The sequence below is a fragment of the Pseudomonas pseudonitroreducens genome (genome assembly GCF_021603645.1).
Taxonomy (GTDB): domain Bacteria; phylum Pseudomonadota; class Gammaproteobacteria; order Pseudomonadales; family Pseudomonadaceae; genus Pseudomonas; species Pseudomonas pseudonitroreducens.
This window is the reverse complement of sequence record NZ_BQHJ01000002.1, coordinates 567611-625057: the sequence shown is the minus strand read 5'-3', so window position 1 is coordinate 625057 and position 57447 is coordinate 567611. Positions and strand designations below refer to the sequence as shown.

Genomic DNA, 57447 nt, shown 5'->3' with positions numbered 1-57447 from the left:
TGCAATCAACTGCGCTTTCTCAGCTGTCCTCGCCTTGTTCTGCTCCAGCTCGCGAGATCCTGAGCAGACTCTAATCCCAGCGTAGGGATTTTCCTTCCAGCACCGCCTGGCGCCCATAGGGCCAGGCGCGGTTCTGCGCGCCGTGGCCGCTGGGCAGACCGTGGTAGAGCGGGACACCCAGCGTCGCGGCGTACTCGGCGAAGATCTCTTCCAGGCTGTGGGCCACGCCCTTGCGCGGGCAGTCGGTGAAAGTGCCGAGGCAGATGGCGCCCAGACGTGCGCCGTTCAGGCTGTTCAACAGTTGCCAGAGGCTGCGCTCGATACGGTAGTAGGGCTCGCCGACGTCCTCGAGGATCAGGATCGCTCCGTCCGGTACGTACAGCGCACCCGCGGTGCCGGCCATGCAGGCCAGCGCGGTGAGGTTGCCGCCAATCAGTTCGCCTTGCACGGCGCGTTTCGGCCCGGCGAGGTGCTGGACTGCCAGCTTGCCGGGGCCGCCGGCCAGTACGTGGCTGATCGACGCCAGTGAGGCCAGGCGCTCGCGCTGCTCGCTGGGCGCGCTCAGCGGTTGCAGGCCCAGGCCGGTGGCGACCATGCCGTGGATCGCCGGCAAGCCCTGGCGATGGAAGGCGCTGAGCAGGATGGAAATGTCCGAGAAGCCGATCAGCGGACGCGGCGAGGCGGCCTGGATGCGCCGCCAGTCCAGCTGGGGGATGAGCTGTCCACAGCCGTAGCCACCGCGCAGGCACCAGACGGCGCTGACGTCGTCCCGTTCGAAGGCAGCGTGGAAGTCTTCCAGGCGTTCTTCAGGCGTTCCCGCCAGATAGCGATAGCGCGCCTCGGCGTGGGCGCCAAGGTGGTACTCCACACCTTGTACTTCCAGCTGGCGCAGGGTCGCTTCGAGCACTTCTTCGGCGATCGCCGAAGCCGGCGCGACCAGCGCGACACGGCCTTCGATGGGCGACCATTTGAGTTCGGCATGGGGGCGGGAGGCGGGCATGAATGGATTCCGGTTACTTCAGGAGAACTGTAGGAGCGAGCTTGCTCGCGAAGGGTTCCGTGGGGCAATGAAGCTTGGAGCTGGAACTTCGAGGGCTCGGTGCTTCATGTTGGTTTGGCTGCCATGCGGCCCCTCACTCTAACCCTGGCTACGCGCCCCGCTCCCGAGGGAGAGGGAACTGATCGGCGCAGGATTAAGCTGCGATGTCAGCCGGCACGGACGGCCCCCTCTCCCTCTGGGAGAGGGCTGGGGTGAGGGGGGAAGCCCCATGCCGTGCTGAAGGGGGCGTCATGGGATTTTGTTCCTGACATCCCTGTCGTGGCTACGTGCTTCTCTGTGACCCCTGCCAGGCCTTCCTTGGCCAGTCGTTCGCCGGCGCAACGCATGCGTCGCGAAAGCCCCGGCTCACCCTTTCCCTTTGGTGCGCGCCAGATGCGGGCCGCCATTCTTCTCCAGGTACTCGATGATCACCCCGGCGATATCCTTGCCGGTGGTGGTTTCGATGCCCTCCAGGCCCGGCGAGGAGTTCACCTCCATCACCAGCGGCCCATGGTTGGAGCGCAGGATGTCGACACCGGCGACGTGCAGGCCCATCACCTTGGCGGCGCGGATGGCGGTCATGCGCTCTTCCGGGGTGATCTTGATCAGGCTGGCGCTGCCGCCGCGGTGCAGGTTGGAGCGGAACTCGCCGGCCGCCGCCTGGCGCTTCATCGAGGCGATCACCTTGTCGCCGACCACGAAGCAGCGGATGTCGGCGCCGCCGGCTTCCTTGATGTATTCCTGCACCATGATGTTGTGCTTGAGCCCCATGAAGGCTTCCAGCACGGATTCGGCGGCCTTCTCCGTCTCGCAGAGGACTACGCCGATGCCCTGGGTGCCTTCGAGCAGCTTGATCACCAGCGGCGCGCCGCCGACCATCTCGATCAGGTCCGGCACGTCATCCGGGGAGTGGGCGAAGCCGGTCACCGGCAGGCCGATGCCCTTGCGCGACAACAGTTGCAACGAGCGCAGCTTGTCGCGGGAGCGGGCGATGGCGACCGATTCGTTGAGCGGGAACACCCCCATCATCTCGAACTGGCGCAGCACGGCGCAGCCATAGAAGGTCACCGAGGCGCCAATGCGCGGGATCACCGCGTCGAAGCCTTCCAGCGGTTTGCCACGGTAGTGGATCTGCGGCTTGTGGCTGGCAATGTTCATGTAGGCGCGGAGGGTGTCGATCACCACCATCTCGTGGCCGCGTTGCTGCCCGGCCTCCACCAGCCGACGGGTGGAATACAGACGCGGATTGCGCGACAGCACAGCAATTTTCATTGATCACCTGGAAGGGTGGCGGGAACCATGATGAGGGGTTTGTCTTGCACGTAGGTGAGGCCCGGGTTGACCACCAGCTGGCCGTGGACCAGAGCCTTGGAGCCTAGCAGCACGCGGTAGCGCATGGTCTTGCGGCAGGCCAGGGTGAACTCCACCGACCAGGCCCGGTCGCCCAGCGCCAGCAGGGTGCGGATCACGTAGCGGGTCTGGGCCTGGCCGTTGGAGCTCCTGATGGTTTTCATTGTTACCACCGGCGCCTCGCAACGGTGACGGCGCTGCACCTGGGTGCCCAGATGGGCGATGAAGCGCACCCAGTCCTGGCCGTCGCGCTGGAACGGCACGATGTCGCTGGCGTGCAGGGTGGACGTGCTGGCGCCGGTGTCGATCTTCGCGCGCAGGCCGACCATGCCCAGTTCGGGCAGGGCGATCCATTCGCGCAGACCAATTACCGACAGCTGGTCGAAAGTCTTCAAGACAGGTATCCCCGGCGTTTGCCGGCATTCTAGTCAGGCCGGTTGTGCCCCGCCAGCGGGGCGCGGGGTACACTCTCAGACCCGCATGACGAGGTTGTGAAGTGAGCGAAAAAGACGACGACAAGGTCCGTCTGGACAAGTGGCTGTGGGCGGCGCGCTTCTACAAGACCCGCTCCCTGGCCAAGGAAGCCATCGACGGCGGCAAGGTGCACTGCCGGGGCGAGCGCTGCAAGCCGGGCAAGGAGCCCAAGGTTGGCGAGGAATATGTGATCCGCACCGGCTTCGACGAGCGCACCGTGGTGGTGAAGGCGCTGTCGATGGTGCGTCGTGGCGCGCCCGAGGCGCAGTTGCTGTATGAGGAAACCGTCGATAGCGTGAAGCGCCGCGAGGATGCTTCGGCGATGCGCAAGGCGGGGGCGCTGGGCGTGCAGACTGACGGGCGGCCGACCAAGAAGCAGCGCCGCCAGTTGTTCAGCTTCCGCGACCAGGAGTGAGCAGCCGGCGAGGGCCATGGGCGCCTCGCCGGGAGCCTTCGGTCGTCAGGCGGCGACGACGCTCAGGCGATTGAGCAGCGGGATTTTCGCGGCCAGGCGGAACAGCGGATCGGTCCAGCGCACCAGGGCGGCGCTGCCCTTGGCGGCGAACGGGGTGAAGCAGCTCCAGGCCAGGGCTACCAGAGCCATCTGCACGCCGCCGATGTAGTCGTCCTGGCCCCAGTGCGCGCCGGCCACCAGGCGCGGCAGCATGAACAGCAGCGCCAGGCCCCAGATCACCACCCACTGCAGGGCGTTGCGGGCGAACAGGGTGAGGAACAGCGCCCAGATCAGCAGTACTGAGGCGTGGTCGCCGGGGAAGCTGCGGGCGGATTCGTCCTTCACCTCGAACGCGGTGTTTTCCCACTGCGGGAAGTACTGCTCCAGGCGTACCGCATCCGGCGCGACGCTGGAAATGCTCGCGTGCTGCCAGCCCAGCTTGTGGGCGATCTTGGCGTAGAGAATGCGCACCACCACCAGGACGACCGCCGCACACAGGAAGCCGAAGGTCGCCGCGCGGGCCTGGGTCGCCTTGAAGATCCAGTCGCCACGGATCAGCAGGAGCAGGAGGATCACCCCGACCAACAGGTCGAACGGCCGGGTGCTGGCCACGGCCCAGGTCATGCGCCAGGTTTCATTGCTCGCCAGCGGCTGGTTGAGCAGGCTGAACAGGCTGAAATCGAACAGGTCCATCGCGCTGCGGGTGGGGGCCCAGAGCCACAGCAGAAGCAGGGCGAGCGCCATCAGGTGACAGGCGATGAAGGGCTTCCAGGACCAGGTGGCTTGGAACGGCGTGGTTTTGTCCATAAAATCGATACCCCCTTACGGAACCACTCGAATATGGGTGGGTGCTGCAAAGCGCGCTTTATAGGCCTTTGCCATCAACTTGTCATTTATTTGTGCATATCGCAGCGTTGTGCCCAGCATGTCCAGAATCGATCAAAGTCAGCGTTTCCTGTTCGACAACACCGATGTCCGTGGTGAGCTGGTGGAGCTCGACCGCAGCTACGCCGAAGTGCTGGCCAAACACCCCTATCCGCAGCCGGTCGCCCAGCTGCTCGGAGAAATGCTAGCCGCCGCCGCGCTGCTTTGCGGCACCCTGAAGTTCGACGGCCTGCTGGTGCTGCAGGCGCGCTCCAGCGGCGCGGTGCCGCTGCTGATGGTCGAGTGCTCCAGTGATCGCGAAGTGCGCGGCCTGGCCCGCTACGATGCGCAGGCCATCGGTGATGCCGCGGGGCTCGCCGAGCTGATGCCGCATGGCGTCCTGACCCTCACCGTCGACCCGAAGAACGGCAAGCGCTACCAGGGCATCGTGCCGCTGGAGGGCGCGACCCTGGCGGACTGCCTGTCGACCTATTTCGCCACGTCCGAGCAGCTCCCGACCCGCTTCTGGCTCAATGCCGACAGCCGTCGCGCCCGTGGCCTGCTGCTGCAGCAACTGCCGGCCGACCGCCAGCGCGACGCTGAGTCGCGGGAAGCCAGCTGGCAGCACGTCACCACCCTGGCCGATACCCTCACCGCCGAGGAATTGCTGGGCCTGGACAACGCCACCGTGTTGCATCGCCTGTATCACGAGGACGATGTGCGCCTGTTCGATCCGCAGCCGCTGGTGTTCCGCTGCAGCTGCTCGCGGGAACGCTCGGCCAACGCGCTGGTCAGTCTTGGGCAGGAGGACGCCGAACGCCTGCTGGCCGAGGAAGATGGCGAGATCGTCATCGACTGCCAGTTCTGCAATCAGCGTTATCGCTTCGACGGTTCGGACGTTGCCCAGCTGTTCTCGGGCGGCGGTAGCCAGACACCGTCAGAAACCCGCCATTGACCGCATCTATCTGTCCGATAGCCGAACCAATGGCGCTCTCGCCAGATCAGAGGCTGCACTTGGCCATTTCTTTTCTGGCATAATCCCGCGACTTTTTTCCGCGGTAGTGGGAATCAGAAGTCACTACGCAATGTTTGGAGGACTCGGCTTCGGCCGACGGGGACCCACATGACGCAAGCCAACAAAGCCGTTTACACCGATATCAGCGTTGCCCAACTGGTCGAGGAAGCCATTCGCCGCGGCGAAGGCGAACTCGCCGACAACGGCTCGCTGGTCGTGAAAACCGGCCACCGCACCGGCCGCTCGCCTGCCGACCGTTTCATCGTCGAAGAGCCGGGCAGCAAGGATTCCATCGCATGGGGCGCCATCAACCGTCCGTTCCCGGCCGACAAGTTCGATGCCCTGTGGGACCGTGTCCAGGCCTTCAATAACGCCCAGGAACACTTTGTCTCCCACGTTCATGTAGGTTCCGCAGCGGATCACTACCTGGCCGTCAAGATGACCACCGCCACTGCCTGGCAGAACCTGTTCGGCCGCGCGCTGTTCATCGAGCCCGAGCAGTACAACCCGGCTGGCCGTGAAGAATGGCAGGTGCTCAACGTCGCCAACTTCGAGTGCGTGCCCGAGCGTGACGGCACCAACTCCGATGGCTGCGTGATCCTCAACTTCGCCCAGAAGAAAGTGCTGATCGCCGGCATGCGCTACGCCGGTGAAATGAAGAAGGCCATGTTCGGCGTGCAGAACTACCTGCTGCCGGAAAAAGACGTGCTGCCGATGCACTGTGCCGCGAACATCGGTGAAGCCGGCGACGTGACCCTGTTCTTCGGTCTGTCCGGCACCGGCAAGACCACCCTGTCCGCCGACGAAAGCCGCTACCTGATCGGCGACGACGAGCACGGCTGGGGCGAAGGCGTTGTCTTCAACATCGAAGGCGGCTGCTACGCCAAGTGCATCGACCTGTCCGAGAAGAACGAGCCGGTCATCTGGAAAGCCATCAAGTTCGGCGCCGTGCTGGAAAACGTCGTCCTCGACGAAAACCGCACCCCGAACTACGCCGATGACAGCCTGACCCAGAACTCCCGCGCGGCCTACCCGCTGGAAAACGTCGAGAAGCGTTCCGAGAAGAACCTCGGCGGCGAGCCCAATGCCGTGATCTTCCTGACCTGCGACCTGACCGGCGTTCTGCCGCCGGTGTCGATCCTGAACAACGAGCAGGCGGCCTACCACTTCCTGTCCGGCTATACCGCGCTGGTCGGTTCCACCGAAATGGGTTCGGGCGGCGGCATCAAGTCGACCTTCTCCACCTGCTTCGGCGCACCGTTCTTCCCGCGCCCGGCCGGCGTCTACGCCGAGCTGCTGATCAAGCGCATCCAGGCCTTCGGTTCCAAGGTCTACCTGGTCAACACCGGCTGGACCGGCGGTGGCTACGGCGTCGGCAAGCGCTTCAACATCCCGACCACCCGTGGTGTGATCGCGGCCATCCAGAGCGGCGCTCTGATCGGTGCCGAGACCGAGCACCTGGACATCATCAACCTGGACGTGCCGAAGGTCGTTCCGGGCGTCGAGACCAACCTGCTCAACCCGCGCAACACCTGGGAAGACAAGGCTGCCTACGACGAAGCCGCCAAGGGCCTGGCCAGCAAGTTCATCGACAACTTCAAGAAGTTCGACGTGAGCGACGCCATCAAGAACGCCGGCCCGCAGCTGTAAGCGAGCCTGTTCTGGAAAGAGCCGCCTTCGGGCGGCTTTTTCATTTCTCGTCTCGCCGCCCGAGCTTCTTTATAGGAGCAACTGTTGTCCTGGGGAGTCAGCGCCAACGCCTGCCCTCACCCAACCTCTCCCAGAGGGAGAGGGGCAGGTCGCACCGGCTGACGCTGTGCTGCCACCCTGTACTGAACGGTTCCCTCTCCCGCTTGCGGGAGAGGGTTAGGGTGAGGGGCTCTTGCCGTTGTAGGAGTGCTTCACCCGCGATCACGAACATGGCGCGTTCCTGCAAAAGCGCTTCCTAGGCTGGGTGGACGCCCATGAAAGGAGTTATCCCCATGCACGACACCCTCGAACGCGTCTTCGGTTTCCGCCAGTTCCGCCCCGGCCAGGAGGTGGCGGTCAGTGCCGTGCTGGCCGGGCGCTCGGCGGCGGCGATCTTTCCCACCGGCTCGGGCAAGTCGCTGTGTTACCAGTTGCCGGCGTTGCTGCTGCCGCACCTGACGCTGGTGGTCTCGCCGCTGCTGGCGCTGATGCAGGACCAGCTCGCCTTCCTGGCCCGCCACGGCATTGCCGCCGCCAGCATCGATTCGGCGCAGAGCCGCGAGCAGACCGCGCAGACCATGGCCCGCGCGCGCAGCGGCGAATTGAAGGTGCTGATGATCTCGGTGGAGCGCCTGAAGAACGAGCGCTTCCGCAACTTCATCAGCGAGGTGCCGATTTCCCTGCTGGTGGTGGACGAGGCGCACTGTATTTCGGAATGGGGCCACAACTTCCGCCCCGACTACCTGAAGCTGCCCGACTACCAGAAACAGTTCCGCATTCCCCAGGTGCTGCTGCTCACCGCCACGGCAACGCCGGCGGTGATCGCCGACATGCGCGCCAAGTTCGCCATCGCCGAGAGCGACGTGGTCACCACCGGTTTCTACCGCGCCAACCTCGACCTGCAGATCGAGCCGATCTCCAGTGCCGCCCGCCGTGCCCGCCTGGTGCAATGGTTGCACGAGCGTCCGGGCCAGCCGGCCATCGTCTACGTCACCCAGCAGAAGACCGCCGAGGACGTCGCCGCGCACCTGGCCGAGCGCGGCATCCCCGCCTACGCCTACCACGCCGGGATGGAGCACCCCGAGCGCGAAGGCATTCAGCGCCGCTTCATGGAGGGCCGGCTGAACTGCATCGTCGCCACCATCGCCTTCGGCATGGGCATCGACAAGAGCGATATCCGCCAGGTGGTGCACTACGACCTGCCCAAGTCGCTGGAGAACTACAGCCAGGAGATCGGCCGCGCCGGCCGCGACGGCCAGCGCTCGGAGTGCCTGGTGCTGGCCAACCGCGACAGCCTCAACGTGCTGGAGAACTTCGTCTACGGCGACACGCCCGAGCGTGAAGGCATCCGCACCGTGCTGGAGGAAATCCGCCAGGCCTCCGGGGGGCAGCAAGGCGGCCAGTGGGAAACCATGCTGGTGCCGCTGTCGGACCAGTCCAACATCCGCCAACTGCCGCTGAAGACGCTGCTGGTGCAGTTGGAGTTGCGCGGCATCATCGCGCCGCGCTTCGCTTATTTCGCCGAATATCGCTACAAGTTGCTGGTCAATTCCGCCGAGCTGCTGAGTCATTTCGAAGGCGAGCGGCGCCAGTTCGTCGATGCCATCCTGACGACTTCGGCCCGCGCGCGGACCTGGGCGACCCTGGACTTCGACACCCTCTACAGCCGCCACGGCGCCGAGCGCGCGCGGGTGGTGAAGGCGCTGGATTACTTCCAGGAGCGCGGCTGGGTGGAGTTGGAGAGCAAGCAGATGACCGAGGTGTACTCGGTGCGCGATGCGTCCTTCGCTGTGGATCAGTTGAGCGAAGCACTGCACGACTACTTCAAGCGCCATGAGCAAAGCGAGATCGCCCGCATCGGCGCCATGCTCGATCTGCTGGGCAGCTCGGACTGCCTGAGCTGGCGCCTCGCCCAGTACTTCGGCGACCAGCAGGCGCCGCGCCAGTGCGGCCACTGTTCGGTGTGCGCCGGCCATGTCGCCCGCCTGCCGGAGCCGCCCGTGCTGCCAGCCCTGGATGGCCAGTCGCTGCATAACCGCTGCGCTGCCTTCCTGGAGAAGTACCGCAGCGCGCGAGGCGCCGAGCCCAGCGCCGATTGCATCACGCGCTTCCTCTGTGGCATCAGCGTGCCGGCCTTCACCCGCATGCGCGCGCGTGGCTTGCCGGGCTACGCGACGCTGGAAGACTACCCCTACGCCCAGGTGCGCGATTGGGTACAGGCGCAGCTCTGACCGCCTGAATACGGCGGCGCCACGCACGACTAAAGGTCGGCGTGATGCCGCCCGGGCTGCTTGTAGGGTGAGGGGAGGAAATTCCTCCTAGACTCACCAGGCACTGCCTGCCTAACGGCCGAGGAGCCCCAAGCATGTCCGTCGAGCACCTGGATGTACTGATCATCGGCGCCGGCCTGTCCGGCATCGGCGCCGCCTGTCACCTGCAGAAGCAGTGTCCCGGCAAGTCCTACGCAATCCTCGAAGGCCGCGAGGCCATGGGTGGTACCTGGGACCTGTTCCGCTACCCGGGCATCCGTTCCGACTCGGACATGTACACCCTGGGCTACAACTTCAAGCCCTGGACCGACCCCAAGGCGATCGCCGACGGCCCGTCGATTCTCAACTACATCCGCGAGACCGCCCGCGAGTACCGCGTCGAGGACAAGGTGCGCTACCGCCACCGCGTGCTCAAGGCCGACTGGGACAGCAACACGGCGCGCTGGAACCTCAGCGTGCAGCGCGGCGACGAAGCGGAGCCGGTGCGCATGAGCGCGCAGTTCCTCTTCATGTGCACCGGCTACTACCGCTACGACGCCGGTTACACCCCGGAATTCGCCGGACGCGAAAGCTTCGGCGGGCAGGTCATCCACCCGCAGTTGTGGCCGGAAAACTTCGACTACAGCGGCAAGCGCATCGTGGTGATCGGCAGCGGCGCGACCGCCGTCACGCTGGTGCCGTCGCTGACCGACAAGGCGGCCCATGTCACCATGCTGCAGCGCTCGCCGTCCTACGTGATCACGCTGCCGGCGAAGGACCCGATCTCCAACTTCCTGCGCAACTTCCTGCCGGAGAAGTGGGTGTATCGCCAGGCGCGGGCGCGCAACGTGACCATGCAGATGGTCTTCTTCATGGCCTCCAAGATGTTCCCCGGCGCGGTGCGCAAGTTGATGCTCAAGCTGGCCAACCTGCAACTGGGCAAGGACTTCGACATGCGCCACTTCAGCCCGCGCTACAAGCCGTGGGACGAGCGCGTGTGCTGCGTGCCGGACGGCGACCTGTTCAAGGCACTGCGCCAGGGCCGTGCCTCGGTGGTCACCGAGCATATCGAGCGTTTCAGCGAGAAGGGCATCCTGCTGAAGTCCGGGCAGGTGCTGGAGGCGGACGTCATCGTCACCGCCACCGGGCTGGACCTGGTGATGTTCGGCGGCGCGGAACTGGCCATCGACGGCAAGCCATTCGACGTCACCCAGAGCATGGGCTATCGCGGCATCATGCTGCGCGACCTGCCCAACCTGGCCGCTATCGTCGGCTACACCAACGCCAGCTGGACGCTCAAGGCAGACCTCTCCAGCGAGTACTTCTGCCGCCTGATCAACCACCTGGACGCCATCGGCATGCGCCAGTGCACGCCGCGCCAGACTGACGGTTCGGTGAAGGAAGAACCCTTCCTCAATCTCAACTCCGGCTACATTCAGCGCGCCGCCGACCGCATGCCCAAACAGGGCGACCGCACGCCGTGGAAGCTCTACCAGAACTACGCGCTGGACCTGGCCCTGTTGCGCTTCGGCAAGGTCGAGGACGGCTACCTGAGCTTCACCTCGCCCAAGCAGCGGCAGGCTACCGCCGCACCCGTGGAAGCGTTGGAGAGCTGATCCCTCGCGGGTACTCGCCTGACCCGGCGGGCGCCCGCGCCGTTCCATCGAAACGCTGGATGGACATTATCGATACGCCGCTCTGCAACGGGACTTCCTCTCGGCTTACCATGCGCGCCATTCCCGCCCATGCCAGCCAGAGGATTTTCCATGCTGATCGAAGACGCCATCCGCAGCCGCCGTTCCATCCGTGGTTTCGACACTTCCTACGTGATGAGTCGTGAGGAGAAGGACGACCTGCTGCAACAGGCGCTGCTCGCGCCCACTTCCTTCAACCTGCAGCACGTGCGCCTGGTGGAAGTCAGCGACCCGCAGTTGCGCGCGCAGATCCGTGCGGCGGGCTGGGACCAGGTGCAGATGACCGAGGCGTCGATGCTGGTGATCGTCTGCGCGCAGGTCGATAGCTGGGAGCAGAACGCCGAGCGAGTGTGGGACGGCGCCCCGGTTGAAGTGAAGAACTACATGGTCGGCGCCATCGACGGCTACTACAGAGGCAAGTCGCAGACCCAGCGCGACGAAGCCATGCGCAGCTGCGGCCTGGTGGCCCAGACCCTGATGCTCGCCGCCCGCGGCCGTGGCCTGGACAGCGTGCCTATGGTCGGTTTCGACTTCGACGCCGTGGGCAAGCTGATCAACCTGCCGGCCAGTCACGCCATCGGCCTGATGATCGCTGTCGGTAAACAGGCCGTGGAAGCCAAGCCGCGCATCGGTCGCCTGCCGCTGGCAGAGACGATCGTTCGCGATCGCTTCTGACCCCCACGAAACGCGCCTCCGGGCGCGTTTCTGCTTTCTTCTGCACACCGCCCGCCCCCGAGCCTGTGTCTTCCCTCACCCTAACCCTCTCCCAGAGGGCGAGGGGACTGGAGCGTGCCGGCTGTAACCGTGCCATCAGCCGGTGCGGACAGCTCCCTCTCCCTCTGGGAGAGGGCGGGGGTGAGGGTAGCCCCCGAGCGCAAGGTTCACATTTGCGTGCCCCGCCCTCAATCCGGTGCCGCTTCGACAATCCGCTCGACCAACCACTGCAGCGCCGTGTCCCGCTCGCGCTGGGCGAGGTACACCAGTTCCAGCTGGAACTGTCCGACATCAAACGGCAACTCCAGTACCTGCAACGGCAAGAGCTCCGCGAAATAGACGGCCAGGCGCGTCGGCAGTACCGTCAGCAGATCCGTGGTCGCCACCAGGTGCGCCGCCTGCAGGTAGTTCGGCGTGGTGTAGGCGACCTCCCGCTTGAGTCCCTGGCTGGCCAGCCACTGGTCGACCATGCCCTTGGTCTGCCCGCCGGAAACCCACAGGTGGCGCTGCTGGAGAAAGGTCTGCAGATCGAGCCCGCCGTCCACCTGCGGATGCCCGCGTCGGGCCAGCAGGCGCAGCGTTTCGCTGGCCCAGGGGCGGCGCTGGAAGCGTGCCGGCAATTCCTCGAAGCGCCCCAGCACCAGGTCTAGGTTGCCCTTGTCCAGCGCCTCGGCTGGCAGTGTCGGCGTCAGGTGCTGGATGCTCAGGCGCATGCCCGGCGCCGCGCCACCCAGGCTGTCGAGCAGGCGCGGCATGCACAGCGCTTCCACATAGTCGGTCAGCGCCAGGGTAAAGCGCTGGCGGCTGCGCGCCGGGTCGAAGGTGTCGCCACCGGCCAGGCTCTGGCCGATGCGCTGCAGGGCGTCGCGAATCGGCGCTTCCAGCTCCAGCGCCCGTGGCGTCGGCTGCATCGCCCGGCCGACACGCACCAGCAACGGGTCATCGAGCAGCTCGCGCAGGCGGTTCAGTGCGTTGCTCACCGCCGGCTGGCTCAGCGCCAGGCGCTCCGCCGCGCGGGAAACGTTGCGCTCGCGCAGCAGCGCATCCAGTACCCGTAGCAGGTTGAGGTCGAACGTATTCATATTCATCAGCTGAATGCCGCGTATCACAACTCAAAATTTCAAAAATAGTACCGCCTTCCCTAAGGTGAGTGGTCTTCAAACGAGCGTTTCAGGCTGACAAGAGGAACAACATGAGCCAGAACATCCGCATCGCCAGCGCTGCCGTCATCGGCGCCGGCACCATGGGCCGGGACATTGCCATGTGCCTGGCGAACGCCGGCGTGCAGGTCCTGTGGCTGGACAACAACCCGCAGATGCTCACCCAGGCCCTCGGCACCGTGGCCGACACCTACGCCCACAACGTGCGCCAGGGGCGCATCGACGAGGCCGAGGCGGCCCGTCGGCGTGCGCGCATCTCCCAGGCGGCGAACTACGCGGCTATCCGTGAAGTGGACCTGGTGATCGAGGCGGTGTACGAGAACCTCGAGCTCAAGCAGTCGATCTTCCGTGAACTGGACGCGGCACTGAAACCCTCGGCGATCCTCGCCTCCAACACCTCCTACCTGGATGTCGACGCCATCGCTGCGGTGACCTCGCGGCCGTCCCAGGTACTCGGCCTGCACTTCTTCAGCCCGGCGCACATCATGAAGCTGCTGGAGATCGTGCGCGGTGCCAAGACTGCGCCCGCCGTGCTCGAAGCCGCGCTGGAACTGGGCGAACGCATGGGCAAGGTCAGTGTGGTGGCCGGCAACTGCCACGGCTTCATCGGCAACCGCATGCTGGAAAAATACGTCCAGGAATCGCGCCGGCTGATCCTCGAGGGTTCGCTGCCGCATCAGGTTGACGCGGCGATCCAGGGCTTCGGTTTCGCCATGGGGCCGTTCCGCATGTTCGACGTGGTCGGCATCGACCTCGAATGGCGCGCCCGCGGGCTGGCCGGCAAGGGTCAGGATGCGCCGACCGTGCAGGTGGACAACCGCCTGTGCGAGATGGGCCGCTTCGGGCAGAAGAGCGGCAACGGCTTCTATCACTACGAGCCGGGCAGCCGCCAGGCCGAGCACGACCCGGAAGTCGACGCCCTGGTGGTGCGCGAATCCGAGCGCCTGGGCTATTCCCGGCGCGACATCGGCGCCGAGGAAATCCTCGAGCGCTGCCTGCTGGCGCTGGTCAACGAAGGCGCGAAGATCCTCGATGAAGGCATCGCTTCCACCAGTGCCGATATCGACACCGTTTACCTCAATGGTTATGGCTTCCCGAAGGACAAGTCCGGCCCAATGGCCTGGGCCGATGCCCAGGGCCTGCAGAGCGTGCTGGCACGCCTGCGTGACCTGGCCGGCGAGCATGGCGCGCACTGGCAGCCGGCCGCGCTGATCGAGCGCCTGGCCGCCGCCAATAGCCGCTTCGCCGACGTGAAACAGGAGCACTGAACATGAGTTACCAGGCACCCCTGCGCGACATGCGCTTCGTTCTCCATGAACTGTTCGACGTCAGCGGCCATTGCGAGCTGCTGGGCAACGGCCTTGACCGCGAGCTGATCGACGGCGTGCTGGAAGAGGGCGCGCGCTATACCGGCGAAGTGGTTGCGCCGCTGAACCGCAACAGCGACGAGCAGGGCGCGACCTTGCTCAATGGCGAAGTCACCACGCCGGACGGCTTCCGCGACGCGTACAGGCAATACTGCGACAACGGCTGGGCGAGCATGACCGGGCCGACCGAGTTCGGCGGCCAGGGCTTCCCGCAGATGGTCTCGGCCAGCTTCCACGAGATGCTGATGGCCGCCTCGCTGTCCTTCCGCGTCTATTCCGGCCTGACCGAGGGCGCGGTGCTGGCGCTGTACAAGCACGGCGCACCTGAGCTTCAGCGCGACTACCTGGCCAAGATGGTCAGCGGCGTGTGGAGCGGCACCATGTGCCTCACCGAGCCCCAGGCCGGCACCGATCTCGCGCTGCTGCGCACCCGCGCCGAACCGCAGGCTGATGGCAGATACCGGGTCAGCGGCAGCAAGATCTTCATCAGCGGCGGCGAGCAGGACCTCTCGGAGAACATCGTCCACCTGGTGCTGGCGCGCCTGCCCGATGCTCCGGCCGGGGTGAAGGGCATCAGCCTGCTCCTCGTGCCGAAATTCATTGCCAACCCCGACGGCACGCCGGGCGCGCGCAACGCCCTGAGCTGTGGCGCCATCGAGCACAAGATGGGCATCAAGGGCGCATCCACCTGCGTGATGAACTTCGACGGCGCCACCGGCTGGCTGATCGGCCAGGCCAACCAGGGCCTGGCGTGCATGTTCACCATGATGAACGACGCGCGCTTCCAGGTCGGCCTGCAGGGCCTGGGCATCGCCGAGCGCTCCTGCCAGGGCGCACTGGCCTACGCCCGCGAGCGCCTGCAATCGCGCGCGCTGACCGGCGCCGCGGAGCCGTCCAAGGCCGCCGACCCGATCATCGTCCACCCGGACGTGCGGCGCATGCTGCTGACCCAGAAGACCCTCACCGAGGGCTGCCGGATGGTGTCGGCGCTGTGCGCCCGTGAACTGGACCTGGAGCACGGCCATCCCGAGGCCGATGCGCGCAAGGCCGCGAGCAAGCGTGCGGCGCTGCTGATCCCCATCGTGAAGTCGTTCTTCACCGATGTCGGCCAGGAGGTCTCCAGCCTCGGCGTGCAGCTCTATGGCGGCCATGGCTACATCCGCGAGTGGGGCATGGAGCAATTGATGCGCGACAGCCGCATCACGCAGATCTACGAAGGCACCAACGGCATCCAGGCGCTCGACCTGATCCGTCGCAAGCTGCTGGGCGACGGCGGTACGGAGTTGAATGCGCTGATCGGCGAGCTGGCGGCTGCCTGCGAGACCGCGGGCGCCCGCACCGAACTGGCCGGCCTGGCAGAAAGCGTGCGTCAACGCCTGCTGGAATGGCGCAGCCTGACCAGCGAGGTGATCGCCGCCTGCCAGCGCGACCCGCAGGAAATCGGCGCCGCCTCGGTGGACTTCCTGCAGTACTGCTCCTACGTGCTGCTGGCGGGGCTGTGGGTGCAGGCCGCCGGCGTGGCCCAGGCGAAGCTGGCGGCTGGCGAAGGCGACGCGGACTTCTACCGCGCCAAGCTGGCCAGCGCCGAGTTCTACGTCAAGCGCATCCTGCCGCGCGCCAGCATGCACCGTGAGGCCCTGTTGGGCGGTGCGGATTGCCTGATGGGGCTGGACGCGGAGCACTTTGCGTTCTGATGGCGTGAGGTAACGAAAAACGCCGCGCCGGGGGACCGGGGCGGCGTTTTTCATTGGAGGATCGGTGTTGGGCGGTCCCTCACCCCAGCCCTCTCCCAGGGGGAGAGGGGGCCGTATGTGCCGAGATGAGTCCTGCTTTCACTGATGCGCCCAGCTAACGCAGAGCTTTCAATGCGTGCCGGTCGGTCCCCTCTACCTCCGGGAGAGGGTTAGGGTGAGGGGCTCTTGGTCTAAAGACTCAAGCCCGCTCCCACACCTCGAACGCATAAGCCGGCGTCTCGCCCTCGGCGTCATGCTCGATGCTCGACGCCAGATGCCAGTGCGCTTCATCCACTTCCGGGAAGTGCGCGTCACCCGCCGGGCTCAACCCCACACGGGTCAGGTAGAGGCGGTCGGCGCGAGCAAGGGCTTCGCCATACAGCTGCGCTCCGCCGATCAGCATCAGTTCCTCGGCCTCTTCCTGCTTCGCCCATTCGGCGGCGCGCTCAAGGGCGGCGTCGAGGCTGGTGAAGACTTCCGCGCCTTCCAGCTTCAGCCCGGCCTGGCGGGTGATCACGATGTTCAGCCGGCCCGGCAGCGGGCGGCCCAGCGAATCCCAGGTCTTGCGGCCCATGATCACCGGTTTGCCCAGGGTCATTGCCTTGAAGTGCTTGAGGTCCTGCGGTAGGTGCCAGGGCAGGCGGTTGTCGACGCCGATCACGCGGTTGTCGGCAAGGGCGGCGATCATCGCCAGGGGCAGGGCTTCGGACATCGTGACTCCAGTGCTGAACATCAGTGGGAACTCCCAGTGCCAAAGGATACCAGCCGCTCACCCTCGTCGGGGCCGGCGGCTGGCGGAACGCGCATGAAGAAGGTGCCGTCCTCGTTGACCTGGGTGATGCCGGTGGAGAGCACCTTGCGATAGTCCTTGAGGTTGAACGACAGCGTCTGCTCGGGCCGCTCGGCCTTGAGCAGAACCTGCGAGTAGGTGATGAGGATCTCGAAGATCTTCAGGTCCCCCGATTGCAGCCAGATATAGGACGGCCCTGCCTGGCGCGGCGGTTCGAAGGCCAGCGAAGTGGCGCCGGGCTTGGGCGCGAATTTCAGGTGCAGGCCCTTGGCATCCAGCCAGCTGGATTCGACGCGGCCATCGATGCCCACCAGCGGGAAGACCTGGTGGTAGTTCAGGTGCATCACGTTGTCCTGCAGCACCGCGCCGGGGCGCTCCAGGGTCACCAGTGAATCCAGGCGCAGGCCCACCAGGCTCATCGCGCCGTAGCTGGGCACGCCGAGCACCTTCACGCTGTCGGGCTGGTAGTCGAGGTTGTCGCCGTCGAGCTTCACCGTGCCGGACAGCCGCAGCGGCAGCCAGGGGCCGACGCCCAGCGGCTGCACCTCGCCGGAGACCAGCAGGCGGTCGCCTTCGACGCTCAGCTGGAAGCCGCGCAGCATGGTCTCCGGGTAATCGAGGATGTGCCGGTTGAACAGGTTGGCGAGCTGCTCGGGGCTGAGGATCACCTCGCCCTCGGAGACGTTGATGCGCATGTCCTGCGGGCGGTCGAAGTCGATCGGCTCGCCGGCCTTGAGCGGCACCAGCCAGCCCTTGAGCTGCGGGCTGTGGAAGCCGATGCCGTCCTGAAAATAGAGGTCGACGTTGTTCAGCAGGATGCCCACGCCGTCCTGGCCGGAGTCGCGCAGGCCGCCCGGCCGGCTGGCCTTGAAGTCCGCTGCCGGCGGCGTCTGCTGGAACCAGCCCTGGCGCAGCACGCCCAGTTCGCGCTGCTGCTTGTCGATGGCGCTCTCGGCGGCGGCGTTGCCGGCAAACGCCAGCAGGAGCAGGGAAGCGAGGAGGGTTCTCATAGGGCTTTCTCCTCCGGGGCGGGCGCCTTCACCGGCGAGACGGCGATGTGCACCATGCCGTCCTCGCGCAGGCGGATTTCGCCGTACTGCAGCTGGCGGCGGTAATCGTAGAGGTTGAACAGCAGCGGTGCGTCGGGGCTGAGACTGGTGAACAGCGCGTAGGCCTTCACCAGGATGGTCCGCGCCATCTTGATGTCGCCGCCCTCGATGAACATGTAGCTTTTCGGTGCCTTGAGCTGCGGCCATTTCAGCTCGGCCAGCTCACTGCCCAGCAGCAGGTCCATGCCACCATCGGCGAGTTTCAGGCGGCGCACGGTGAAGTCCAGGCGCGGCGGCGGGAACAGGCCGTCGAGGTCGACCAGGATGCGGTTGCCGATCAGCTGCATGTGCGCGGTGTGCAGTTGCAGCACCTCGGACATCTCGATGGACGCGGCGCTCAGTGACGGCGTGACGTCCACGTTGTCGACGTAGATCCGCTGCGGCACCAGCGCCACCTTCAGCGGCCCGGCCTGCTCGATCCCGGTGACCATCCGCAGCGGCCGCCAGCGCCCCTTGCGCAGCAGTTCGCCGTGGACTTCCTGGCCATCGGCGCGGGTGCTGAGTTTCAGGTTGCGCACCGGCGCGTTGGCGTTGCGCAGCTCTTCGTTGAGCAGGCTGGCGAGGGTGGCGTCGGCGACGAAGATGTCCCCGGCCTGGATGCGCGCGACCATGGACTTCGGGTCGTCGAGCATCAGTGGTGTTCCAGTGCCCGCCACCGGGCTCATCTGGATCAGCATCTTGCGGATGAAGAAGCCGATGTCGTCGTGCAGGCGGAAGTCGGTCTGGCTGATCCACAGTTGCGAGGTATTGCTGGCGGACTGCCGGGCGCTGACACTGGCGTCCAGCTGGCGCGGCGGCACGGCCTGCATCAGCGGCGTATCCGGCCCCCAGTCGGAGGGGCGTACCGGCGGTGTTTCCACGGCCGCCGCGGTGGTGGCGGCGAGCAGCAGGGGCAAGGCACTGAGCAGCGAGCGCAGCATGGCGAGGCCTCATTGTTGTTTTTATAGGGGCAGTGCTATCGGCTGAGTCTGAGCCCGCCTGCGCCGGACGAGAGCCCCTCCTTGGTTTGGTTGACGATGCAGGGTGTTACCGGCGGTGCCGGGACGCCGCGGCGAGCAGCGGTTATCCTTGCTGGCGAACACCGATGTCGGAGAACCCGTGAGCGAGTCCGCCCTCCAATCCCTGTGGCTGTGCGAGGCTGTGCGCCTGCGCGAGGAACAGGTCGGCCCCCTGGAAGACAGCGAGGCCAATCGCCGTGCCATCGTCGGCGGTGGCGACCTCGCCCAGCGCCTGCAGAGCCGTGCGCTGCTGCTGGCCGAACGCGACGGCCAGCGCGCTGCCTTGCGCACCTGGAGCCAGGGTGCGCGCCTGTCGATCTACCTGCTGCTGGTGCTGGCGCTGTTCACCGGCGGCGGCCTGGCCTTTGCCGCGCTGGGCGACGGGCAGCGCCCGGTCAACGTGTTCTGGGCACTGGCCAGCCTGCTCGGGCTGCACCTGATTACCCTGATTGGCTGGACGCTGGCGTTCTTCGCCGGCGGCGAGGCAGCCGGGGCGCTGGGGCGTCTGTGGTTGTGGCTGAGTGGCAAGCTCGCCCGCGATGCCCACGCCGCGCAACTGGCGCCCGCGCTGCTGGTGCTGCTGGATCGGCAGAAACTCACACGCTGGGCACTCGGCCTGCTGGTCCATGGCCTGTGGCTGGTCGCGCTGACGACCGCGCTGGGCGTGATGCTGGCGCTGCTGGCGACGCGGCGCTACGGCTTTGTCTGGGAGACCACCATCCTTGGCGGTGACACCTTCATCGCACTGACCCACAGCCTCGGCGCACTGCCGTCGCTGCTCGGCTTCCCGCAGCCGGACTCCGATCTGGTGCGCGCCAGCGGCGATGCCCTGGTGGCCAGTGAAAACGCGCGCCACGCCTGGGCCGGCTGGCTGGTGGGAATTCTGCTGGTGTACGGCGTGATCCTGCGCGGCGCGCTCTGGCTGCTCTGCCTGTGGCGCTGGAAGCGCGGGCGTGCGCAGCTGGCGCTGGATGTTTCGCTGCCTGGCTACGCCTTGTTGCGCGAGCGCCTGATGCCAGCCAGCGAGCGCCTGGGCGTGAGCGACGCGGCGCCGGATGAACTGGTCGAACCGCAAGCGCAGTTGCCGGCGTCCACCGCCGATGGCGCATTGCTGGTCTCCATCGAACTGCTGGACCGAGCCAACTGGCCGCCGAAGCTGCCGGAGGGGATTGCCAATGCCGGCGACCTCGACGACGGCGCCCAGCGTCGCCGCCTGCTGGAGCAGCTCACCCGCTACCCGCCGGCGCGTTTGGTGATTGCCTGCGACCCGCGCCGCTCGCCGGATCGCGGCACCCTGGCGTTGATCGCCGAACTGTCGCGTTGCGCCGCCGCCACTCGCGTCTGGCTGCTGCAAGCGCCGCCGGGTGAAGCGCTGGACGCCGAGCGCCTGGGCGACTGGCACGCCGGCATCGAACGCCTGAATTTGCCTCACACCTCGGCATCCCCGCTGGGTTGGCTGGAGACCGGGCATGACTGATGCGCTGAAACTGGCCGTGGTCGGCCACACCAACGTCGGCAAGACCTCGCTGTTGCGGACCCTGACCCGTGATGTCGGCTTCGGCGAGGTGTCTCACCGTCCCAGCACCACGCGGCATGTAGAAGGGGCACGCCTGTCGGTCGACGGCGAGCCGCTGCTGGAGCTGTACGACACGCCGGGACTGGAAGACGCCATCGCCCTGCGCGATTTCCTCGACGGCCTGGAGCGCCCCGGCGAACGCCTGGATGGCCCGGAGAAGCTGCGTCGTTTCCTCGACGGTAGCGAAGCCCGCGGCCGCTTCGAGCAGGAAGCCAAGGTGCTGCGCCAGTTGCTCGCCTCCGACGCGGGCCTCTACGTGATCGACGCCCGCGAACCGGTGCTGGCCAAGTACCGCGACGAACTGGCGGTGCTAGCCGCCTGCGCCCGGCCGTTGCTGCCGGTGCTGAATTTCGTCGCCAGCCCGCAGCATCGTGAGGAGCAGTGGCGCGAGGCGCTGTCCCGTCTCGGTCTGCACGCGCTGGTGCGCTTCGACAGCGTGGCGCCGCCGCTGGATGGCGAACGCCGGCTTTACGAAAGCCTCGCGCTGCTGCTGGAGCGTGCGCGGCCGCAACTGGATCGACTGGTGGCCGATCACGAAGCGCAAGCCGTTGCTCGCCGCGAGGCCGGCGCGCGGCTGATCGCCGAACTGCTGGTGGATGTCGCCGCCTGTCGCCAACTGGTACCGGCCGGCGATGCCGCCGTGCGCGCCGCCACCGAGACGCTGCGCAACCAGGTGCGCCAGCGCGAAGACAGCTGCGTGAAGGCGCTGCTCAGCCTCTACGCCTTCCGCAAGGACGATGCCCGCGCGGCTGATCTGCCATTGATGGACGGCCGCTGGGGCGATGATCTGTTCAACCCGGAAACCCTGCGCCAACTCGGTATTCGCCTGAGTGGCGGTGTTGCGGCGGGCGCGGCAGCGGGAGCGGGTATCGATCTGCTGGTCGGTGGCCTGACCCTGGGCGCGGCGACCGCATTGGGCGCCATTGCCGGCGGCGCCTGGCAGACCGTCGGCCATTACGGCCAGCGCCTGCTGGGCAAGCTCAAGGGCAGCCGCGAACTGTCGGTGGATGACGGCGTGCTGCGCCTGTTGGCGCTGCGCCAACGGCAACTGCTGGCGGCGTTGCAGACCCGTGGGCACGCGGCGGTGGAGGCGATTCACCTGCAGTCGCCGGAAGACAAGCAATGGCGCGAAGGCAAGCTGCCCGAGGCGCTGCGCAAGGCGCGGGCGCATCCGGAGTGGTCGAGCCTCAATGGCAAGCGGCGCGCGGAGAAGACCGAGCGGCAGGAGGCGGTGGCGCAGTTGGCCGCGCAGTTGCTCGAACCATAAGCCCACCGTCAATTTGCGAAATCGACATGGCTGGCGCCCCCTCACCCTAACCCTCTCCCAGAGGGAGAGGGGACCGAACGGTGCAGGGAGAACCAACAGTATCAGCCGGTACGATCTGCCCCCTCTCCCTCTGGGAGAGGGCTGGGGTGAGGGCAAGGCATGAGCGCCGAATTTACCTGTAGGAGCGAGCTTGCTCGCGAACGCTCTCAGACGAGTGAAACCATCTCCACCCTTGGCTGCCCGTTGACAATCTCCAGGATCGCCAAGGCAACCGGCAACCTGAACCGCCGCGGCCCCGCACTCCCCGGATTCAGATAGAGAACCCCATCGCGCACCTCATTCAGGGGCTTGTGCGAATGCCCCGCCAGCACCACGTCGATGCCTTCGGCAAGCGGATCGATGGCCAGCTGCTTGAGGTCGTGGATCAGGTAGAGCCGCAGCCCGCCCAGCTCCAGCAGCAAGGTCTCCGACAGCGCATCAGCCCAGTCGTCGCTGTCGTTGTTGCCACGCACCACGTCCAGCGGAGCGAGCTCGCGGAGTTGATCGAGCAGCGAGGCGGGGCCGATATCGCCCAGGTGCAGGATGCGCTGGCAGCCTTGCAGCGCCGCTAGCGCTTCGGGGCGCAGCAGGCCGTGTGTGTCGGCGATGACGCCGATGCGCAGGGAAGTGGTCATGCCAGGGAGCATAAACGACGACGCCACCCGAAGGTGGCGTCGTGGTTGGATCAACCGTTGTGCGAAGCCTTGGCGGCGTCGGACTCGGGCAGGAACCAGTTCAGCAGCAGCGCGCAGATGCCGCCGGTGGCGACGCCGGATTCCAGCACGTTGCGGATCGCGTGGGGCATGTGCGCGAGGAACTCCGGCACCTGCGAGATGCCCAGGCCCAGCGCCAGGCTGACGGCAATGATCAGCAGCGCGCGACGGTCCAGGTGGGTGCCGGCGAGAATGTTGATGCCGGAAGCGGCGACCGCGCCGAACATCACCATCACCGCGCCGCCGAGCACCGGCTCGGGAACGGCCTGGATCACCCCGGCGACGCTGGGGAACAGGCCCAGCACGACGAGCATCGCGGCGATCCACAGGCCGACGTGGCGGCTGGCGACGCCGGTCAACTGGATCACCCCGTTGTTCTGCGCGAACACCGAGCTGGGGAAGGTATTGAACAGGCCGGCCAGCAGTGAGTTGGCACCGTTCACCAGCACGCCGCCCTTGATGCGCTGCATCCACAGCGGGCCTTCCACCGGCTGCTTGGAGATCTTGCTGGTGGCGGTGACGTCGCCGATGGCTTCCAGCGAGGTCACCAGGTAGATCACCAGCATCGGGATGAACAGGCTCCAGGAGAAACCCAGGCCGAAGTGCAGCGGCACCGGAACCTGGAAGGCCGGCGCTTCGTGCATGCCGGTGAAGTCCAGGCGGCCCAGGTAGCCGGCCAGCGCGTAGCCCACCGCCAGGGCGATGACGATGGCACCGCTGCGCATCCACACCACCGGGATGCGGTTGAGAATGACGATGATCGCCAGTACCAGGCCCGACAGCATCAGGTTTTCGCCGTTGGCGAAGGTGCCGTTGGCCATGGCGGAGAAGCCGCCACCCATGCTGATCAGGCCGACCTTGATCAGAGTCAGGCCGATCATCAGCACCACGATGCCGGTGACCAGCGGGGTGATCAGGCGCTTAACGAACGGCAGGATGCGCGACACGCCCATTTCCACGAAGGAGCCGGCCATGACCACGCCGAAGATCGCTGCCATGACGGCTTCCACCGGCGTGCCGCTCTTCACCATCAGTGCTCCGCCGGCGATCAGCGGGCCGACGAAGTTGAAGCTGGTGCCCTGGACGATCAGCAGCCCCGCGCCGAACGGCCCGAAGCGCTTGCACTGGACGAAGGTGGCGATGCCGGAGATCACCAGGGACATCGACACGATCAGGTTGGTGTCGCGCGGCGACACGCCCAGCGCCTGGCAGATCAGCAGGCCCGGGGTGACGATCGGCACGATGATCGCCAGCAGGTGCTGCAGCGCCGCGAGCAGGGCGATGGGCAGGGCGGGGCGGTCTTCCAGGCCGTAGACCAGGTCGGGCTGATCCTTGGCGGCGGACGGGTTCTCGAGGGAGCTCATGGGCGGCGGTCCGGGAAAAAAGAGCGCGATTTTACTGGCCCGGAGCGGGATCGCACAGTGCCATGAGGCAAGGAGGGATAAATGGAGAAGGCTGTTTTCCTACGTACTGGCTGGGCAGGTGCCGCGCAGGGCCTTCGGCGAAGGAGAAAAGTGCTGAATTTTCAACAGGCTGTGCGGACGCCTCTGAATGTTTTAACCCGTTGGCGTGACTTCACTGGAATGCATCCGGAGCCATTCGGGGTTCCGGCCCAATCCCTGGGAGCATGCAAATGCATAAGCAACAACGTGGCTTCACTCTGATTGAGCTGATGATCGTGGTGGCGATCATCGGGATTCTGGCTTCGGTTTCCCTGCCCTTGTATTCGGACTATTCGTCCCGGTCGAAAGCCGCGGCCGCGATGACTGAGATTTCCGGTGTTAAAACCGCAGTTGGCCTGTGCATCGCGGAAGTGGGCTCCACGAAGGGGTGTGACGCCGGAGCCTATGGGATTCCAGAAAATTTCGACGTGACCACCAATATCACGGGTGATTATTCGGTGAAGGAGGGGGTCATCAAGTTCAAGACCAGTGCGACCGATAGCAAGGGGAATGAGCTCGAGCTGGAAATGAAGCCCAAGGCAGATACCAAATCGAGCCTGATCTGGGAGGTGTCGGGCACCATCTGCGACGCCGACCGTGGCATCAAGCCCGGCACGGGCGGTTGTGCCAAGACCGACTCGAAGGACGGTTGATCTCCTGGTTTCATCGCGCACAAAAAAGCCCGGCATTCGCCGGGCTTTTTCATCTCACCGCCTGACTCAACCGTCCAGCAGCGACTTGTCGCGCACTGCGCCCTTGTCGGCGCTGGTGGCCAGCAGGGCGTAGGCCTTCAGCGCGGTGCTCACCTTGCGCGCGCGCGGCTGTGCCGGCTTCCAGCCTTTCTTGTCCTGCTCGGCGCGGCGGGTGGCCAGTTCTTCATCGCTCACCAGCAGGTTGATGCTGCGGTTGGGGATGTCGATCAGTACCTTGTCGCCGTCCTGCACCAGGCCGATGGCGCCGCCCGCGGCGGCTTCCGGCGAGGCGTGGCCGATGGACAGGCCCGAGGTGCCGCCGGAGAAGCGGCCGTCGGTGAGCAGGGCGCATTCCTTGCCCAGGCCCTTGGATTTCAGGTAGCTGGTCGGATAGAGCATTTCCTGCATGCCCGGGCCGCCTTTCGGGCCTTCGTAGCGGATGATCACGATGTCGCCCGGCTTCACTTCGTCGGCGAGGATGCCCTTCACGGCACCATCCTGGCTTTCGAAGATCTTTGCGCGGCCTTCGAACACGTGGATGGATTCGTCCACGCCAGCGGTCTTCACCACGCAACCGTCGAGGGCGATGTTGCCGTACAGCACGGCCAGGCCGCCTTCCTGCGAGTAGGCGTGCTCGACGCTGCGGATGCAGCCTTCGGCGCGGTCGTCGTCCAGGGTGTCCCAGCGCGTGCTCTGGCTGAACGCGACCTGGGTCGGGATGCCGGCGGGGCCGGCCTTGAAGAAGGTGTGGACCTTCTCGTCCTGGGTCTGGGTGATGTCCCACTGGGCGATGGCGTCGGCCATGCTCGGGCTGTGCACGGTCGGCACGTCGGTGTGCAGCAGGCCGCCACGGGACAGTTCGCCGAGAATGGAGAAGATGCCGCCGGCGCGGTGCACGTCTTCCATGTGGTACTTCTGGATGTTCGGCGCCACCTTGCACAGCTGCGGCACCTTGCGCGACAGGCGATCGATGTCGCGCAGGTCGAAGGCGATCTCCGCCTCCTGCGCTGCGGCCAGCAGGTGCAGGATGGTGTTGGTCGAGCCGCCCATGGCGATGTCCAGGGTCATGGCGTTCTCGAACGCCTTGAAGCTGGCGACGTTGCGCGGCAGTACGGACTCATCGCCCTCACCGTAGTAGCGCTGGCAGAGTTCGACGGCCAGGCGGCCGGCGCGCAGGAACAGTTGCTCGCGGTCGGAGTGGGTCGCCAGGGTGGAGCCGTTGCCGGGCAGGCCGAGGCCGAGGGCTTCGACCAGGCAGTTCATCGAGTTGGCGGTGAACATGCCGGAGCAGGAACCGCAGGTCGGGCAGGCGCTGCGCTCGTACTCGGCGACTTTTTCGTCGGAGCAGGAGTCGTCGGCGGCAACCACCATGGCGTCGACCAGGTCCAGACCGTGGTTGGCCAGCTTGGTCTTGCCGGCTTCCATCGGGCCGCCGGAGACGAACACCACCGGGATGTTCAGGCGCAGGGCGGCCATCAGCATGCCGGGGGTGATCTTGTCGCAGTTGGAGATGCAGACGATGGCGTCGGCGCAGTGGGCGTTGACCATGTATTCCACGGAGTCGGCGATGATCTCGCGCGACGGCAGGGAATAGAGCATGCCGTCATGGCCCATGGCGATGCCGTCGTCCACGGCGATGGTGTTGAATTCCTTGGCCACGCCGCCGTGTTTTTCGATCTCGCGGGCGACCAGTTGGCCCAGGTCCTTCAGGTGCACGTGGCCGGGCACGAACTGGGTGAAGGAGTTGGCGATGGCGATGATCGGTTTCTTGAAGTCTTCGTCCTTCATCCCGGTGGCGCGCCAGAGGGCACGGGCGCCGGCCATGTTGCGGCCATGGGTGGAGGTTTTCGAGCGGTAATCGGGCATGACAGGTTCCTGCGCATCAGGTCACGGTGGGAGTCGATCCGGGTCTTCTGTGCGGCGGCGTACAGCGGGTAGGGCTGGCCGGCGAGACCTTGAGCAGACTCTAAGTCGTATCGTGAGCGCGGTACGCACCGGATGCAAACAGCAGATGGCCTTGCATGGGCGAGGTCGGCGCGGGGCGTGGCGGGGTCACCGCCTGCTCGGCCGGGGCTCACAGGCCCGCCGGGGGATAAATGGCAGGAATGAGCCGGATTCTACGCCGGCCCTTGCCGCCAGGGAAAGGCTGGCGGTCGGCGCGGGCCATAGACTTTCGCCGCGCTGGCGTGGTCAGAATGGCCATTGAGGCTTTTCGATCCCGTTCGTTGAAGGAGCAACCCCATGAAAGTCATCTCCGTCGCCCTACTGGCCGCGCTCTTCGTTGGTAGCGTGCAGGCCTCGTCCGACGCGGCCTGGCAGGCGCAGGACAAGCAGCAGCGCGAGGCCTGCCTGGCGCTGAGCCATCTGCAGAACAAGAAGGTGCTAGGCGCGCCGGTGTTGTTCGACGATAGCGTCGGCTATACGGCACTGATGATCGGCGGTCGCTACCCGCAGAAACATATGCAGGGCAAGCAGGGCCGCGAGCTGTGCCTGTTCCAGCGCAGCACCGGCAAGGCGGTGATCAGCGAAGCGGATTCGCTGATGCCGGTGAAGTAAGGGGGTGAGGGACCTTATCTCGTAGGGCGGATAACGCCCCTGGCGTTATCCGCCGACTCGTGGATGGAGCCGGCGGATAAAGCGTTCCGCTTTATGCGCCCTACAGTGGTGAAATGAAAAACGGGGCGCCTCCAGATAGGAGGCGCCCCGTTTTCGGGCTGAACCGTCTTAGCCGTTGGGCAGCAGGCGCACGGTCAGGCTCTTGATGTAGCGGGTTTCCGGGATTGCCAGGTGGACCGGATGGTCCGGGCCCTGGCCGCCGCGCTCGAGCAGCTGGATATTGCGGTCCAGGTGGCGGGCGCTGCCCAGCAGGATGTTCTGCAGGTCGTCCTCGGGCAGGTGCATCGAGCAGGAGGCGCTGACCAGCACGCCGTCCTTGGACAGCAGGCGCATGGCCTGTTCGTTGAGGCGGCGGTAGGCGGCCTCGCCGTTCTTCAGGTCCTTCTTGCGCTTGATGAAGGCGGGCGGGTCGGCAACGATCACATCGAAGCGTTCGTCGGCGGCCTTCAGTTCGCGCAGGGCATCGAACACGTCACCTTCCACGCAGGCGACTTTCTCGGCCAGGCCGTTGAGGGTGGCGTTGCGCTCCACGCCATCCAGGGCGAAGCCGGAGGCGTCGACACACATCACTTCGCTGGCGCCGAAGGCTGCGGCCTGGATGCCCCAGCCGCCGATGTAGCTGAACAGGTCGAGCACGCGTTTGCCCTGCACATAGGGCTGCAGGCGCGCGCGGTTCATGCGGTGGTCGTAGAACCAGCCGGTCTTCTGGCCAGCCAATACCGGAGCTTCGAACTTCACGCCGTTCTCTTCCAGGCCGACCCACTCGGGGACTTCGCCGTAGGCGTTCTCGACGTAGCGCTCAAGGCCTTCGGCATCGCGGGCGCTGGAGTCGTTCTTCCACAGTACGGCGCTGGGCTTGAGCACCTGCAGCAGGGCGGCGAGGACGTCGTCGCGGTGCTTCTCCATGGTCGCCGAGGCGAGCTGGACTACCAGCACGTCGCCGAAACGGTCGACCACCAGGCCCGGCAGCAGGTCGGAGTCACCGTAGACGAGGCGGTAGAACAGCTTGTCGAACAGGCGCTCACGCAGGCTCAGGGCCACGTTCAGGCGGTGAACCAGCAGGGATTTGTCGAGAACGTGCTTGGTATCGCGGGAGATCAGGCGGGCGCAGATGAGGTTGTTCGGGCTCATCGCGACGATGCCCAGCGGCTTGCCGTTGGCCATTTCGAGGATGGCCTGTTCGCCGGCGCCGAATCCGTTCAGCGGGGTGGCGGCGACGTCCACCTCATTGCTGTAGACCCACAGGTGGCCGGCGCGCAGGCGGCGCTCGGCGTTGGCTTTCAGACGCAGGCTGGGCAGGGTCATGGGGAAGGGCTCCGGCAAAAGAGCGGGATTATAGCGCAGCGGCGTGCGCCGCCGGAGCGCGGCGCACGGGCTTTTGATCGGCGGCGTTCAGGCGGCCAGGGTTTCGATCAGCTGTTTGTTGAAGGCAGGGATATCGTCGGGCTTGCGGCTGCTGATCAGCAGGCCGTCCTTGACCACCTGGCGGTCGACCCAGTGGCCGCCGGCGTTGTTGATGTCGTCCTTGAGCGAGTTCCAGCTGGTCAGGGTCTTGCCCTTCACCAGCCCGGCCGATACCAGCAGCCAGGCGCCATGGCAGATCACTGCGATGGGTTTGTCGGCCCCGGCGGCCTTCTGCACGATTTCCTGGGCCTTGGGCAGGTTGCGGATCTGGTCGGCGTTGATCACGCCGCCGGGCAGCAGCACCGCGTCATAGTCATCGATGCGGGCGGTCTCGAAGGTGCCGTCGACCTTGAAGTTGTCCGCCGGCTTGTCGTGGTGCCAGCCGCGTACCTTGTCGGTACTGTCGGAGAGGATTTTCACCTTGGCGCCGGCCTCCTCGAGCGCCTCGCGCGGGCCGGTGAGTTCGACCTGCTCGAAGCCGTCGGTGACCAGGATGGCAATGGTCTTGCCTTTGAGTGTCTGGCTCATGGCGTGTCTCCCATTTCTTCCGCTTGGGTGTAAAGGTTCCGACACAGCTGCCGATGAAAGTTCAATCAAAAGCAGACGTTCCAGAAGCCTCGGCTCTGGGTAAACTGTGCGCCCCGTCAACTTTTCACAGCGCGCCCCATGTCCCAAGAACTCTCCGCCGAACAGATCCGTCAGGCCCTGCAGGGCATCAGCGTGCCGCCACAGCCGCAGATCATGGTTGACCTGCAGATGGAGCAGTTCATGCCCAACCCCGACCTGAAGGCGATCGCCAAGCTGATCAGCCAGGACCCGGGGCTGTCCGGCGCGCTGCTGAAGCTGGTGAATTCACCGTTCTTCGGCCTGGCCAATCGCATCACCTCGATCCAGCGCGCGGTGAACCTGCTGGGCAGCCGCTCGGTGATCAACCTGATCAACGCCCAGTCGATCAAGGGCGAGATGACCGACGCCACCATCGTCACTCTCAACCGCTTCTGGGACACCGCCCAGGACGTCGCGATGAGCTGCCTGACCTTGGCCAAGCGCATCGGCTACGAGTCGGTGGATGAGGCCTATGCGCTGGGGTTGTTCCACAACTGCGGCATCCCGCTGATGCTCAAGCGCTTCCCGCACTACATGGCGGTGCTGGAGGAGGCCTATGCCAGCGCGAGCGACGAGCGTCGGGTGGTGGATACCGAGAACCGCGTGCTGAACACCAACCACGCGGTGGTCGGCTACTTCACCGCGCGCTCCTGGCGCCTGCCGGAGCACGTCTGCGAAGCCATCGCCAACCACCACAACGCGCTATCGATCTTCAGTGACGACAACTCCCGCGATACCCAGCTGAAGAACCTGCTGGCGATCCTCAAGATGGCCGAGCACATCTGCGGCTCCTACCGCGTACTGGGCAACCAGGATGAGGACCACGAATGGGAGAGCGTGCGTGCGCTGGTACTGGACTACGTCGGCCTCACCGAGTACGACTTCGAGAACCTCAAGGGCAGCATTCTTGAACTGGGTGTGGGGCAGGGGACGTACTGACCGGAGCTCGCTCCTACAAAACTGCTGGAATAGCTGGGTAGCTTTGTAGGATGGGTGGAGCGAAGCGATACCCATGCGGTCGGGCTCGGTCTGATGGGTATCGCTGCGCTCCACGCCATCCTACCGTCAGGCGCTCGCGCGTCAGGTACAAAAAAGCCGGGCATCTGCCCGGCTTTTTCGTTCAACGTCGGCGATTAGTCGATCATGTCGCTGAAACGCTCGTCCTTCTTGTAGGCAATGGTCTGGCTGAAGCCGGGGACCTGGATGCCTTGGTCGCTGATCTCGATGGCCTGCTCGTCGATCATGTCGTTGCCGAAGTTGTAGATGATGTCGAAACGGCCCTGGGTCGCGGCTTCGTCGTACTGGCGGGCGGCGGCGCGGGTGGTTTCGCGGCGCGCCTGGTAGTCGTTGAAGGCCGCATCGCCGTGGCGCTTGCGCAGCATCTTCTCGGTGACGGCCGGGGACAGCAGCACACCGGTGGCGTTGTTGCCGCCGAAGCCCTTGGAATTGATGAAGCAGACTTCCAGGTCGCCGCGGCGCACATCGCTGTTGGACAAGGCGATGTGATCCTTGAAGACATCGTCGGCGAACTTGTCGACGGTCTTGATGCCGGGAATCACACCGTAGCGGAAGGTGCCCAGGGCAGAGATCAACTGGTCGGCGCTGGCGGTGGCCAGGGAGTGGCCGACGAAGGCTTTCACTGCGGTGACCGGCCAGCCTTCGATGCCGAAGGCGGTGGCGACGCGGTCGAGGATTTCCGACTCGGTCACGCGGTTGGCCGGGGTACTGGAGCCGTGGGCGTGGACGAAGCTGTGCTGGCGCACGCTTTTCTCGCCAACGATCTGCGCGGCGGCGGCCACGGCCTTGGCCATGGTCAGGTAGTTGCCCGGGCCGGGAGCGGAAATGGACTTCTTGAAGCCGTCGGCGTTGATGAACACATCCGGCACCGAACCATGGATATCGGCGCCCAGCTCCAGGGCCAGGGCGTCGTCCATCAGCACCACGTACTGCGCGGACTCCGCCAGGGAGAAGCCGCAGTTGTCGCCGAACGGGCGGCTGGCGCGGCGGAAGTCGACGTCGTTGCGGCCTTCGATCAGGCGCAGGCCTTCCTCGGTGGCCAGCGCGCCCATGGCGGCGTAGCCCTCGATGATTTCCGAGGTGATCGGCGCCTCGGCGTTGCCGACGATGGCTACGCGGGCCTGGCCGGTGGTGATGACATCGATGCCTTTCTGCAGGTTGTACAGGAACGTCGCGCAGGCGCCGGTGACGCTGCCGGTCATGCCGACACTGCCGAGCACGTAGGCGTTGATGAAGTCGGTGGGCATGCTGTTGAAGCCCAGCGGCAGCTGCTTGGCCGACACGCGGTGGCCGCGCAGGCGCGATTGCAGCAGGCCGCCGAAGCCGTTCTCGTCCAGCTGGCTCATGATGCTGCTGGAGAATACGGCGATTTCGTCGGGTTGCACCGCGTTGCAGATGGTCTGCCAATCGATGCCGGTGGAGCGCACGGCGTCGGTGGCGGCGACCACGGACATCTGCAGGCCGCGTGGGTGGAAGCGCGAGTTGTACAACTCGCCCGGCTCGAAGCCGGTGGGCAGTTGGCCGGCGGATTTCACCGGCAGCGCACGGTAGCTGTCGACCTTGAATTCGCAGCTGTCGTGCAGGGTGACGCGAACTTCACCGCCTTCGAGCTCTTCCACCGACCAGTTGGCCGGCAGTGGCTCGGGCAGTTGCTTGCGCAGGGTGCTGAAGCTCACCGGGTTGCCGGCGGCATTGACGGTCAGGCTCTTGTGGCAATGCGCGGCGTCGACGTCGAGGTATTGCAGCTCGATGCGGCGGATCAGGGTGGACTGGCGAATCTGCTGCTCGAAACGTTGCTCGATGGCAGCCAGATCTAGGGCGTTGCCGTCGGCATCCTGGTATTGGCCGTCGACGACCTTGACCAGCTTCATCATCACCGCGAGGCCGGCGAGGGTTTCCTGGCGGGCGGCGGGCTCCATGGATTCGAGGACGGTGCGGCGGAACCCATGGTGGAAGGAACTGCGGCCAGCCGCGTTATATCCACCAAAACCAACGATGACCGGTAGTCGAGACATCTCTCGGAAACTCCTTCAGCAAGTGCATCTTGTGCGACTGGGCGCCAGTTGCGCATGGAGGCGCGGCCCGGTGGCACAAAGCCAGGCGGTGGCTTCTAGTGATTCGAATGCTTTAGCTGACGAGGATCATGACCGCCGAGTCACGCTCGCGCCAGGAATTGTCGGAAGAAGGCGACGAGTTTCCAGGCAGATCGCTCAGGGGACTCTGAACGAAAACGGGAGCCGTTCCGGGCTCCCGTTTCGATATTGCCTTTGCTGAGGGCAGGGCTTAACGGTACTCGATGCCAGCCTTTTTGGTGCTGACGCGGGTGCCGGATTCACCTTTGGTGATGGCGACGATGTTTTCCAGCGAGCCGATCACTGCATCTTTACCGGTGGCGCGGGCGAACTCGATGGCCGCCATGACCTTCGGACCCATGGAGCCGGCGGCGAAGCCGAGGCGTTCCAGTTCGTCCGGGTGGGCCTGGGCGATGCCTTTCTGGGTCGGTTTGCCCCAGTCGATGTAGGCTGCGTCCACGTCGGTGGCGATGATCAGGATGTCAGCCGACAGCTCCTGGGCCAGCAGCGAGGAGCAGAGGTCCTTGTCGATCACCGCTTCGACGCCGGAGAGTTTCTTGCCGGATTCGTCGTACATGGTCGGGATGCCGCCGCCGCCTGCGCAGATGACGATGGTGCCTTTCTCCAGCAGCCACTTGACCGGGCGGATCTCGAAAATGCGCTTCGGACGCGGGCTGGCGACCACGCGGCGGAACTTGTCGCCGTCCGGGGCGATGCTCCAGCCCTTCTCCTTGGCGAGGGCTTCTGCCTCTTCCTTGGAGTAGACCGGGCCGATGGGCTTGGTCGGGTTCTGGAAGGCCGGGTCCTTGGCGTCGACTTCGACCTGGGTGAGGATGGTGGCGAACGGTACTTCGAACGGCAGCAGGTTGCCCATTTCCTGTTCGATCATGTAGCCGATCATGCCTTCGGTCTCGGCGCCGAGGACATCCAGCGGATAGGGTGCAACCTTGTCGTAGGCAGCGCCCTGCAGGGCCAGGAGGCCGACCTGCGGGCCGTTGCCGTGGGCGATCACCAGCTCGTTGCCGGGAGCGACCTTGGAAATCTGTTCGGCGGCGATCCGAACGTTCAAGCGTTGATTGTCAGCAGTCATGGGCTCGCCACGACGCAGCAGGGCATTACCGCCCAATGCGACGACGATACGCATATTCAGTACCTCCGAAAGAGTGGAAACGCGCCCGGGGCCCGCGCTTGAGCGCGGCCCCGGGGCGGCCCGGCATTACATGTCGGCGAGGGTCGATACGAGGATTGCCTTGATGGTGTGCATGCGGTTTTCCGCTTGCTCGAAGGCAATGTTGTACGGGGATTCGAAGACGTCTTCGGTTACTTCGATGCCGTTCTTCAGGTTCGGGTACTTGGCGGCGATTTCCTTGCCGACCTTGGTCTCGCTGTTATGGAAGGCGGGCAGGCAGTGCATGAACTTCACGCGCGGATTGCCGGCAGCTTTCATCATGTCCATGTTGACCTGATACGGCAGCAGCTCGTTGATGCGTTCGCCCCAGGCTTCCACCGGCTCACCCATGGAAACCCAGACGTCGGTGTGGATGAAGTCCACGCCCTTGACGGCTTCTTTCGGGTCTTCGGTGATGGTGATGCGTGCACCGCTTTCTTCAGCGAACTTCTTGCAGGCGGCGACGTGTTCGTCGGTCGGCCAGAGTTCCTTCGGTGCGGCGATACGCACGTCCATGCCGAGCTTGGCGCCGATCAGCAGCAGGGAGTTACCCATGTTGTTGCGGGCGTCACCCAGGTAGGCGTAGCTGATGTCGTGCAGCGGCTTGTCGCTGTGCTCACGCATGGTCAGCACGTCGGCCAGCATCTGGGTCGGGTGGTACTCGTCGGTGAGGCCGTTGAACACCGGAACACCGGCGAACTTGGCCAGCTCCTCAACGATCTCCTGCTTGAAGCCACGGTACTCGATGGCGTCGTACATGCGACCCAGAACGCGGGCGGTGTCCTTCATCGATTCCTTGTGGCCGATCTGCGAGGAGTTCGGGTCGATGTAGGTGACGTTGGCGCCCTGGTCATAGGCGGCGACTTCGAAGGCGCAACGGGTGCGGGTCGAGGTCTTTTCGAAGATCAGCGCAATGTTGTTGCCTTTGAGGTGTTGCTGCTCGGTACCGGTGTACTTGGCGCGCTTGAGGTCGCGGGACAGGTCGAGCAGATAGCGCAACTCGCGAGTGCTGTGGTGCATCAGGCTGAGCAGGTTGCGGTTGTGCATATTGAAAGCCATGTTCGTTCTCCTTGTGGGATGGAAAGCTAGGCCTCGTCAGTACAGCTCGTGGCTGGCGGGGCAGGCGGCCCCGGCTAGGGCCGCCTTTTTCAGATCAATGCGCTCTGTTGGAGGTAATTGCGTTCCTGGTGTGACCGCGGATCAATAGTCGATCGGGTCACGGATGATCGGGCAGGTCATGCAGTGACCGCCGCCACGGCCCCGGCCCAGTTCGCCGGCGCTGATGGTGATGACTTCCACACCGGCCTTGCGCAGCAGGGTGTTGGTGTAGGTGTTGCGGTCATAACCAACCACCACGCCCGGTTCCAGGCAGACCACGTTGTTGCCGTCGTCCCACTGCTCGCGCTCGGCGGCGAAGCTGTTGCCGCCGGTTTCGACGACGCGCAGTTTCTTCAGGCCCAGGCTCTCGGCGACGACGGTCATGAAGTCCTTGTCTTCGCGCTGGACGTTGATGCCGTAGGGGCTCTTCTCGTCCGGGCGCAGGGTGAAGGCAACGATCTCTTTCACCACTTCCGGGAAGACAGTGACCAGGTCGCGGTCGCAGAAGGTGAAGACGGTGTCCAGGTGCATCGCGGCGCGGGATTTCGGCAGGCCGGCGACGATGACTTTCTCGGCAGCGCCCTTGGCGAAGAGTGCCTGGGCGACCTGGCCGATGGCCTGGCGGGAGGAGCGCTCACCCATACCGATCAGCACGACGCCGTTGCCGATGGGCATGACGTCGCCGCCTTCGAGGGTGGACATGCCGTGGTCCTTGTCCGGATCGCCGTACCAGACTTCGAATTCGGCGTTGGTGAATTCCGGGTGGAACTTGTAGATCGCGGTGGTCAGCAGGGTTTCCTGACGTCGCGCCGGCCAGTACATCGGGTTCAGCGTCACACCGCCGTAGATCCAGCATGTGGTGTCACGAGTGAACTGGGTGTTGGGCAGCGGCGGCAGCAGGAAGCTGGAGTGGCCGAGGTAGTCGCGGTACATCTTCAGCGCTTTCGCGCCTTCGCTTTCCGGGATGTCATCGGAGGCCACGCCACCAATGAGGAATTCAGCCAGCTTGCGGGGCTCCAGGCTTTCCAGCCAGCCGCGCAGTTCCTGGGTCAGGCCGACGCCAACGCTGTCGTTGGTGATCTTGCGATCGAGGATCCACTTGAGGGCTTCGGGATTCTGGACGGTCTCGGTCAGCAGGTTGTGCATTTCGAGGACGTCGATGCCACGCTCGCGCATCTTGGTGACGAAGTCGAAGTGGTCACGCTTCGCCTGGTTCACCCAGATAACGTCGTCGAACAGCAACTCGTCGCAGTTGCTCGGGGTCAGGCGTTGGTGGGCGAGTCCGGGCGAGCAGACCATCACTTTGCGTAGTTTGCCAGCTTCAGAATGGACGCCAAGTTTGGTTTTTTCCGTGCTCATGAGATGTCTCCAGGAGTTACAGAGTGAGGAAGCCGTCGTAGAGGCCATAGGCCGCGATCAGTGCACCGATCACGACTACTGCGAAGATGAGCTTCTCGACATTGGTGAAGATGGGTTGACCCACTTCATGTTTCGCTTTGGCGAAGAGGATGACGCCGGGCGCGTAGAGCAGCGCCGACAGCAGCAGGTATTTCAGACCGCCTGCGTAGATCAGCCACACCGCGTAGAGAACCGAGATACCGGCGATGATCAGGTCTTTGGTGCGGTCGGCCGAGTCGGTCTCGTAGGTCTCGCCCTTGACTGCCAGCAGCAGGCCGTAGGCCGCGGACCAGAAGTACGGGATCAGGATCATCGAGGTGGCCAGCAGCAGCATCTTGGTGTACGGGTCCATGCCACCATCGGCGCTGCCGGAGGTGAAGAACACGATGACCAGGAATACCTGCACGCAGATGTTGGTCAGCCACAGGGCGTTGGCCGGCACCTGGTTGGCGTTCTCCTTGCGGAGGAACTCCGGCATGGTGTGGTCCTTGGCGGCGGCGAACATGATCTCGGCGCACAGCAGTACCCAGGAGAGCAGGGCACCCAGCAGGGAGATCAGCAGACCGACGCTGATCAGGACAGCGCCCCAGTGACCGACCACGTGCTCCAGCACCAGCGCCATCGACGGGTTCTGCAGCTTGGCCAGTTCCGGCTGGGTCATCACGCCCATGGACAGCACGTTCACCAGTACCAGCAGCAGCAGGACGGTGATGAAGCCGATCACAGTAGCTTTACCGACGTCCGAGCGTTTTTCCGCACGGGAGGAGAAGATGCTCGCGCCTTCGATGCCGATGAACACCCACACGGTGACCAGCATCATGTTGCGCACCTGGTTCATCACGCTGCCCAGGTCAGGATTGCTCTTGCCCCAGATGTCGGCGGTGAAGATGTCCAGCTTGAAGGCGAACAGGCAGATCAGGATGAACAGGAACAGCGGGACGATCTTCGCCACCGTGGTGATGGTGTTGATGAACGCCGCTTCCTTGATCCCGCGCAGCACCAGGAAGTGCAGGGCCCACAAGAGGATCGACGCGCAGACGATCGCCGCGACGGTGTCACCCTTGCCGAAGATCGGGAAGAAGTAGCCCAGGGTGCTGAACAGCAGAAGGAAGTAACCGACGTTGCCGAGCCAGGCGCTGATCCAGTAACCCCAGGCCGAGGAGAAGCCCATGTAGTCACCGAAACCGGCCTTGGCGTAGGCGTACACACCGCCGTCAAGTTGGGGTTTGCGGTTGGCCAGGGTCTGGAAGACGAAGGCCAGGGTCAGCATGCCGACCGCGGTGATGGCCCAGCCGATGAGGATGGCGCCGACGTCTGCACTGGCCGCCATGTTTTGCGGAAGGGAGAAAATGCCCCCGCCGATCATGGATCCTACGACCAGCGCTGTCAGCGCGCCGAGTCGTAGTTTTTGGCTGCTTTCTTGCGACATTTAAGAATCTCCCTATAGGAAGTTGGAGAGTGAAGCTATTAGGCGCTTGTCCCCGGGGCTCGCCCCTGATTCAGGTCAATAGCTTGCTATCCAATGTATTGGGCAGTACTTCCTGCTCTGCCCACCCCGGATAAACCATAGGAGAGGTTTTGCATTAGCGCCCGATTTAGAGGGGATTTCGTGAAGATTTGAGCGCGCTTTCATGACCGCAGAATGGCAGCCGAATTTGCGGACCCGCGCAGGGCGCGCGGTAGCGCTGGATTCTGAGGTGTTGGCAGGCGCAGGACCGCTATGTAGGAATGTCCTGAACGAGGATCTGCGAGGAGGGAATTGGCCGGGGCAGGATCACTGCACCCGGCGGTGCGCCTGTCGAAGCGAAGGCGCGAGATGGCAAGAAGCCCGAAGGACACCGCCGGGTTCGTGGCCTGGCGGGCGCGGCGTGGCGGGCACGTCGCGAGATGTGATGCGCAAGGCAATCGCACCCGTGTCGCAGAGCAAGGTGTGTGCCAGAGCCGGAGACTACGCCAGAGCGCTCTGCGACGCTGTTCGCCCTTGGTCGCAGTCGAAGCGATCGGCGGATTTCTGCTCAGCCATCGGTGTCATCGGCGGAATTTCCGCCACTGCCGGAAAACAGCAGGCCGTGCTTGCGCAACTTGTCATGCAGTGTCTTGCGCGGCAGGCCGAGTGCCTCGGCAAGGCTGCGCAGGGAGTTGTGCGTTCGGCTCATCTCCGCGGCGATCAGCGAGCGCTCGAACGACTCCACCTGCTCGTTCAGGCCTGCGCCGGGCGCAATGGCCATGGCCTGGCCATGGCTGTCATCCAGCCCCAGGTCCAGGCCGAGCGCATAGCGCTCCGCGGCGTTCTGCAGCTCGCGGACATTGCCCGGCCAGCCATGTGCCAGCAGTTGCGCACGTTGCGCCGAATCCAGGGGGCGAGCGGCCAGGCCATGGCGTTCCGCGCCACGTTCGGCAAAGTGCTGAAACAGAATAAGGATGTCATCGCCGCGCTCGCGCAGCGGTGGGATGCGCAGGCTGGCGACATTCAGGCGGTAGTAGAGGTCGGCACGGAAACGGCCTTCATCGGAGGCCAGGCGCAGGTCTTCCTTGGTCGCCGCGATGATGCGGATATCCAGGGGAATGAGCTGGTTGGAGCCCAGGCGTTCGACGGTGCGCTCCTGCAACAGGCGCAACAGCTTGACCTGCACGTCCAGGCTCATGCTCTCGATCTCGTCGAGGAACAGTGTGCCGCCGTTGGCGAACTCGAACTTGCCGATACGGCGCTTCTGCGCGCCAGTGAAAGCGCCCTGCTCATGGCCGAACAACTCGCTCTCCACCACCGACTCGGCCAGTGCGCCGGCGTTGATGGCGACGAAGGGGCCGTTGCGGCGGCTCGACAGGTCATGCAGGGCGCGTGCGACCACCTCCTTGCCCGAGCCGGTCTCACCCAGGATCAGCACGTCCGCCTGGATTGCCGCGAGCGACGCGACCTGCTGCTGCAAGCGCTGCATGGGCGCCGACTGTCCGACCAGACGCCCGCGGACTTCCTTCTGTTCGGTCAGGGCCATGCGCAGGCTGCGGTTTTCCAGCACCAGTCGGCGTACGTCCAGTGCGCGACGCACACTGTCCAGCAGCGCATCGCTGGGGAAAGGTTTCTCGAGGAAGTCGTAGGCGCCCGAGCGCATGGCCTGCACGGCGAGCGGTACATCGCCATGGCCGGTGATCAGGATCACCGGCAGTCCGGAATCCTGCGCGTGCAGTTGCTCCAGCAGTTGCAGGCCATCGATGCCCGGCATGCGGATGTCGCTGACGATCACGCCCGGCCAGTCGCGTGCCTGTTGCGGGTCGATCTGCCGCGCATCGCCCAGGGCAACCACCTTGAAGCCGGCGAGGTCGAGGGTCTGGCAGAGCGCCTGGCGCAGGTGCGCATCGTCATCGATCAGCAGCACCTGGGTGGTGGAGTCGAACGGCTCGGCCAAACTCATGCGCGGGTTTCCTCTTGCGGCGTCAGGGTCACGCCGGGGATGCCCGGCAACAGGTGCAATTGTACGAGAGCGCCGCCCTCGGGGTGATTGCCCAATTCAAGATGTCCGCCCAGCGTGCGCAGCAGGGTGTCGCAGATGGCCAGGCCCAGGCCCAGGCCTTTTGCGCTGGTCTTGGTGGTGAAGAACGGCTCGCGGGCGTGGGCCAGGGCCTCCTCGGAGAACCCGGGGCCGTTGTCGCGCAGGGACAGGATGATGCGTTCCGGCGTCTGCTCGGCGGTCAGCCAGATTCGCCGGGGCAGGCCCTTCTCGGTCAGGGCATCGAGGGCGTTGGAGATCAGGTTGGAGAGGATCTGCCGCAGCCGTGTCTCGCCCGCCTGCACCCAGATCGCCGCATCCGGCAGGTCGCGCAGCAGTTCCACGTTCATCGCCTGGCGGCGTTGGGCGACCAGCGCCAGGGCGTCGTTGATTGCCGGTTGCAGGGCGACGTTCTCTGGCGCACGGCGAGCTCCGCGCGCGTAGGCCTTGAGGTGGCCGATGATCGAGGCCATGCGCCCGGTCAGTTCGCCGATCTGCTGCAGGTTGCCACGGGCGTCGTCGTAGCGCTCGTGGTCGAGCAGCACGCGGGCGTTGTCGGCGTAGCTGCGGATTGCCGCCAGTGGCTGATTGAGCTCGTGGCTGATGCTTGCAGACATGGTGCCCAGGGCTGTGAGCTTGCCGGCCTGCACCACTTCGTCCTGGGCGTGCATGAGCTCGCGTTGCGCCTGCTCGCGGTTGCTGATCTCTTCCAGCAGCCGCGTATTGGCTCCTTCCAGCTCCTGGGTGCGCTCCTGCACGCGCAGTTCCAGTTCGTGCTTGGCCTGGGCTTCGAGCGCGATCCTCTCCAGGTAGTGGCGGCGGCTGATAGTCAGCAGGGAGAGCAGCAGGAGCAATGTGACCAGGGTCGCGGCACCGATCAGCACGACGCTGCGCACGGGTGCGTCGACCTGAGTGCGCGGGGTGTAGATGCTTACCGTCCAGCCGGTCTCCGGCAGATGGCGGCTCTGGCTGATCCAGCGGCGTTGGTCGATCTTCAGGGGCGCCGGGTGAAGCACCGGATAGGGAATGTTTTCGGCGATCTCCCGTTGCTTGGCAGGCGAGAGCTCCTTGCCAGTGTGGAAGCGCCACGCATTGCTGGAGGAGAGGATGACGACGCCGTTGGAGTCCATGACCAGCAATTGCTCCGGCGTATTTCCCCAGAGCTGCTCCATGTGCTCCAGGTCGACCTTCACTACCAGCACGCCGAGCAGTTTGCCGCCGTCACGCACGTCGCTGGCGAAGTAGTAGCCACGTCGCTTGGAGGTGGTTCCCAGGCCAAAGAAACGGCCCTGGCGGCCCTGGGTCGCTTCCTTGTAGTAGGGGCGGAAGGCGAAGTTGCGGCCGACGAAGCTGTCTGCCTGGTCCCAGTTGGACGCAGCATGGGTCATGCCGTCGGCCTGGATCAGGTAGATGACGTCCGCGCCGGTACGCCCGCGGATGCGTTGCAACTCGAGGTTGGCGGCGTTCTGTGCCGCCAGGCTATCGGGCGCCTGCAGGGCGGCGCGCAGGGTGGGCAGTTCGCCGAGGATGGGCGGCAGGTCTTCGTAGCGACGCAACGTGCCCAGCAGGTTGGCGACGTAGAGGTCGAGCGTCTGCTGGTTCTGTTCGGCCAGTTGCTGGCTGTAGTAGCGCTCGGCGAAGTAGTGCAGAGGCCAGAGCAGCGGGGCGATCAGCAGCGCCAGCAGGGCCAGGGATCGCCAGCGGGTGAGGTGTGGGTTCAAGGCGGCGTACGTCGCATACGGTTGTTTCCGCCGCCGATGCTACACCGATCAGCGCACGATGGGCTGCAACTGCAGGAGTTTCATCAGCCGCGCCACGCTTTCCTCCAGGCTGAGGTGGTCGGTGTCGATACGTTCGAAGGGCTCCAGCGGCGCTTCGTAGGGCGAGCCGATGCCGGTGAAGTCCGGCAGCTTGCCGGCACGCGCTTTCTTGTACAGCCCCTTGGGATCGCGCTCTTCACAGACGCTGAGTTCGGTGCTCAGGTGGATCTCGCGGAAACGCTCCTCACCAATGATTTGCCGCGCCTGCTCGCGGTCTTCGCGGAAGGGCGAGATGAAGGAGGTGATGACGATCAGCCCGGCATCGTTCATCAGGTTCGCCACTTCGGCGACCCGGCGGATGTTCTCGGTGCGGTCTTCGTGGCTGAATCCCAGGTCCTTGCACAGGCCATGGCGGACGTTGTCGCCGTCGAGCACAACGGCGGAGTAGCCCAACTCGTGCAGGGTGTATTCGAGGGCGAAGGCCAGGGTGGACTTGCCCGAGCCGCTCAGCCCGGTCAGCCACAGGGTCGCCGGCTTCTGGCGCATGCGGGTGGCACGTTCTTCGGCGCTCAGACGGCCAGTGTGCCAGCGGATATTCTGGTTGGTGCTCATGTTCTGCATGGGTTCCTTTCTGGCTCGCTCAACTGACCAGTCCGCGGCCACAGTAGTGGTCGTCCAGCACCAGTTGCTTGAGCAGCTTACGTTCTTCTTCATCGGGGCTGACGCTGAAGGTCGCCCAGATGTCCTTGGCCAAGTCGCGCGGCGGCAGGAAATCTGCGTGCAGGGTCGCTCGGATGTCCAGTACGTCCCGCAGATACGCCAGCGCCCCGCCCTGGATCTGCTGGCGGATATCCCGCGCGGCCAACTCTTCATCGCCCAGGTCCTGGAACCGGGCAGCCAGGCTGCCGTCGTCTTCCAGCTGGTAATGATTGACCTGGGCGTCGTCGGCGCTGAGCAGTTGCTCGAGCAGGAAGTTCTGGTCGAACAGGCTGCAGTTGCCACGGGTAGCACGGGATACGCGGTCGGAGAAGCATCCGTCAGCGATCACCCCATAGTGACCAGCGAAAGTATCGACCAGTTCGTCGGTGACCATGTAGTAGCCGTTGATCGGTCTTTCCAGCCAGGCGTTCAGGTGGCGCTGGATGGTGCCGGAGTAGCCGACATCGACGACGGCCAGTTTGCCTTCGTCGGTCAGCCCGGATTCTTCCAGATAGCGTTGCAGTGCCGGGGCCTCGAGTTCGGCCTGGGCGAGAATGCGTGGCATCAGATGGCGCAGCACCGGCTCGATATGGCTGACGTCGTTGTTGCCGATATCGAGCAACCGCCCGGCATTCCACAGACCTCGTGCTTCCAGGTCGTGCAGCTCGACGTCGTCGAGAACGACACCGAAGCGAGCGGCGAGCAGATTTTCCAGAGTGCCGGAGAAGTAGTTGGGCCGGGCGAGGGTCAGAATGTCGTCGAAATCACGCAGACGTGGAACGCTGACTGCCCGCCGCGACAGCACCAGGTAGTGAGACGATGCCGTGCCGGGCTCGTGTTCGTCCCACAGATCGAAGGCCGCCTTGAGCAGTTTGCCCTCGCGGGAGAGGAAGTAGAGGCGCTCGGTGCCATCGCGCTCGGCACGCTCGCGCAGCCAGGTCACGAAGTGGGTGAGCAGCGGTCCGACCACGTTGTATCCAAGCAACTCCGCCGAGCCCTGGGAAAAGGCCGCCGGGCGGAAGGTGCCAAAGGCGATCTTGGCGAAGTTGCGGCGCAGCAGCAGGCCCAGGGCCAGTTCGGCGCTGAGGTCGTCACGACCGCGGATGCTTTCCACCAGGCGGCTCCAGTGCGGCAGGCCGCGCGCGAGGTCTACCGGTTTGAGCACATGCAGCAGGTCCAGACCCATGTCGCCGGGGATCTGTACGTCGGAGCGCTCGTTGTCGCCAATCATGAGCATCTGCTCCGGCAGCAATTGCTCCTCGCGCAGGGCCAGCTCGTAGAGCTGCCCGGTATCCTTGCGTACTCCGACTTCTCCGGAGATGTACAGCTTGTCCCACTGCAGGATGCCGGACTTCTGCAGCATGGCGGTGATCACCGGCTGTGGCAGGAACATGTCGCTGAGCAGCACGACACGTTTGCCCAGGCGCTTGGCATAGCGCAGCAGTGCGATGCTGTCGGGGCGCGGAGTGACACAGGCGAACTCGGTCTCCTCCTCGCGCTGGCGCAGGGCCAGGAGGGTACCTTTCTCGATGCCGGCCAGGCGGCCCAGTTCATCGAAGATTTCCGCAGTGGTGATATCGCGGCCGGCTTTCTCCCTGGCGCGAGCCTCCGCGATGGCCCGATAGCGCAGGTATTTTTCCGCAGTGCCCTTGTCGACGCGCTGGGCCGTCAGGCGCTTGATCGACTCCGGATCGAGCAGCGGGCGCAGCAGCAGGGTATCGAAGATGTCGAAGGCGACTGTCTTGATGGTGGGGTTGGAAATCTGCCGTTGCAGGTCCTGCTCGTTGCGCGCCAGGTAGGTGTCGAAGCGCCAGGCCGACCAGGAGTTTGTGTGCTGGCAGCGCAGGATGGCGGGAGGCAGGCCCTGGCTGCGGCTGGTCAGCACCAGCAGGCGCTCCAGGCAGTGGGCGAACGTGCCATCGGTCTGTCCGGCCTCTTCGGCGAAGTCGTCCAGGCTGATGCCGGCTTCAAACAGCGGCGCCAGCGCTTCGCGCGAGGCCCAGAACATGCTGCCGGCGGGGAAGTGGAAATAGCTCTCCGGGATGTCGGTGATACCCAGGCGCTGGCACCATTGGTGGCCCATGGCGCGGTTGGCCAGCCAGGTGTTGGCCACGTAGTGGAGGCGTTCGAAGTTCTGTGGATAGACGATGCCGGCCTGGCGCGACGACAACAACTCGAAGATCGCGCGGATCTGCCGCTCGCTGCCGGCCAGGCTCTGGCACAGGTACTCGCGCCAGCCATCGGTGGCACCGTTGTTGAACAGCGATTTCTTGCTGTGCAGGTGCAGCAGATAGTCGTACTGCTTCAGTGCTTCGCCAAACTGGCAGAACATGGGAGCGATGTCCCGGCCACGGTTGGGGACGATCTCGACCTGCAGGGAGCCCTGGTGGGGCAGGTTGGCGAAGGTTGCCTTGCAGGCTCGCAGCCCCACCTCGTCCTTGACCGAAACGTACAGGTCGTAGGGGAACGGCATGTGACTCAGGTAGCCGCGGAATTCCTCGGCCAGATCGCAGTAGTACATGTGCAGGTGAATGGCGATGCGGCCATCCAGCGCCTCGCACGGAGCGACCTGATAGATATCCGTCAGCTCGGTGGGCCAGTGTGCCGGCGGCTGCGCCTGCTGGTCGAGCTGGCGCTTCCAGCGTTCGTAATGGCCCAGTCCCTGGAACGCGAAGCCGAAGCGGCGATAGGCAGTCAGCAGTAGCCTTTCGCGCTGCGCGGCCGGGATGCGCCAGTAGATCGAGCGCCCGATCTGGTGCAGGTAGTTGCGCAGGCTGACCAGCGCTTCCCCGCGTCGGCCGCGGGCCATGCGCGAGGCAAAACGCACGGGCTTGGTCAGCGTCCAGGAGACCGAGCGCTGAATCTCGTCCAGCGATCCACGGGCGCTGGCCAGGAGCGATTCGCTGTGCTCCAGGTTGGCGGTGAGGCGGGCAATATCGTTCAGTCGCTGTTGCGCGTCTTCCAGCTCCAGATTCTGTTTGGCAATCACGAACTGCAGGCTGTCGATGGTGGCGCGCGACTCCTGGAGCGCCGCGAGGTGCAGGCAGTCCTGCTGATGCAGGGCCTCCAGTGTGGGGCGTAGCGCTCGGAAATGTTCACTCAGCCGCTCGATCTGCAGCAGGGCTTCGGGGCTGCCGAGGGCCAGTTCGTCGTCGGCCAGGCGATGCAGCAGTTCAAAGCATTCGACGACTTCGCCAGGAGCACGCTCGACCAGCTCATTACTGTCGCGGGGGAAACGGCTGTGCTGCAGATCGGCACTGAGGAACTTCTCGATGTACTCGCTGAGTTCCGATTGCGCAGGAGCCGGCAGGTTCAGTTGCGTGGCCAGTCGCCGTATCTGCTCGGCCGGCGCACTCATCAGGCGGTCGTAGCTGAGTACGGCGGCCTGCTGGCCGCGGCTGTGCAGCAGCCCTTGCAGCATGTAGTCGAGCCAGAGGTAAAGCCCCTTGGCTTCGCTGAAACCGTCGCGTTTGTGCAGCGAGCTGGCCACGCTCAGGGGGTGGCGCAGGCTGAGGATGAAGGCCGGTTCGATACCGGCCAACTCGAAGACGCGCAGCCAGAAGGGCAGCAGCAGGGAGATGCGTGGGTCCTTCAGGCCGAAGACCGGGGCTTGGCCGAAGAACTCGCGAAGGTAATCCAGCGCTCGCTTCTGCAGTGCGGAACCTTCGAAACTGGCGAGCCTCTCCGCGCTCAATGGTTTGAGCGAGTGCCAGGTGTGTCCGAGTTCCTCGAGGACATCGGTGTTGATGTCGACGATTTCCTGATCTTCCCAGAAGCCGCGCTCATTATTGCTCTGCGCCGCTGGCATCAGGTTATCGCCCAACTCCACGCCCAGTGTCGTGAGCCCCCTGGCAATCGCACTGGTACCGCTGCGGTGCATGCCGAGAACGACTATGGCTCGTTGACGCTCTTGCACACTGAATCTCCGTCGTTCTTGTAGTTATGGTCGATCTTGGCCGCCTCAGGCAGGCGGCCGTTGGTCACGAGAAGAGCTCGGCCTCTCCCAGAGCGACGCCCTGGCGGTCCTTGCCGGACAGCTCGGGCTCGCCCTGCAATGGCCACTCGATGGCCAGCTGCGGATCATTCCAGGCGATGCAGCGCTCATGCTCAGGCGCCCAGAAGTCGGTGGTCTTGTAGAGAAACTCGGCGCTCTCGCTGGTGACCACGAACCCGTGGGCAAAACCCTCGGGAACCCACATTTGCAGCTTGTTCTCGGCGCTGAGCATCTGGCCGACCCAGCGACCGAAGGTAGGAGAGCCACGGCGCAGGTCGACCGCTACGTCGAATACCTCGCCCTGAACCACGCGAACGAGTTTTCCCTGTGCCTGGCGAATCTGGTAATGCAGGCCGCGGAGAACGTTGCGGGCCGAGCGGGAATGGTTGTCCTGGACGAAGTCGACCGGGTGTCCCACGGCCTGCTCGAATTTCTTTTGATTGAAGCTTTCGAAGAAGAATCCGCGACTGTCGCCAAAAACCTGTGGCTCCAGCAGCAGTACATCGGGAATCGCCAGCGGAGTGACTTTCATCAGTAGACCGTTTGCGTCAGAAGGCGTTGGAGGTAGAGGCCGTATCCGCTCTTGGCGAGCGGCGCGGCCAGGCGTTGCAGCTCTTCGGCGCTGATCCAGCCCTGGCGGAAGGCAATTTCCTCGGGACAGGCGACCTTGAGGCCCTGGCGGTTTTCCAGGGTGGCAATGAACTGGCTGGCCTCCAGAAGCGATTCGTGGGTGCCGGTGTCGAGCCAGGCATAGCCGCGACCCATGATCTCGACCGACAGCTCGCCGCGCTCCAGGTAGGCACGGTTGACGTCGGTGATCTCCAGCTCGCCGCGAGCCGACGGGCGAATGCTCTTGGCGATCTCGACTACGTGTTTGTCGTAGAAATACAGGCCGGTCACTGCGTAGTTGGACTTTGGCGCGGTCGGTTTTTCTTCCAGGCTGATCGCCTTGCCCTGGCCGTCGAACTCCACAACGCCGTAACGTTCCGGGTCGTGCACGTGATAGGCGAATACGCTGGCGCCGCTATCGCGCTGCATGGCGCTGACCAGCAGTTCCTGGAAGTCATGGCCGTGGTAGATGTTGTCGCCGAGTACCAGGGCGCTGAGGTTGTCACCAATGAACTCCTCGCCGATCAGGAAGGCTTGCGCCAGGCCGTCGGGAGACGCCTGTACCGCGTACTGCAACTCCACGCCCCAGCGTTTGCCATCGCCCAGCAATTGCTGGAAGCGCGGCGTGTCCTGTGGGGTGGAGATGATCAGGATTTCCCTGATGCCCGCGAGCATCAGGGTGCTCAGCGGGTAGTAGATCATCGGTTTGTCGTAGACCGGCAGCAATTGCTTGGATACCGACAGCGTAGCCGGATGCAGCCGGGTGCCGGAGCCGCCGGCGAGAATGATGCCTTTGCGTTTCATGTAGCCTTGTTTCCAATCAGTTCGACCAGCATGCGCCGGACGTGGAACTGCCAGTCCGGCAAGGTGAGGCCGAAAGTCTCTCTGAGTCGTGTCGTGTCGAGCCTGGAGTTCGCAGGCCGGACGGCAGGCAGCGGATATTCCTGCGTGGTAATTGGCAGTACCCGCTCGGCGGGCGTGCGCAGGGACATGCCCAGGTTCGTGGCTTCCGCGATGACGAAACGCGCGAAACCGTGCCAGCTGGTTTCGCCCCCCGCGGCCAGGTGATAAATCCCCGTCAGCTGCTCCGCCTGTGGATGCTGGCGCAGGGTAGAGAGCGCCTGGGCGGTCACATCGGCAATCAGTTCGGCGCTGGTCGGAGCGCCGACCTGATCGGCAACCACGCGCAGCTCGTCGCGGTCGCCGGCCAGGCGCAGCATGGTCTTGGCGAAATTGGCGCCGCGAGTCGCATAGACCCAGCTCGTGCGGAAAATCAGGTGGCGGCAGCCGCTTTCACGGATCGCCTGCTCACCGGCCAGCTTGGTCCGGCCATAAACGTTGAGTGGCGCGGTCGGGTGATCTTCACGGAATGGGCGGTCGCCCTGGCCATCGAATACATAGTCCGTGGAGTAGTGCACCAGCCAGGCATCGAGTTCGCCGGCCAGCTTGGCGAGCAGGCCGACGGCCGCGGCGTTCACCTGCTGCGCGCGCTCCGGATCGGATTCGGCCTTGTCCACCGCCGTGTAGGCAGCGGCATTGACGATGATCGCCGGCCGTTGCTCGAGGATCATGGCTCGCAGGCCATCGAGGTCTTCCAGATCGCCACGCTGGCGGTCACAGACGAGCAGTCGGCCGAGGGGGGCCAGCGAGCGCTGCAGCTCCCAGCCGACCTGGCCGTTGGCGCCCAGGATCAGGATATCGTTCATGCGTACTGCTGGCTCAGCCACTCCCGATAGGCACCACTGGCGACGTTCTCGACCCAGGCCTGGTTGTCCAGGTACCAGCGAACGGTCTTGGCAATACCGCTTTCAAAGGTTTCGGCCGGCTTCCAGCCCAGTTCGCGTTCCAGGCGGGAAGCATCGATGGCGTAGCGGCGGTCGTGGCCGGGGCGATCCTTCACGAAGCTGATCTGCTCGCGGTAACTGCGACCGTCTGCACGGGGCGACTCCTGGTCGAGGGTGTCGCAGATGCGGTGCACGACTTCCAGGTTGGCTTTTTCGTTCCAGCCACCGACGTTGTACGTCTCGCCCACCTGGCCCGCCTCCAGCACGCGGCGAATGGCGCTGCAGTGATCCTTGACGTACAGCCAGTCGCGGATCTGCTGGCCATCACCGTAGATCGGCAGTGTTTCGCCGGCCAGTGCATTACGGATTACCAGTGGGATCAGCTTCTCGGGGAAGTGGTACGGGCCGTAGTTGTTCGAGCAATTGGTGGTCAGCACGGGCAAGCCGTAGGTGTGATGGTAGGCGCGCACCAGATGGTCGGACGCCGCCTTGGATGCCGAGTACGGGCTGTTGGGCTGGTAGGGGTGCTGTTCGGTGAACGCCGGAGCGTTGGCCTCCAGGGAGCCATAGACTTCGTCGGTGGATACGTGGAGGAAGCGGAATTCGCTCTTGCGCTGCTCGTCCAGCGCACTCCAGTAGGCGCGCACTGCTTCAAGCAGGTGGAATGTTCCGACCACGTTGGTCTGGATGAAGTCTTCCGGGCCGAGAATCGAGCGATCCACGTGGGACTCGGCCGCGAAGTTCAGCACGGCACGAGGCTGGTATTGCTGCAGCAGGGCCGCTACCAGCTGCGTATCACCTATATCGCCGTGCACAAAATGATGGCGTGCATCGCCATCCACGCTCGCCAGGTTTTCGCGATTGCCCGCATAGGTCAGCTTGTCCAGGCTGACGACGGTTTCGTCCTGAACCCCCAGCCAGTCGAGCACGAAGTTGGCGCCGATGAAGCCGGCGCTGCCTGTTACGAGGATCGTCATTGGGTCACAGCCTCTGAATAAGCGATGCGGCAACCAGACCGAGGTTGCCGGGAAGCGTTTGTCGATAAACCCCTGACTGACTGATCAGCGACAGCTTGCGATGCAGCGGCGCACGGCGCGCGCTGCCGAACAACTCGAGGATCTGCTGGTTCTCGTGGGTCAGGTGCTCCCTGAAATGGGAGACGGCCTCCAGGTTCACGTCGTTCCAGTGTCGGAACGTTCCTTTCAGCATGCGTTGGAGACGAACAAATCGGTCTCTGACGCTGGAGTTTGAGCCTATCAGGTTATTGCCGTGTTGGCGGTAGTTGATTGCCGGATGCTCGTCGTAGTTCACGCACCCGCCGCAACCGGTCACCAGGATATATGCCCACCAGTCGTGGGAGATTATTGGTGTGTGGCGCGGAGTGCGACAGAGCAGCTCTGCAGTCACGCTGTTGAACAGCATGGTGTTGCCGCCCGCGATGCTTTGCACCAGGGCGTTGGCGAAGCTGGGTGCCCGGCGGAACAGCGGCGAGTAGCCGATGCACTGCCCGCTGGAGTCGATCAGGCGGGTGCGCGAGCAATAAAGAAGAGGGCTGTCTGGCGGCTGGGACGATGCCCACTGCAGGCCGCGCTCGAGCTTGTCCGGCTCCCAGAGGTCGTCCTGGTCGCAGAAGGCGAAGTACTCGGCCTGGTCTTTGGTGCGTTTGAGCGCAGAAAGGAAGTTCGCGGCGAATCCCTGGCGCGGCCCCGCATGGATATGGAAACGATCTGCACCGACTCTTCGCTGGAACTGGAACAGAATTTCCAGCGTGGCGTCGTTCGAACCATCGTCCGAGGCGTGTATCACCCAGTCCTTCACTGTCTGGGAGAGAAGCGACTCCAACTGCTCGCTGAGATAGGCAGCACCATTGTAGGTCGACAGGAGAATGGCGATCTTGGCCACGCGGTTGGGGTTCGCAAAAGGCATGGCAAGCGCAGAAAGCTGTCTTTCCAAAGCGGGATCCCCTACTTTTTATTAGTTATTTTTTGCTTTTATCGAGCAGGATAAGTGTCTGCAATGCACCCCGGCAACCCTGCTTCGCAGTGACTGGTCAGTCAGTTTTTCTGGCGCCTCTTTCTCTCGATAGCGAGCAGGTCCCGGGTGCCGCAATGTGTTCAGAGCTGATCGATTAACTCGATGAATTTTGCCTGCACCACTTCTTCGGCAAAGAGCTCCTGGCAGCGTCGCTTTCCGTTTTTCCCAAGCGCGGCAACTTGTTCAGGATTTTTCTGCAGGGCAAGAATCGCCTGGGCAAGCTCTTCCGAGCTACCTGCCTGGATGGTAAGGGCGGCCTCGCCCTCGGGCGCCACCCAATTTACCCCGGTTTGCAGCCAGCAGTTGATGATCGGCCTTGCGCACGCCATGGCGTCCAGTTGGGCAATGCCAAAAGCTTCTGAATAGTAGACCGATGGGAACAGGAACATCCTCGCGCCCTTTATCAGGTGGTATTTGTCGGTATCGCTGACAAAGGCGTTGATGAAGTGCACGCGGGCGGGGAAATCCTGGGCGAGCTTCCAGAAGCGCTGTTCTTCCGGTCCGATACCGAAGATCACCAGATTTACCGTCTCGCCACGAGACATCAGCTGGCGGAAGGCTGCGTCCAGTGTTTCGGTACCCTTGTAGCTCACCAGACGGCCGAAGAAGACGCAGTAGCCTTCCTCGCGGAAATGCACGGGTAACGTCTGTTCAGGATTGCGCGACAGGCAGTCGTCGATGTGTTTGAGGCTCACGGTGTAGGGAATGGCTCGGATATCGCGAACGATATCGCCGAGCACTTCGGAGTGCTCGCGCAGGGCGGGGCTGCCGGTGATCACCAGGTCAGCCTTGCGTACCGCGAGTCGATCGAACAGGTAGGTGACACGCTTGAGGTAGCGTTGACGGTAGACATCGCAGTGATAGCTTACGATGGTCTTGCCGCGGATCAGCCAGTGAGTCAGGAGCAGCGCCAGGCTTGCCGAGGGGAACTGAAGATTGATGTGGACGATGTCAGCCTTGAGCCCTCGAAGAAGAAAATGCCAGAAGAAGGCGAAGCTCAAGGGTACCGAGAGCAGGTTCCCCAGCGAGGCGGCGCGCAGTACGCGGATGCCATCGATCATCTCCAGACGCGAGCGCAACATGCGGACGTTGGCACAGCACAGAACAGTTACCTGGTAGCCGCGCTCGTTATACCAATGGGCGTATTGCTTGACCGCCGTTTCGATCCCGCCGGTTGAGGGAGCGTAGTACTTGTTGACTAGCAGTATGCGTTTATTCGCCATTGTTCATCTCGCGGGGATATTGCTCAGCGTAGCGGCGGATTGCGGAAATTGAAGGCGCGGAAAGTTACAGGGTCTACGTCAAACAGGACAGCCTCGTTAGTCGTGCAAAGCACGAATGCGTCGATAGACTTCCAGTGTCTCCGACGCGCAGGCTTCCCAGGAGTACCTGAATGCCCGCTGCAGGCCTAGGTCGGCGCGCAGCGCCGTTTGCTCCGGTTCTTCGAGGATCCGGCGCATGGCCGCGGCAATTGCATCTGTCTGGGTGGGATCGATCAATATCGCGGCATCGCCGGCCACCTCTGGCAGCGAGGTGGTATTGGAAGTAATGACCGGGCATCGCGCCGCGAACGCCTCTATCACGGGCAGGCCAAATCCTTCATACAAAGACGGAAATACCAGGGTGCTGGCACTCTGCAGCAGTGCGCGGACGGTCCGCCCTGGAAGGTATTCGAACCGCCTTCCTTCTCCGCGACGTTCAAGGTCCTGCAGTTCCGTTAGCAGCTCATCGGCCTTCCATCCCGTTCTCCCCACGACGATCAGCGGGTGGCGTCGGCGGATGTCTGCGGGCAGGGACTTGTGTGCAGCCAGTACGCGCGAGAGATTTTTGCGCGGCTGCAGGGTTCCGACGAAAAGGAAGAACCCCGGTTGCAAGCGCAATTCAGCAAGCGTTTGGGTGACTTCCGCGGGCGAAATTTTCTCAAAATATTCGGGCGCCACGCCCAGCGGTGTGACGGAGATTCGCTCCGAAGCGATGCCAAGATGATTGATCAGGTCCTGTTTGCTGTACTCGGAAATAGTGATCAGGTGTTCGGCGCTGCGAACTGTCCGCGTGAACAGCCAGTTTTTCAACGAGCGAAGACCCGAGGCTGCCCATTCCGGATGCAGGAGGGGAATCAGGTCCATGACATTGGCCACTACGGGGACCCCTCGTAGCTGAGGGATGTGATGGTCCGTTGCGTGGAACAATTCGATCCGCTCGCGGGTTTTCGCCGAGAGCCCAACCGGGGCGCCACAGAGTGTGCTGCGCAGGGCGTGGATGGAAAATCGGTCGCCCAGCTTTGCGGGCAGGCCACATTCGAGCTCGGGTAACTGCCGGCCAAATGCGTAGGGATATAGGGAAAGATCGGAGTTTTTCTGCTGAGCGTTCTGGCTCAGTGCATACCAGAGCGCGCGAGTGTAGACGCCGATTCCATCAAGATGACCAGCGATGCTGCCCTTGGCCCAGACAGTGACTCCCAGACCAACGCGCATGCGAGGACTCCTTGAATGAAGAGTGAAGAAAGGACGTGCCTGGCCAGGCACGTCCTTCAAGGCGGTCTTAGAACGAGAAGCCCGCTTCGTTGCGGCGTAGGTCGGCGTCGACCATCATCTTGCACAGTTCTTCCAGCGTGGTCTTGGGCTCCCAGCCCAGGGTATTGCGCGCATGAGCCGGGTCGCCGATGAGCAACTCCACTTCCGCCGGACGATAGAACTTCGGATTGATGCGCACCAGCGTCTTACCGTTGGTGGCGTCGATACCGATCTCATTTTCGGCGCTACCTTCGAAGCGAATTTCGATGCCGGCAGCCTTGAAGGCCATGGACACGAAGTCGCGAACAGTTTCGGTGCGGTTGGTGGCCAGAACAAAGGTGTCCGGCTCATCGGCCTGCAGCATGCGCCACATGCCTTCCACGTACTCCTTGGCAAAGCCCCAGTCGCGCTTGGCGTCGAGGTTGCCCAGTTCCAGCACGTCCAGTTTGCCCAGTTTGATCTTGGCGACGGAGTCGGTGATCTTGCGGGTCACGAACTCACGACCACGCAGCGGAGACTCATGGTTGAAAAGTATGCCACTGCTACCGAAGATGCCATAGCTTTCCCGGTAGTTGATGGTGATCCAGTGAGCGTAGAGCTTGGCTACGCCGTAGGGGCTGCGCGGATAGAAGGGGGTGTCTTCCTTCTGTGGAATAGCCTGCACCTTGCCGAACATCTCGGAAGTCGATGCCTGATAGAAGCGAATCTTCGGATTGACGATGCGGATGGCTTCGAGAAGGTTCAGAGCGCCGATGCCGGTGATTTCGGCGGTGGTTGCTGGCTGCTCGAACGACACGCCGACGAAGCTCTGCGCGGCGAGGTTGTAAACCTCGGTGGCCTGGGTGGTCTGCAGCAGGCGGATGCTGGCGGAAAGATCGGTCAGATCATATTCGACCAGATGCAGGCTCGGGTGCTGGCTGATGCCCAGTTCCTCGATACGCCAGAAGTTGACGGAGCTGGTCCGGCGATAGGTCCCATAGACGGTGTAGCCCTTTTCCAGCAGCAGCTGCGCCAGGTAAGCGCCATCTTGTCCAGTGATACCGGTGATCAGTGCGGTTTTCATAAAGCCTCCTGCTTAGCTCCTTTGTAGTGCGAATTCAGATGGTGTTGTGTTTGCTTTTTTTAAGGAATGGTTCTTCGACGAAGCGATAGGTGAATGCCGAAACCGTTACCCCGATGACCATCATGGCCATGCAGGTAAGGATGAATGCTGTGGGCGACTGGGGCTGTTCGAACAGCCGGGCCATGATGCGGACCACGAAGTAGTTGATGCCCAGGTGCCAGAGATAGAAGGAGTAGCTGACCTTCCCTACCAGTTGGAACGAGGGCAAGGCGAGACGGTCAGGGAATCGCTTGCTCACGACGAAGTAGAGGAATACCGGGAAGATCGTGAAGACCATCACTGGAACGCGAACGCTCTTCTGGGCCAATTCTGGCCCGCCGAGCAGATAGTAACCGGTTGCCGCAATGCCGATAAGCAGGGCGAGCACGCTACCCGACCGAGTGAACAAGGGTGCTAACCAGCTGCCGCTGAAATCTTCCAGGGAGCGACTCAGGGCGCCTAGCCAAAAGGCCAGGACAAAGACGGCATCGGTACCGCCGCTGGTGATCTGGAAGGGATCCATGAACATCAGCACGACGGCGATGGCGAAGACGGTGACGTAACGAAAGCGTGCCAGAGCCGCCACCAGCGGTAGGCAGAGGTAGAACAGCCACTCCCAACGCAACGTCCAGATGGTGTTGATACGAAGATACATGTCCTTGGTGAACACGTCGTTCACATCGCCGGTACTGGCCACCACCTTGCCGAAACCGAAACCGAAGTTGCGGAACAGGCTGACCAGTTGCTGGGCGGTGGGAATCGGCAGGCCTCCCATGATCCAGTCCAGGAAGCTGAACGTCGCTATCACCACCAGCATGATGGGGACCAGACGGCGGATACGCTTGATGAAGAAGCTATTGCCGTTGTACTTGCCAGCCTTGATCTGACTCCAGAACAGGTGGCCGGTGAGCATGAAGAACAGCAGTACGCCGAGCTCTCCCATGGATGCTGCCATGACCTGCTTGGGCGCCAAACCGAAATACATGGTCGAGTGCGCCCCGAATACCAGGAAGGCAGCCATGCCGCGTAGCACTTCCAGAGAACTGGAAAAGCCTGCTTGCTGCGACTCATGGATACCCAGGCGCTTGCCTAAAAACGTCAGGATCAGGCAAGCAAGCAGAAAATTGACAATCGTCAGCAATAAATAGGACAGCTCGACCCACATCCTCAGGCTTCCTGCTTAAGGGAGTTATACATTGACTCCAGTATCTGCTTCAGATCTGGCAGTTGCGGATTGACCTGCAGCAGCTCATGCAGGCGGTGGTTGTCACCGACCAGGCGCCACACCTCGTTCTTGCGTACGAACATGTTCGAGACTTCGATCGAAGGACGATAGCCGGCGATCTCGGTCAGGCAGTCGAGAACGTCGTAACCCGTCCAGCCCCGACCGGAGCACAGGTTCACCGTAAATGGCGACTCGTGTCTCTTCGACATCAATTCCGCGAGCATCCATGCGCAGCGATGAACATCGACATAGTCGCGGACTGAGTTGATGTTGCCCAGCTTCAGTTCCGGTGCGCGGTCAACGAAGTGGCGAACAATCTTTGGGATCAGGAAGGATTCTGCCTGACCCGAGCCTATGATGTTGAAGGGCCGCACGATGTGGATCTTGATGTCGTCGGCGTATTGCTTGGCCAACATCTCCATGACCATCTTGCTGTACGAGTAATGGTTGGAGGGGTTGTATGCCAGGTTTTCGGAAAGATACTCGACGCTCTGGTTTCCATACACGCCAGCGGTGCTGGCCAGCAACATGGTGGGGCGCTTGATCTGGGCGGCCAATACCGCTTCGAAGAGATTCTCGGAGCCCAGCACGTTGACGCCGTAGATCTGCTGGATGTCGCCGTGGGTGACCAGCGCAATGGCGGCAAGGTGAACAATCCAGTCAGGGGCGAACTCTTCAATCGTGCGGGTCAGTCCCTCTTTGTCCGACAGCGAAATCGGCACTAGGTCGTTGGTCTTGATGCCCATGGACGTGCCAAGCACCGTGGCGCCACGCTCCTTGAGTTCATGGATCAGGTACTGGCCGATGAAACCGCTGCCACCGGTGACGAGAACGCGGGAGCCTTTCATGCTTTTTCCTCCGAGTTGCTTTGGGCTATCAGTTGGAAATAGCCGGTGAGATTCGAGGCACATTCCTTCCAGGTGATGGTGTGCCACTCTTCCTGGATGCGGATTTCACGCTTTTTCAGTTCGTCGGGGTTGCTGGAATAGAAGGCGATGCGGTCAGCCCAGCGGACCACATCCCACGGATGGATGAATTCGACTAGGTCGCGCCCTGTCTCACGCAGAGGCGGAACGTCGGAGGTCAGGCAGAACTTGCCGTAACCCAGGCTTTCGGGAAGCGTCAGACTCCATCCTTCATAGAGACTGGACAGCAGGGTGAATTGGCAGTGCCGATAGAGCACGTCCAGTTGCTGATCGGTCGTACGCAGGATCAGCAGGCGGCCTTTGACGCGCTCGTCCCGCATGATCACCTCGAACAGGTCCTGGGCCTTCCAGCCCGGGCCGCCGACGAAGACCATCTGAGGCAGATTCTCCACCCCATTTTCCAGCAGCTTCAGGTACGCCTTGTAGAGCGTTTCGTGATTCTTGCGGATTTCCAGCGTGCCGACGCTCAGGATGAACGGGCCGGTTACGCCCATTTCCTCAAGCAATTGCTGATCGCGAGAGTGATCGGTGTGCGGCGCGATGTCGGAGCCGAACTTGATCGGCAGGCCGCCGATAACCTCCCAGCCATGATCTTTCTGCCACTTCTGGCCATCGATCATCGCGGTCTCGCCACCATAAATGATCTTGTCGCTCGCCAATCCGGCCAGGTAGAAGAACTTCTGGTACCAGTCATAGGCTTCCTTGGCGTGCAGGTGGGGGGTATTCAGCGGTGTCAGATCGTAGATGATCTGTGCGAAGTGGAATGGCGACTGGCGTTTGGCCTTTATGATCTCGGCCAGCGGTTTCGGGTCCCAGTTGATGCCGGCGGAGAACACCATATCTTCGCGGCCGAACGGCAACTTCTGCGCGGGTCCTTCCAGCAATGGCTGAAGGTCGATGCGGATATCGCCCTGGCCGGGGCTGGCTTCCTGGTTGCGCTTGTACTCTTCATCTGTCAGAGCGTGGGCGGGGATATTGCCGCTGCGCTTGGCGTAGTTGATGGCCATGTCGCGCAAGACCTTGGGCAGAACGCTGACGACATAGGCAGCGGCGATCTTTAGGCGACCGCGCCCTGTCAGTGCCGGAGAGGCCACGTGGGCCAGCGCAGGGATGTGAGGTTGCAGAATGGGAGCTTGGCTGACGGAGCCCTGCTGAACACCGTAGTTGGGTATCCGGTGCGCTTCCCCGGTCGCTTCTTTCTCGCCCCAGAATTTCTGGAAGTGCGCATAGGACGTGTTGACGTCCGAATCCTCGAATAACCAGATCAGGCGATCACGGGGAATTTCGAAATAGCGCCCTTCGTGGAACGCGAAGAAACGTACCCCCGGCACCAGCTTCTCTAGGTGGTGTGCGAGGATCAACTCGGAGCGGATAATGCCAGTGACACCACCGCGCCAGACGGCATAGGACAGCGTCAGGTCCACCCACAGATGGCCGGTACGGCGACGGGTCTGGGCGATGGTGGCGAAGCTGCGAATGGCTTCAAGTACGTCGGCGCCGCATTTTTCC

The 57447-nt window shown here is 63.9% G+C and carries 46 protein-coding genes (1 of these 46 running past the window's edge); 13 read left to right on the top strand and 33 right to left on the bottom strand.

Annotated elements, in window-relative coordinates; genetic code table 11:
- Positions 1-70: 70 nt before the first annotated feature.
- The 3 genes from L6D89_RS06900 to rimB form a co-directional block, all read right to left on the bottom strand.
- Complete coding sequence (locus L6D89_RS06900) at positions 71-1000, bottom strand: S66 peptidase family protein (RefSeq protein ID WP_236199195.1); 930 nt, start codon at positions 998-1000, stop codon at positions 71-73.
- Between the two features lie 405 nt (positions 1001-1405).
- Entirely contained in the window at positions 1406-2311 is a 906-nt protein-coding gene (gene rimK / locus L6D89_RS06895; protein ID WP_038803545.1) for a 30S ribosomal protein S6--L-glutamate ligase, read from the bottom strand.
- Complete coding sequence (gene rimB, locus L6D89_RS06890; protein WP_445009200.1) at positions 2308-2784, bottom strand: retropepsin-like aspartic endopeptidase RimB; 477 nt, start codon at positions 2782-2784, stop codon at positions 2308-2310. The genes rimK and rimB overlap by 4 nt, the downstream gene beginning before the upstream one ends.
- Positions 2785-2885: 101 nt before the next feature.
- Here rimB and L6D89_RS06885 point away from each other — a divergent pair, with 101 nt between their 5' ends.
- The gene (locus L6D89_RS06885) at positions 2886-3278 is read left to right on the top strand and encodes an RNA-binding S4 domain-containing protein (protein WP_236199194.1); all 393 of its coding nucleotides are present in this window, start codon (positions 2886-2888) and stop codon (positions 3276-3278) included.
- A 45-nt stretch (positions 3279-3323) separates the two neighbouring features.
- Here the strand turns inward: L6D89_RS06885 and L6D89_RS06880 are convergent, their stop codons facing one another.
- Complete coding sequence (locus L6D89_RS06880) at positions 3324-4124, bottom strand: phosphatase PAP2 family protein (RefSeq protein ID WP_236171081.1); 801 nt, start codon at positions 4122-4124, stop codon at positions 3324-3326.
- A 118-nt stretch (positions 4125-4242) separates the two neighbouring features.
- Here L6D89_RS06880 and hslO point away from each other — a divergent pair, with 118 nt between their 5' ends.
- The 5 genes from hslO to L6D89_RS06855 all read left to right on the top strand — a co-directional run bounded on the left by hslO (position 4243) and on the right by L6D89_RS06855 (position 11503).
- Complete coding sequence (gene hslO, locus L6D89_RS06875; RefSeq protein ID WP_236171082.1) at positions 4243-5136, top strand: Hsp33 family molecular chaperone HslO; 894 nt, start codon at positions 4243-4245, stop codon at positions 5134-5136.
- A gap of 168 nt (positions 5137-5304) precedes the next feature.
- On the top strand, positions 5305-6846 hold the full coding sequence (locus L6D89_RS06870; RefSeq protein ID WP_236171083.1) for a phosphoenolpyruvate carboxykinase: 1542 nt from the start codon (positions 5305-5307) through the stop codon (positions 6844-6846).
- 332 nt (positions 6847-7178) lie between these two features.
- Positions 7179-9116, top strand: coding sequence for a RecQ family ATP-dependent DNA helicase (locus L6D89_RS06865; RefSeq protein ID WP_236199193.1), 1938 nt, complete (start codon positions 7179-7181; stop codon positions 9114-9116).
- A gap of 134 nt (positions 9117-9250) precedes the next feature.
- The gene (locus L6D89_RS06860) at positions 9251-10750 is read left to right on the top strand and encodes a flavin-containing monooxygenase (protein ID WP_236199192.1); all 1500 of its coding nucleotides are present in this window, start codon (positions 9251-9253) and stop codon (positions 10748-10750) included.
- A gap of 150 nt (positions 10751-10900) precedes the next feature.
- Complete coding sequence (locus L6D89_RS06855; protein WP_236199191.1) at positions 10901-11503, top strand: nitroreductase family protein; 603 nt, start codon at positions 10901-10903, stop codon at positions 11501-11503.
- A 227-nt stretch (positions 11504-11730) separates the two neighbouring features.
- Here the strand turns inward: L6D89_RS06855 and L6D89_RS06850 are convergent, their stop codons facing one another.
- A complete protein-coding gene (locus L6D89_RS06850) occupies positions 11731-12630 on the bottom strand; it encodes a LysR family transcriptional regulator (RefSeq protein WP_236171087.1) in 900 nt (299 codons plus the stop codon).
- A gap of 104 nt (positions 12631-12734) precedes the next feature.
- On the opposite strand from L6D89_RS06850, the gene L6D89_RS06845 reads away from it, so the two are divergent.
- Both L6D89_RS06845 and L6D89_RS06840 read left to right on the top strand, forming a co-directional pair.
- The gene (locus L6D89_RS06845; protein WP_236199190.1) at positions 12735-13970 is read left to right on the top strand and encodes a 3-hydroxyacyl-CoA dehydrogenase; all 1236 of its coding nucleotides are present in this window, start codon (positions 12735-12737) and stop codon (positions 13968-13970) included.
- A 2-nt stretch (positions 13971-13972) separates the two neighbouring features.
- The gene (locus L6D89_RS06840; protein WP_236199189.1) at positions 13973-15763 is read left to right on the top strand and encodes an acyl-CoA dehydrogenase C-terminal domain-containing protein; all 1791 of its coding nucleotides are present in this window, start codon (positions 13973-13975) and stop codon (positions 15761-15763) included.
- A 238-nt stretch (positions 15764-16001) separates the two neighbouring features.
- Here L6D89_RS06840 and L6D89_RS06835 read toward each other — a convergent pair whose 3' ends face one another.
- The 3 genes from L6D89_RS06835 to L6D89_RS06825 are packed head-to-tail and all read right to left on the bottom strand — an operon-like array spanning position 16002 to position 18621.
- Positions 16002-16514, bottom strand: a complete 513-nt coding sequence (locus L6D89_RS06835; RefSeq protein WP_236171090.1) for a dihydrofolate reductase — start codon at positions 16512-16514, stop codon at positions 16002-16004.
- Positions 16515-16534: 20 nt separating this feature from the next.
- A complete protein-coding gene (locus L6D89_RS06830; protein ID WP_236199188.1) occupies positions 16535-17602 on the bottom strand; it encodes a hypothetical protein in 1068 nt (355 codons plus the stop codon).
- Positions 17599-18621, bottom strand: a complete 1023-nt coding sequence (locus tag L6D89_RS06825) for a hypothetical protein (RefSeq protein WP_236199187.1) — start codon at positions 18619-18621, stop codon at positions 17599-17601. The genes L6D89_RS06830 and L6D89_RS06825 overlap by 4 nt, the downstream gene beginning before the upstream one ends.
- Before the next feature lie 178 nt (positions 18622-18799).
- On the opposite strand from L6D89_RS06825, the gene L6D89_RS06820 reads away from it, so the two are divergent.
- The gene (locus L6D89_RS06820) at positions 18800-20176 is read left to right on the top strand and encodes a DUF2868 domain-containing protein (protein ID WP_236199186.1); all 1377 of its coding nucleotides are present in this window, start codon (positions 18800-18802) and stop codon (positions 20174-20176) included.
- Complete coding sequence (locus L6D89_RS06815) at positions 20169-21542, top strand: GTPase/DUF3482 domain-containing protein (protein ID WP_236199185.1); 1374 nt, start codon at positions 20169-20171, stop codon at positions 21540-21542. Before L6D89_RS06820 ends, L6D89_RS06815 begins: the two co-directional genes overlap by 8 nt.
- A 206-nt stretch (positions 21543-21748) precedes the next feature.
- Here the strand turns inward: L6D89_RS06815 and L6D89_RS06810 are convergent, their stop codons facing one another.
- Both L6D89_RS06810 and L6D89_RS06805 read right to left on the bottom strand, forming a co-directional pair.
- Complete coding sequence (locus L6D89_RS06810) at positions 21749-22216, bottom strand: metallophosphoesterase family protein (protein WP_236199184.1); 468 nt, start codon at positions 22214-22216, stop codon at positions 21749-21751.
- 50 nt (positions 22217-22266) lie between these two features.
- The gene (locus L6D89_RS06805) at positions 22267-23658 is read right to left on the bottom strand and encodes a nucleobase:cation symporter-2 family protein (protein WP_236171096.1); all 1392 of its coding nucleotides are present in this window, start codon (positions 23656-23658) and stop codon (positions 22267-22269) included.
- A 269-nt stretch (positions 23659-23927) separates the two neighbouring features.
- Between L6D89_RS06805 and L6D89_RS06795 the strand changes: the two genes are divergently transcribed.
- A complete protein-coding gene (locus L6D89_RS06795; protein ID WP_276574780.1) occupies positions 23928-24389 on the top strand; it encodes a pilin in 462 nt (153 codons plus the stop codon).
- Between the two features lie 66 nt (positions 24390-24455).
- On the opposite strand, the gene ilvD is transcribed toward L6D89_RS06795, so the two are convergent.
- Entirely contained in the window at positions 24456-26294 is a 1839-nt protein-coding gene (ilvD, locus tag L6D89_RS06790) for a dihydroxy-acid dehydratase (protein WP_236199183.1), read from the bottom strand.
- Between the two features lie 375 nt (positions 26295-26669).
- On the opposite strand from ilvD, the gene L6D89_RS06785 reads away from it, so the two are divergent.
- A complete protein-coding gene (locus L6D89_RS06785) occupies positions 26670-26984 on the top strand; it encodes a hypothetical protein (protein ID WP_236199182.1) in 315 nt (104 codons plus the stop codon).
- A gap of 168 nt (positions 26985-27152) precedes the next feature.
- Here the strand turns inward: L6D89_RS06785 and L6D89_RS06780 are convergent, their stop codons facing one another.
- The gene (locus tag L6D89_RS06780; protein WP_236199181.1) at positions 27153-28349 is read right to left on the bottom strand and encodes a class I SAM-dependent rRNA methyltransferase; all 1197 of its coding nucleotides are present in this window, start codon (positions 28347-28349) and stop codon (positions 27153-27155) included.
- 87 nt (positions 28350-28436) lie between these two features.
- Entirely contained in the window at positions 28437-28976 is a 540-nt protein-coding gene (locus tag L6D89_RS06775; protein ID WP_236171100.1) for a type 1 glutamine amidotransferase domain-containing protein, read from the bottom strand.
- A gap of 192 nt (positions 28977-29168) precedes the next feature.
- Between L6D89_RS06775 and L6D89_RS06770 the strand changes: the two genes are divergently transcribed.
- Positions 29169-29993, top strand: a complete 825-nt coding sequence (locus L6D89_RS06770; RefSeq protein ID WP_236199286.1) for an HDOD domain-containing protein — start codon at positions 29169-29171, stop codon at positions 29991-29993.
- A gap of 194 nt (positions 29994-30187) precedes the next feature.
- On the opposite strand, the gene L6D89_RS06765 is transcribed toward L6D89_RS06770, so the two are convergent.
- The 20 genes from L6D89_RS06765 to L6D89_RS06670 form a co-directional block, all read right to left on the bottom strand.
- A complete protein-coding gene (locus L6D89_RS06765) occupies positions 30188-32086 on the bottom strand; it encodes a beta-ketoacyl synthase (protein WP_236199180.1) in 1899 nt (632 codons plus the stop codon).
- A gap of 268 nt (positions 32087-32354) precedes the next feature.
- Entirely contained in the window at positions 32355-33287 is a 933-nt protein-coding gene (gene arcC / locus L6D89_RS06760; RefSeq protein WP_054908066.1) for a carbamate kinase, read from the bottom strand.
- Between the two features lie 72 nt (positions 33288-33359).
- The gene (locus L6D89_RS06755) at positions 33360-34370 is read right to left on the bottom strand and encodes an ornithine carbamoyltransferase (protein WP_065086518.1); all 1011 of its coding nucleotides are present in this window, start codon (positions 34368-34370) and stop codon (positions 33360-33362) included.
- A 141-nt stretch (positions 34371-34511) separates the two neighbouring features.
- A complete protein-coding gene (gene arcA, locus L6D89_RS06750; protein WP_045215707.1) occupies positions 34512-35768 on the bottom strand; it encodes an arginine deiminase in 1257 nt (418 codons plus the stop codon).
- 16 nt (positions 35769-35784) lie between these two features.
- Positions 35785-37236 carry an arginine-ornithine antiporter gene (gene arcD, locus L6D89_RS06745; RefSeq protein ID WP_233297491.1) on the bottom strand — a complete coding sequence of 484 codons (1452 nt, stop codon included), beginning with the start codon at positions 37234-37236 and terminating at the stop codon, positions 35785-35787.
- Between the two features lie 586 nt (positions 37237-37822).
- Entirely contained in the window at positions 37823-39217 is a 1395-nt protein-coding gene (gene dctD / locus L6D89_RS06740; protein WP_236199179.1) for a two-component system response regulator DctD, read from the bottom strand.
- On the bottom strand, positions 39214-41013 hold the full coding sequence (locus L6D89_RS06735) for a sensor histidine kinase (protein ID WP_236199178.1): 1800 nt from the start codon (positions 41011-41013) through the stop codon (positions 39214-39216). Before L6D89_RS06735 ends, dctD begins: the two co-directional genes overlap by 4 nt.
- 48 nt (positions 41014-41061) lie before the next feature.
- Positions 41062-41673, bottom strand: coding sequence for an adenylyl-sulfate kinase (gene cysC / locus L6D89_RS06730; protein ID WP_236199177.1), 612 nt, complete (start codon positions 41671-41673; stop codon positions 41062-41064).
- Positions 41674-41692: 19 nt separating this feature from the next.
- Positions 41693-45667: a rhamnan synthesis F family protein gene (locus tag L6D89_RS06725; RefSeq protein ID WP_236199176.1), complete on the bottom strand. Its 3975-nt coding sequence runs from the start codon at positions 45665-45667 to the stop codon at positions 41693-41695.
- A 64-nt stretch (positions 45668-45731) separates the two neighbouring features.
- Entirely contained in the window at positions 45732-46277 is a 546-nt protein-coding gene (gene rfbC, locus L6D89_RS06720; protein WP_236199175.1) for a dTDP-4-dehydrorhamnose 3,5-epimerase, read from the bottom strand.
- Complete coding sequence (gene rfbA / locus L6D89_RS06715; RefSeq protein WP_236199174.1) at positions 46277-47158, bottom strand: glucose-1-phosphate thymidylyltransferase RfbA; 882 nt, start codon at positions 47156-47158, stop codon at positions 46277-46279. The genes rfbC and rfbA overlap by 1 nt, the downstream gene beginning before the upstream one ends.
- On the bottom strand, positions 47155-48060 hold the full coding sequence (gene rfbD, locus L6D89_RS06710; protein ID WP_236199173.1) for a dTDP-4-dehydrorhamnose reductase: 906 nt from the start codon (positions 48058-48060) through the stop codon (positions 47155-47157). The genes rfbA and rfbD overlap by 4 nt, the downstream gene beginning before the upstream one ends.
- Complete coding sequence (gene rfbB / locus L6D89_RS06705; RefSeq protein ID WP_236199172.1) at positions 48057-49115, bottom strand: dTDP-glucose 4,6-dehydratase; 1059 nt, start codon at positions 49113-49115, stop codon at positions 48057-48059. The genes rfbD and rfbB overlap by 4 nt, the downstream gene beginning before the upstream one ends.
- 4 nt (positions 49116-49119) lie before the next feature.
- Positions 49120-50091 (bottom strand): glycosyltransferase family 2 protein, encoded by a 972-nt coding sequence (locus L6D89_RS06700; protein ID WP_236199171.1) that lies wholly within the window; start codon positions 50089-50091, stop codon positions 49120-49122.
- Between the two features lie 161 nt (positions 50092-50252).
- Positions 50253-51395 carry a glycosyltransferase gene (locus tag L6D89_RS06695; protein WP_236199170.1) on the bottom strand — a complete coding sequence of 381 codons (1143 nt, stop codon included), beginning with the start codon at positions 51393-51395 and terminating at the stop codon, positions 50253-50255.
- A gap of 96 nt (positions 51396-51491) precedes the next feature.
- Entirely contained in the window at positions 51492-52646 is a 1155-nt protein-coding gene (locus L6D89_RS06690) for a glycosyltransferase family 4 protein (RefSeq protein WP_236199169.1), read from the bottom strand.
- Between the two features lie 67 nt (positions 52647-52713).
- Positions 52714-53748 carry a GDP-mannose 4,6-dehydratase gene (gene gmd, locus L6D89_RS06685; RefSeq protein WP_236199168.1) on the bottom strand — a complete coding sequence of 345 codons (1035 nt, stop codon included), beginning with the start codon at positions 53746-53748 and terminating at the stop codon, positions 52714-52716.
- 34 nt (positions 53749-53782) lie between these two features.
- Positions 53783-54952: an acyltransferase family protein gene (locus L6D89_RS06680; protein WP_236199167.1), complete on the bottom strand. Its 1170-nt coding sequence runs from the start codon at positions 54950-54952 to the stop codon at positions 53783-53785.
- 2 nt (positions 54953-54954) lie between these two features.
- On the bottom strand, positions 54955-55860 hold the full coding sequence (locus L6D89_RS06675) for an NAD-dependent epimerase/dehydratase family protein (RefSeq protein ID WP_236199166.1): 906 nt from the start codon (positions 55858-55860) through the stop codon (positions 54955-54957).
- A protein-coding gene (locus L6D89_RS06670; protein ID WP_236199165.1) for a glycosyltransferase crosses the window boundary here: on the bottom strand, positions 55857-57447 show its 3' portion. Its footprint extends 1376 nt past the window's final position; 1591 of the gene's 2967 nt are visible here — the last part of the coding sequence; its start codon lies off the right edge, out of view; the stop codon is at positions 55857-55859. Before L6D89_RS06670 ends, L6D89_RS06675 begins: the two co-directional genes overlap by 4 nt.

Excerpts from the sequence above, each read along its gene's own strand:
- arcC (WP_054908066.1), bottom strand. The coding sequence starts at position 33,287 with ATGCGTATCGTCGTCGCATTGGGCGGTAATGCCCTGCTGCGTCGTGGC.
- rimK (WP_038803545.1), bottom strand. The coding sequence starts at position 2,311 with ATGAAAATTGCTGTGCTGTCGCGCAATCCGCGTCTGTATTCCACCCGT.
- L6D89_RS06680 (WP_236199167.1), bottom strand. The coding sequence starts at position 54,952 with ATGTGGGTCGAGCTGTCCTATTTATTGCTGACGATTGTCAATTTTCTG.
- L6D89_RS06845 (WP_236199190.1), top strand. The coding sequence starts at position 12,735 with ATGAGCCAGAACATCCGCATCGCCAGCGCTGCCGTCATCGGCGCCGGC.
- dctD (WP_236199179.1), bottom strand. The coding sequence starts at position 39,217 with ATGAGTTTGGCCGAGCCGTTCGACTCCACCACCCAGGTGCTGCTGATC.
- L6D89_RS06880 (WP_236171081.1), bottom strand. The coding sequence starts at position 4,124 with ATGGACAAAACCACGCCGTTCCAAGCCACCTGGTCCTGGAAGCCCTTC.
- L6D89_RS06775 (WP_236171100.1), bottom strand. The coding sequence starts at position 28,976 with ATGAGCCAGACACTCAAAGGCAAGACCATTGCCATCCTGGTCACCGAC.
- L6D89_RS06675 (WP_236199166.1), bottom strand. The coding sequence starts at position 55,860 with ATGAAAGGCTCCCGCGTTCTCGTCACCGGTGGCAGCGGTTTCATCGGC.
- L6D89_RS06825 (WP_236199187.1), bottom strand. The coding sequence starts at position 18,621 with ATGCTGCGCTCGCTGCTCAGTGCCTTGCCCCTGCTGCTCGCCGCCACC.
- ilvD (WP_236199183.1), bottom strand. The coding sequence starts at position 26,294 with ATGCCCGATTACCGCTCGAAAACCTCCACCCATGGCCGCAACATGGCC.
- L6D89_RS06840 (WP_236199189.1), top strand. The coding sequence starts at position 13,973 with ATGAGTTACCAGGCACCCCTGCGCGACATGCGCTTCGTTCTCCATGAA.
- gmd (WP_236199168.1), bottom strand. The coding sequence starts at position 53,748 with ATGAAAACCGCACTGATCACCGGTATCACTGGACAAGATGGCGCTTAC.
- L6D89_RS06805 (WP_236171096.1), bottom strand. The coding sequence starts at position 23,658 with ATGAGCTCCCTCGAGAACCCGTCCGCCGCCAAGGATCAGCCCGACCTG.
- cysC (WP_236199177.1), bottom strand. The coding sequence starts at position 41,673 with ATGCAGAACATGAGCACCAACCAGAATATCCGCTGGCACACTGGCCGT.
- L6D89_RS06855 (WP_236199191.1), top strand. The coding sequence starts at position 10,901 with ATGCTGATCGAAGACGCCATCCGCAGCCGCCGTTCCATCCGTGGTTTC.
- hslO (WP_236171082.1), top strand. The coding sequence starts at position 4,243 with ATGTCCAGAATCGATCAAAGTCAGCGTTTCCTGTTCGACAACACCGAT.
- rfbA (WP_236199174.1), bottom strand. The coding sequence starts at position 47,158 with ATGAAACGCAAAGGCATCATTCTCGCCGGCGGCTCCGGCACCCGGCTG.
- L6D89_RS06835 (WP_236171090.1), bottom strand. The coding sequence starts at position 16,514 with ATGTCCGAAGCCCTGCCCCTGGCGATGATCGCCGCCCTTGCCGACAAC.
- L6D89_RS06860 (WP_236199192.1), top strand. The coding sequence starts at position 9,251 with ATGTCCGTCGAGCACCTGGATGTACTGATCATCGGCGCCGGCCTGTCC.
- L6D89_RS06850 (WP_236171087.1), bottom strand. The coding sequence starts at position 12,630 with ATGAATATGAATACGTTCGACCTCAACCTGCTACGGGTACTGGATGCG.
- rfbD (WP_236199173.1), bottom strand. The coding sequence starts at position 48,060 with ATGAACGATATCCTGATCCTGGGCGCCAACGGCCAGGTCGGCTGGGAG.
- L6D89_RS06765 (WP_236199180.1), bottom strand. The coding sequence starts at position 32,086 with ATGTCTCGACTACCGGTCATCGTTGGTTTTGGTGGATATAACGCGGCT.
- L6D89_RS06870 (WP_236171083.1), top strand. The coding sequence starts at position 5,305 with ATGACGCAAGCCAACAAAGCCGTTTACACCGATATCAGCGTTGCCCAA.
- rfbC (WP_236199175.1), bottom strand. The coding sequence starts at position 46,277 with ATGAAAGTCACTCCGCTGGCGATTCCCGATGTACTGCTGCTGGAGCCA.
- L6D89_RS06780 (WP_236199181.1), bottom strand. The coding sequence starts at position 28,349 with ATGACCCTGCCCAGCCTGCGTCTGAAAGCCAACGCCGAGCGCCGCCTG.
- L6D89_RS06755 (WP_065086518.1), bottom strand. The coding sequence starts at position 34,370 with ATGGCTTTCAATATGCACAACCGCAACCTGCTCAGCCTGATGCACCAC.
- L6D89_RS06690 (WP_236199169.1), bottom strand. The coding sequence starts at position 52,646 with ATGCGCGTTGGTCTGGGAGTCACTGTCTGGGCCAAGGGCAGCATCGCT.
- L6D89_RS06865 (WP_236199193.1), top strand. The coding sequence starts at position 7,179 with ATGCACGACACCCTCGAACGCGTCTTCGGTTTCCGCCAGTTCCGCCCC.
- L6D89_RS06815 (WP_236199185.1), top strand. The coding sequence starts at position 20,169 with ATGACTGATGCGCTGAAACTGGCCGTGGTCGGCCACACCAACGTCGGC.
- L6D89_RS06785 (WP_236199182.1), top strand. The coding sequence starts at position 26,670 with ATGAAAGTCATCTCCGTCGCCCTACTGGCCGCGCTCTTCGTTGGTAGC.
- L6D89_RS06695 (WP_236199170.1), bottom strand. The coding sequence starts at position 51,395 with ATGGCGAATAAACGCATACTGCTAGTCAACAAGTACTACGCTCCCTCA.
- L6D89_RS06795 (WP_276574780.1), top strand. The coding sequence starts at position 23,928 with ATGCATAAGCAACAACGTGGCTTCACTCTGATTGAGCTGATGATCGTG.
- L6D89_RS06810 (WP_236199184.1), bottom strand. The coding sequence starts at position 22,216 with ATGACCACTTCCCTGCGCATCGGCGTCATCGCCGACACACACGGCCTG.
- rfbB (WP_236199172.1), bottom strand. The coding sequence starts at position 49,115 with ATGACGATCCTCGTAACAGGCAGCGCCGGCTTCATCGGCGCCAACTTC.
- L6D89_RS06830 (WP_236199188.1), bottom strand. The coding sequence starts at position 17,602 with ATGAGAACCCTCCTCGCTTCCCTGCTCCTGCTGGCGTTTGCCGGCAAC.
- arcD (WP_233297491.1), bottom strand. The coding sequence starts at position 37,236 with ATGTCGCAAGAAAGCAGCCAAAAACTACGACTCGGCGCGCTGACAGCG.
- arcA (WP_045215707.1), bottom strand. The coding sequence starts at position 35,768 with ATGAGCACGGAAAAAACCAAACTTGGCGTCCATTCTGAAGCTGGCAAA.
- L6D89_RS06900 (WP_236199195.1), bottom strand. The coding sequence starts at position 1,000 with ATGCCCGCCTCCCGCCCCCATGCCGAACTCAAATGGTCGCCCATCGAA.